At 66.5% G+C, this 48343-nt stretch carries 50 protein-coding genes, 2 tRNA genes, 1 pseudogene and 1 CRISPR repeat array; of the genes and pseudogenes, 29 read left to right on the top strand and 24 right to left on the bottom strand.

The features are described 5' to 3' along the window. Positions 1 to 184: 184 nt before the first annotated feature. The 7 genes from RA210_RS07685 to cas2 are packed head-to-tail and all read left to right on the top strand — an operon-like array spanning position 185 to position 7832. Complete coding sequence (locus RA210_RS07685) at positions 185 to 2407, top strand: CRISPR-associated endonuclease Cas3'' (protein ID WP_201485971.1); 2223 nt, start codon at positions 185 to 187, stop codon at positions 2405 to 2407. A 34-nt stretch (positions 2408 to 2441) separates the two neighbouring features. Beyond that, positions 2442 to 3116, top strand: coding sequence for a type I-C CRISPR-associated protein Cas5c (cas5c, locus tag RA210_RS07680; RefSeq protein ID WP_201485970.1), 675 nt, complete (start codon positions 2442 to 2444; stop codon positions 3114 to 3116). Continuing rightward, a complete protein-coding gene (gene cas8c / locus RA210_RS07675) occupies positions 3113 to 4966 on the top strand; it encodes a type I-C CRISPR-associated protein Cas8c/Csd1 (protein ID WP_201485969.1) in 1854 nt (617 codons plus the stop codon). Before cas5c ends, cas8c begins: the two co-directional genes overlap by 4 nt. Continuing rightward, positions 4963 to 5847 carry a type I-C CRISPR-associated protein Cas7/Csd2 gene (gene cas7c / locus RA210_RS07670; protein ID WP_136489211.1) on the top strand — a complete coding sequence of 295 codons (885 nt, stop codon included), beginning with the start codon at positions 4963 to 4965 and terminating at the stop codon, positions 5845 to 5847. Before cas8c ends, cas7c begins: the two co-directional genes overlap by 4 nt. A 16-nt stretch (positions 5848 to 5863) precedes the next feature. Next, on the top strand, positions 5864 to 6490 hold the full coding sequence (gene cas4 / locus RA210_RS07665) for a CRISPR-associated protein Cas4 (RefSeq protein WP_136489210.1): 627 nt from the start codon (positions 5864 to 5866) through the stop codon (positions 6488 to 6490). Positions 6491 to 6493: 3 nt separating this feature from the next. After that, the gene (gene cas1c / locus RA210_RS07660) at positions 6494 to 7534 is read left to right on the top strand and encodes a type I-C CRISPR-associated endonuclease Cas1c (protein WP_136489209.1); all 1041 of its coding nucleotides are present in this window, start codon (positions 6494 to 6496) and stop codon (positions 7532 to 7534) included. A gap of 10 nt (positions 7535 to 7544) precedes the next feature. Continuing rightward, the gene (gene cas2, locus RA210_RS07655; protein WP_136489208.1) at positions 7545 to 7832 is read left to right on the top strand and encodes a CRISPR-associated endonuclease Cas2; all 288 of its coding nucleotides are present in this window, start codon (positions 7545 to 7547) and stop codon (positions 7830 to 7832) included. Positions 7833 to 8013: 181 nt separating this feature from the next. After that, a CRISPR array of direct repeats spans positions 8014 to 10043; the repeat unit is 32 nt; unit sequence GTCGCGCCTCATGCGGGCGCGTGGATTGAAAC. Between the two features lie 142 nt (positions 10044 to 10185). Here the strand turns inward: cas2 and RA210_RS07650 are convergent. The 3 genes from RA210_RS07650 to RA210_RS07640 form a co-directional block, all read right to left on the bottom strand. Beyond that, the gene (locus tag RA210_RS07650) at positions 10186 to 10419 is read right to left on the bottom strand and encodes a hypothetical protein (protein ID WP_136489207.1); all 234 of its coding nucleotides are present in this window, start codon (positions 10417 to 10419) and stop codon (positions 10186 to 10188) included. Between the two features lie 141 nt (positions 10420 to 10560). Further along, positions 10561 to 10959 carry a DUF3597 domain-containing protein gene (locus tag RA210_RS07645; protein WP_136489206.1) on the bottom strand — a complete coding sequence of 133 codons (399 nt, stop codon included), beginning with the start codon at positions 10957 to 10959 and terminating at the stop codon, positions 10561 to 10563. A 197-nt stretch (positions 10960 to 11156) separates the two neighbouring features. Then, the gene (locus RA210_RS07640) at positions 11157 to 11501 is read right to left on the bottom strand and encodes a zinc ribbon domain-containing protein YjdM (protein WP_136489205.1); all 345 of its coding nucleotides are present in this window, start codon (positions 11499 to 11501) and stop codon (positions 11157 to 11159) included. 268 nt (positions 11502 to 11769) lie between these two features. Between RA210_RS07640 and RA210_RS07635 the strand changes: the two genes are divergently transcribed. Together RA210_RS07635 and RA210_RS07630 are read left to right on the top strand one after the other, a co-directional pair. After that, the gene (locus tag RA210_RS07635) at positions 11770 to 12447 is read left to right on the top strand and encodes a DUF2076 domain-containing protein (protein ID WP_136489204.1); all 678 of its coding nucleotides are present in this window, start codon (positions 11770 to 11772) and stop codon (positions 12445 to 12447) included. A 226-nt stretch (positions 12448 to 12673) separates the two neighbouring features. Next, positions 12674 to 13222: a hypothetical protein gene (locus RA210_RS07630; RefSeq protein ID WP_136489203.1), complete on the top strand. Its 549-nt coding sequence runs from the start codon at positions 12674 to 12676 to the stop codon at positions 13220 to 13222. 33 nt (positions 13223 to 13255) lie between these two features. Here the strand turns inward: RA210_RS07630 and RA210_RS07625 are convergent, their stop codons facing one another. Beyond that, complete coding sequence (locus tag RA210_RS07625; RefSeq protein WP_201485968.1) at positions 13256 to 13675, bottom strand: GNAT family N-acetyltransferase; 420 nt, start codon at positions 13673 to 13675, stop codon at positions 13256 to 13258. A gap of 46 nt (positions 13676 to 13721) precedes the next feature. Continuing rightward, on the bottom strand, positions 13722 to 14423 hold the full coding sequence (locus RA210_RS07620) for a YebC/PmpR family DNA-binding transcriptional regulator (protein WP_201485967.1): 702 nt from the start codon (positions 14421 to 14423) through the stop codon (positions 13722 to 13724). Positions 14424 to 14595: 172 nt separating this feature from the next. On the opposite strand from RA210_RS07620, the gene RA210_RS07615 reads away from it, so the two are divergent. Both RA210_RS07615 and RA210_RS07610 read left to right on the top strand, forming a co-directional pair. After that, positions 14596 to 14823, top strand: a complete 228-nt coding sequence (locus RA210_RS07615; RefSeq protein ID WP_136489200.1) for a hypothetical protein — start codon at positions 14596 to 14598, stop codon at positions 14821 to 14823. Beyond that, positions 14820 to 15113, top strand: coding sequence for a cell division protein ZapA (locus RA210_RS07610; protein WP_136489199.1), 294 nt, complete (start codon positions 14820 to 14822; stop codon positions 15111 to 15113). The genes RA210_RS07615 and RA210_RS07610 overlap by 4 nt, the downstream gene beginning before the upstream one ends. Positions 15114 to 15175: 62 nt before the next feature. Here the strand turns inward: RA210_RS07610 and RA210_RS07605 are convergent, their stop codons facing one another. The 4 genes from RA210_RS07605 to RA210_RS07595 form a co-directional block, all read right to left on the bottom strand. Continuing rightward, positions 15176 to 15457, bottom strand: a complete 282-nt coding sequence (locus tag RA210_RS07605; RefSeq protein WP_136489198.1) for a peptidylprolyl isomerase — start codon at positions 15455 to 15457, stop codon at positions 15176 to 15178. A gap of 91 nt (positions 15458 to 15548) precedes the next feature. Then, on the bottom strand, positions 15549 to 15677 hold the full coding sequence (locus tag RA210_RS21980; protein WP_256659003.1) for a hypothetical protein: 129 nt from the start codon (positions 15675 to 15677) through the stop codon (positions 15549 to 15551). A gap of 185 nt (positions 15678 to 15862) precedes the next feature. Next, positions 15863 to 17863, bottom strand: coding sequence for a peptidase U32 family protein (locus tag RA210_RS07600; RefSeq protein ID WP_201485966.1), 2001 nt, complete (start codon positions 17861 to 17863; stop codon positions 15863 to 15865). A 93-nt stretch (positions 17864 to 17956) separates the two neighbouring features. Then, positions 17957 to 18358: a hypothetical protein gene (locus tag RA210_RS07595; protein ID WP_201485965.1), complete on the bottom strand. Its 402-nt coding sequence runs from the start codon at positions 18356 to 18358 to the stop codon at positions 17957 to 17959. A 139-nt stretch (positions 18359 to 18497) separates the two neighbouring features. On the opposite strand from RA210_RS07595, the gene RA210_RS07590 reads away from it, so the two are divergent. Beyond that, positions 18498 to 19349, top strand: coding sequence for a CAP domain-containing protein (locus tag RA210_RS07590; RefSeq protein WP_136489195.1), 852 nt, complete (start codon positions 18498 to 18500; stop codon positions 19347 to 19349). Positions 19350 to 19435: 86 nt separating this feature from the next. Further along, positions 19436 to 19777 (top strand): hypothetical protein, encoded by a 342-nt coding sequence (locus tag RA210_RS07585; RefSeq protein ID WP_136489194.1) that lies wholly within the window; start codon positions 19436 to 19438, stop codon positions 19775 to 19777. Between the two features lie 611 nt (positions 19778 to 20388). On the opposite strand, the gene RA210_RS07580 is transcribed toward RA210_RS07585, so the two are convergent. Beyond that, positions 20389 to 20847, bottom strand: coding sequence for an EVE domain-containing protein (locus RA210_RS07580; protein ID WP_136489193.1), 459 nt, complete (start codon positions 20845 to 20847; stop codon positions 20389 to 20391). 327 nt (positions 20848 to 21174) lie between these two features. On the opposite strand from RA210_RS07580, the gene RA210_RS07575 reads away from it, so the two are divergent. Then, a complete protein-coding gene (locus RA210_RS07575; RefSeq protein ID WP_201485964.1) occupies positions 21175 to 21576 on the top strand; it encodes an endonuclease domain-containing protein in 402 nt (133 codons plus the stop codon). Positions 21577 to 22165: 589 nt separating this feature from the next. Here the strand turns inward: RA210_RS07575 and eco are convergent. Further along, complete coding sequence (eco, locus tag RA210_RS07570; RefSeq protein WP_201485963.1) at positions 22166 to 22642, bottom strand: serine protease inhibitor ecotin; 477 nt, start codon at positions 22640 to 22642, stop codon at positions 22166 to 22168. A 189-nt stretch (positions 22643 to 22831) separates the two neighbouring features. Here eco and RA210_RS07565 point away from each other — a divergent pair, with 189 nt between their 5' ends. Beyond that, entirely contained in the window at positions 22832 to 23080 is a 249-nt protein-coding gene (locus RA210_RS07565) for a zinc ribbon domain-containing protein (protein WP_201485962.1), read from the top strand. Between the two features lie 158 nt (positions 23081 to 23238). After that, positions 23239 to 23982 carry a class I SAM-dependent DNA methyltransferase gene (locus tag RA210_RS07560; RefSeq protein WP_201485961.1) on the top strand — a complete coding sequence of 248 codons (744 nt, stop codon included), beginning with the start codon at positions 23239 to 23241 and terminating at the stop codon, positions 23980 to 23982. 214 nt (positions 23983 to 24196) lie between these two features. On the opposite strand, the gene RA210_RS07555 is transcribed toward RA210_RS07560, so the two are convergent. The 7 genes from RA210_RS07555 to RA210_RS07525 form a co-directional block, all read right to left on the bottom strand. After that, positions 24197 to 24652 carry a hypothetical protein gene (locus tag RA210_RS07555; protein ID WP_201485960.1) on the bottom strand — a complete coding sequence of 152 codons (456 nt, stop codon included), beginning with the start codon at positions 24650 to 24652 and terminating at the stop codon, positions 24197 to 24199. A gap of 269 nt (positions 24653 to 24921) precedes the next feature. After that, the gene (locus RA210_RS07550) at positions 24922 to 26370 is read right to left on the bottom strand and encodes an ATP-dependent nuclease (protein ID WP_201485959.1); all 1449 of its coding nucleotides are present in this window, start codon (positions 26368 to 26370) and stop codon (positions 24922 to 24924) included. A 116-nt stretch (positions 26371 to 26486) separates the two neighbouring features. Further along, a complete protein-coding gene (locus RA210_RS07545) occupies positions 26487 to 27737 on the bottom strand; it encodes a ribonucleotide-diphosphate reductase subunit beta (protein ID WP_201485958.1) in 1251 nt (416 codons plus the stop codon). A gap of 85 nt (positions 27738 to 27822) precedes the next feature. Beyond that, the gene (locus RA210_RS07540) at positions 27823 to 30702 is read right to left on the bottom strand and encodes a ribonucleoside-diphosphate reductase subunit alpha (protein WP_201485957.1); all 2880 of its coding nucleotides are present in this window, start codon (positions 30700 to 30702) and stop codon (positions 27823 to 27825) included. A 628-nt stretch (positions 30703 to 31330) separates the two neighbouring features. After that, positions 31331 to 32059: a 4'-phosphopantetheinyl transferase family protein gene (locus RA210_RS07535; RefSeq protein ID WP_201485956.1), complete on the bottom strand. Its 729-nt coding sequence runs from the start codon at positions 32057 to 32059 to the stop codon at positions 31331 to 31333. 29 nt (positions 32060 to 32088) lie between these two features. Further along, positions 32089 to 33480, bottom strand: coding sequence for an adenylate/guanylate cyclase domain-containing protein (locus RA210_RS07530; RefSeq protein WP_201485955.1), 1392 nt, complete (start codon positions 33478 to 33480; stop codon positions 32089 to 32091). A 147-nt stretch (positions 33481 to 33627) separates the two neighbouring features. After that, positions 33628 to 35085: a TrkH family potassium uptake protein gene (locus RA210_RS07525; protein ID WP_136490809.1), complete on the bottom strand. Its 1458-nt coding sequence runs from the start codon at positions 35083 to 35085 to the stop codon at positions 33628 to 33630. Positions 35086 to 35247: 162 nt separating this feature from the next. Here RA210_RS07525 and RA210_RS07520 point away from each other — a divergent pair, with 162 nt between their 5' ends. Together RA210_RS07520 and RA210_RS07515 are read left to right on the top strand one after the other, a co-directional pair. Next, on the top strand, positions 35248 to 35619 hold the full coding sequence (locus tag RA210_RS07520; protein ID WP_136490810.1) for a YkgJ family cysteine cluster protein: 372 nt from the start codon (positions 35248 to 35250) through the stop codon (positions 35617 to 35619). 45 nt (positions 35620 to 35664) lie between these two features. Further along, positions 35665 to 36249 (top strand): nitroreductase family protein, encoded by a 585-nt coding sequence (locus tag RA210_RS07515; protein ID WP_201485954.1) that lies wholly within the window; start codon positions 35665 to 35667, stop codon positions 36247 to 36249. Here RA210_RS07515 and RA210_RS07510 read toward each other — a convergent pair. The 4 genes from RA210_RS07510 to RA210_RS07495 form a co-directional block, all read right to left on the bottom strand. Further along, positions 36220 to 37548, bottom strand: a complete 1329-nt coding sequence (locus RA210_RS07510; protein WP_201485953.1) for a sensor histidine kinase — start codon at positions 37546 to 37548, stop codon at positions 36220 to 36222. The genes RA210_RS07515 and RA210_RS07510 overlap by 30 nt on opposite strands. Before the next feature lie 60 nt (positions 37549 to 37608). Continuing rightward, positions 37609 to 38037: a Spy/CpxP family protein refolding chaperone gene (locus RA210_RS07505; protein WP_136490813.1), complete on the bottom strand. Its 429-nt coding sequence runs from the start codon at positions 38035 to 38037 to the stop codon at positions 37609 to 37611. A gap of 116 nt (positions 38038 to 38153) precedes the next feature. Further along, positions 38154 to 38843, bottom strand: a complete 690-nt coding sequence (locus RA210_RS07500) for a response regulator transcription factor (protein WP_201485952.1) — start codon at positions 38841 to 38843, stop codon at positions 38154 to 38156. A gap of 6 nt (positions 38844 to 38849) precedes the next feature. Further along, positions 38850 to 39149: a YciI family protein gene (locus RA210_RS07495; RefSeq protein ID WP_136490815.1), complete on the bottom strand. Its 300-nt coding sequence runs from the start codon at positions 39147 to 39149 to the stop codon at positions 38850 to 38852. Between the two features lie 135 nt (positions 39150 to 39284). On the opposite strand from RA210_RS07495, the gene RA210_RS07490 reads away from it, so the two are divergent. The 5 genes from RA210_RS07490 (at position 39285) to rluB (ending at position 43647) form a co-directional block, all read left to right on the top strand. Further along, positions 39285 to 40157: a PHP domain-containing protein gene (locus RA210_RS07490; protein ID WP_201485951.1), complete on the top strand. Its 873-nt coding sequence runs from the start codon at positions 39285 to 39287 to the stop codon at positions 40155 to 40157. After that, positions 40154 to 40783: an L-threonylcarbamoyladenylate synthase gene (locus tag RA210_RS07485; RefSeq protein WP_136490817.1), complete on the top strand. Its 630-nt coding sequence runs from the start codon at positions 40154 to 40156 to the stop codon at positions 40781 to 40783. The genes RA210_RS07490 and RA210_RS07485 overlap by 4 nt, the downstream gene beginning before the upstream one ends. A 147-nt stretch (positions 40784 to 40930) precedes the next feature. Next, a complete protein-coding gene (locus RA210_RS07480; protein ID WP_201485973.1) occupies positions 40931 to 41668 on the top strand; it encodes a segregation and condensation protein A in 738 nt (245 codons plus the stop codon). Next, positions 41665 to 42441, top strand: coding sequence for an SMC-Scp complex subunit ScpB (gene scpB, locus RA210_RS07475; protein ID WP_201485950.1), 777 nt, complete (start codon positions 41665 to 41667; stop codon positions 42439 to 42441). The genes RA210_RS07480 and scpB overlap by 4 nt, the downstream gene beginning before the upstream one ends. Before the next feature lie 114 nt (positions 42442 to 42555). Further along, complete coding sequence (gene rluB / locus RA210_RS07470) at positions 42556 to 43647, top strand: 23S rRNA pseudouridine(2605) synthase RluB (protein WP_201485949.1); 1092 nt, start codon at positions 42556 to 42558, stop codon at positions 43645 to 43647. 61 nt (positions 43648 to 43708) lie between these two features. Here rluB and rdgC read toward each other — a convergent pair whose 3' ends face one another. Further along, positions 43709 to 44629 carry a recombination-associated protein RdgC gene (gene rdgC, locus RA210_RS07465; RefSeq protein ID WP_201485948.1) on the bottom strand — a complete coding sequence of 307 codons (921 nt, stop codon included), beginning with the start codon at positions 44627 to 44629 and terminating at the stop codon, positions 43709 to 43711. A 190-nt stretch (positions 44630 to 44819) separates the two neighbouring features. Here rdgC and RA210_RS07460 point away from each other — a divergent pair. The 6 genes from RA210_RS07460 (at position 44820) to RA210_RS07435 (ending at position 47473) form a co-directional block, all read left to right on the top strand. Beyond that, positions 44820 to 44895 (top strand) — tRNA-Val (locus RA210_RS07460). A 15-nt stretch (positions 44896 to 44910) separates the two neighbouring features. Beyond that, positions 44911 to 44987, top strand: a tRNA-Asp gene (locus RA210_RS07455). A gap of 187 nt (positions 44988 to 45174) precedes the next feature. Next, the gene (locus tag RA210_RS07450; RefSeq protein ID WP_136490822.1) at positions 45175 to 45882 is read left to right on the top strand and encodes an FKBP-type peptidyl-prolyl cis-trans isomerase; all 708 of its coding nucleotides are present in this window, start codon (positions 45175 to 45177) and stop codon (positions 45880 to 45882) included. A gap of 423 nt (positions 45883 to 46305) precedes the next feature. Further along, on the top strand, positions 46306 to 46635 hold the full coding sequence (locus RA210_RS07445; protein ID WP_201485947.1) for a helix-turn-helix transcriptional regulator: 330 nt from the start codon (positions 46306 to 46308) through the stop codon (positions 46633 to 46635). Further along, a complete protein-coding gene (locus tag RA210_RS07440) occupies positions 46632 to 47000 on the top strand; it encodes a hypothetical protein (RefSeq protein WP_168772540.1) in 369 nt (122 codons plus the stop codon). The genes RA210_RS07445 and RA210_RS07440 overlap by 4 nt, the downstream gene beginning before the upstream one ends. Next, positions 46997 to 47473, top strand: coding sequence for a sel1 repeat family protein (locus RA210_RS07435; protein WP_136490824.1), 477 nt, complete (start codon positions 46997 to 46999; stop codon positions 47471 to 47473). Before RA210_RS07440 ends, RA210_RS07435 begins: the two co-directional genes overlap by 4 nt. A 40-nt stretch (positions 47474 to 47513) precedes the next feature. On the opposite strand, the pseudogene RA210_RS07430 reads toward RA210_RS07435, so the two are convergent. Further along, positions 47514 to 48248 (bottom strand): annotated as a pseudogene (locus RA210_RS07430) (EAL domain-containing protein); the annotation flags it as partial. Positions 48249 to 48343 lie beyond the last annotated feature (95 nt).

The raw sequence follows: 48343 nt of genomic DNA, 5'->3' as shown, positions 1-48343 counted from the left end.
TTTTTTCGACGGAATGGCTGCAGGCTACAACGTCGTAGCCTGGCCAGAAAGCAGCAAGATCAATAGGATGCACGGTGACAGCAGGGGGCAGGCGTTGGTGTGTTTGGCGACTGCCAATTTACCTGCTTCCCTGTCTGTCAATCCGCTCTTCCCCACGATCCCGCGAAGAACCAGGATTTTCCCCATGCCGCAGTTTTTCGCCCATTCCACGGCCACCCCTGACCGCAGTGACTGGCAGTTGCTCTCCGACCACCTCCAGGCGGTGGGGCAACTGGCCGCTGGCAAGGCCGCGGCATTCGGTGGCGAGTCCATGGCCGAAGTCGCCGGTCTGCTGCATGACCTCGGCAAGTACAGCGACGAATTCCAGCGCAGGATTGCCGGCGACCTGCTGCGGGTCGATCACGCCACCCATGGCGCCATTCAGGCGGTCGAGCGTTACGGCCCCCTGGGTCTGCTGCTGGCCTACGCAATTGCCGGGCACCATGCCGGACTGGCCAACGGCAGCGAGACCGGGCAGCGCACGGCACTGCGTGATCGTCTGCGAGGTATAGAGCTGCCGGCTTTGCTGAACCACTGGCAGACGGAAATCGCGCTGCCTGAAAAGTCGACACTGAAACCACCGGCCTTGCGCCAACGCCGCGAGCGCCACTTCTTCCAGCTGGCTTTTCTGGGCCGCATGCTGTTTTCCTGCCTGGTCGATGCCGACTTTCTCGATACCGAGGCTTTCTATGCGCGGCTCGAAGGACGAGCGTCCAGACGGGCAGCCGGACATCCCGATCTGCGCACGCTGCGTGCCGCGCTCGATACGCATCTGGCTGGCTTCGAGGCCGATACGCCGGTCAACCGCCTGCGTGCGGAGATCCTGGCCGGCGTGCGCAGCCGGGCCGAACTCGCCCCCGGACTGTTCACCCTGACGGTGCCCACTGGCGGCGGCAAGACCCTCGCCTCGCTGGCCTTCGCGCTGGACCACGCCATTCGCCACGGCCTGCGCCGGGTTATCTACGTGATTCCCTTCACCAGTATCGTCGAGCAGAACGCCGCGGTCTTCCGCCGCGCGCTGGGCGAGTGGGGCGAGCAGGCGGTGCTGGAGCATCACAGCGCCTTCGTCGACGATCAGTCGAAGGCTCTGCAGGCGCGCGACAAGCTGCGCCTGGCGATGGAGAACTGGGACTTCCCCATCGTGGTCACCACCGCGGTGCAGTTCTTCGAGAGCCTGTTCGCCGACCGCCCGTCACGCTGCCGCAAGCTGCACAACATCGCCGGCAGCGTGATCGTGCTCGATGAGGCGCAGACCCTGCCGCTCAAGCTGCTGCGCCCCTGCGTCGCGGCCATCGATGAGCTGGCGCTGAACTACCGCTGCAGTCCGGTGCTGTGCACGGCGACCCAGCCGGCCCTGACGGCGCCGGATTTCAAGGGCGGCCTGCAGAACGTGCGCGAGCTGGCGCCCGAGCCGCAACGGCTGTTCCGCGAGCTGGAGCGGGTGCGGGTCAAGTCGGCCGGGCGGCTGAGCGACGCCGAGCTGCAACGGCACCTGAGCGAGCGCGAACAGGTGCTGTGCATCGTCAACAACCGCCGCCATGCCCGTGCGCTATACGAGTCTATCGCCGAGGCAGAGGGCGCGCGCCACCTGACGACGTTGATGTGCGCCCGGCACCGCAGCCAGGTGCTGGCGGAAGTGCGCCAGCGGCTCAGGGACGGACTGCCCTGTCGGCTGGTCGCCACCTCGCTGATCGAGGCCGGCGTGGATGTCGACTTCCCGACCGTGCTACGTGCCGAAGCCGGCCTGGACTCCATCGCCCAGGCGGCCGGGCGCTGCAACCGCGAAGGCCGCCGGCCAACCGAAGCCAGCGAGGTGCTGGTGTTCTCCACGGAAAACGAGGAATGGGCGCCACCGCGGGAGCTTGTGCAGTTCGCCCAGGCGGCCCGCGAGGTGCTGCGCCAGCATCCGGACGACCCGCTGGGCCAGGCCGCCATCACCCGCTACTTCCTGCAGTTGTACTGGCAGAAGGGCGAGCGCGAGCTGGACAAGGCCGACCTGCTGGGGCTGATCGAGCGCGGCCGGCTGGAGGGCCTGCCGTTCGAGACGCTGGCGCGCGAGTTCCGCATGATCGACAGCGTGCAGCAGCCGGTCATCGTCCCGTGGGACGACGAGGCCCGCGATGCCCTGCGGGCGCTGCCCTTTGCCGAGGGCTGCGGTGACTTGGCCCGGCGTCTGCAGCCCTATGTCGTGCAGTTGCCCCGCCAGGGCTACGACGCCCTGTACAACGCAGGGGCCATCCAGCCGGTCGCCAGCGAGCGCTATGGCGAGCAGTTCATGCAACTGGTCAACTCTGACCTGTATCACGAGTCCTTTGGGTTGCACTGGGACAATCCGGTGTTCGTCAGCAGCGAAAGGCTGTGCTGGTGATTGGGACGCAGGCATATCTGGAAAAGGAGGGCCAATGGCCTACGGAATTCGCTTGTTGGTCTGGGGCGAGCGCGCCTGCTTCACCCGGCCGGAGATGAAGGTTGAGCGCGTCTCCTACGACGTCATCACGCCGTCGGCGGCGCGGGGCATTCTCGAAGCCATCCACTGGAAGCCGGCGATCCGCTGGGTGGTGGATCGCATCCGTGTGCTCAAGCCGATCCGCTTCGAATCGATCCGGCGCAACGAGGTCGGCGGCAAGCTGTCGGCAGCCAGCGTCACCAAGGCGATGAAGGCCGGGCGCACCGACGGGCTGGTCAGTCTGATCGAAGACGACCGTCAGCAGCGGGCGGCCACGGTACTGCGCGATGTAGCCTACGTGATCGAAGCGCACTTCGAGCTGACGCCGCGAGCCGAGGCCTGTGACTCGGAAGGCAAGCACCTGGACATCTTCAACCGGCGTGCCCGCAAGGGACAGTGTTTCCATGCGCCGTGCCTGGGCGTGCGCGAGTTTCCCGCCTGTTTCGAGCTGATCGAAGAGGACAGCAGCCAGCCGGAGCCGCATGCCGATCTGCTTGGCGAGCGGGATCTGGGCTGGATGCTGCACGACATCGACTTCGCTAACCAGATGACTCCGCACTTCTTCCGCGCGTTCATGCGCGACGGCGTGATCGATGTGCCGCCGTTTACCGGTGTGGAGGTCAAGGCATGATCCTCGCGGCGCTCAACGGCTATTACCAACGGTTGCTGGCGCAGGGCGCGGAAATTTCCCCGTTCGGCTACAGCCAGGAAAAGATCGGCTTCGTGTTGGTGCTGTCTGCGCAGGGCGAACTGGTCGATGTGCAGGACATTCGCGAGCAGGATGGCAAGAAGACGCAGCCCAAGATGCTCGATGTCCCTAAGTTTGATGGGAAGCGAACTTCGGGGGTGAGGTCCAACTTCCTCTGGGATAAGACCAGCTATGTGCTGGGCGTGGCTGACGCCAAGCTGAGCAAGGAAGGCAAGGCCGACGGTAAGTCGGCAGTTGAAACCAGGCCGGCCGAACATCAGGCATTCCGGGAACTGCACCAGAAAGCATTGGCCAACGTCGACGATGTCGGGCTGCAGGCATTGTTGCAATTTCTGGAGAACTGGTCGCCGGAAAGGTTCCAGCCACCGCTGTTCCGCGAGGAGATGCTCGACGGCAACCTGGTGTTTCGCCTCGATGGGCAGCGCCAGTATTTGCACGAGTCGCCGGTTGCACGAGACATCTGGGCGGGGATGCAGGCTGATGGTGAAAGTCGTCAGGGCATGTGTCTGGTTACGGGGGGAGCGCATCCACTGGCGCTTGTGCATAACCCGGTTAAGGGAGTGAGTGGCGCTCAGGATTCTGGAGCCTCAATCGTCTCCTTCAATAAAGATGCCTTCTCATCGTATCGAAAGAGCCAGGGTGAGAATGCCCCGGTTTCTAAGCAGGCAGCCTTTGCCTACACCACGGTGCTCAACCACCTGCTGCGCCGTGACGAGCACAACCACCAGCGCCTGCAGATCGGCGATGCCAGCGTGGTGTTCTGGGCCGAGGCCGACTCCGCAGGCGAGGCCGCTGCCGCCGAGAACCTGCTGTGGAGCATGTTCGATCCGCCGGCCGACGACGACTCCGAGGCCGAGAAGTTGCGGCTGGTCCTGAATGCCGTGGCCAGTGGTCGCCCGATGCGCGAGCTCGACCCTCAATTGGAGGAGGGGACGCGCATGTATGTGCTGGGATTGGCGCCCAATGCATCGCGGCTGTCGATCCGCTTCTGGGAGGCCGGCAGTCTCGGTTTTTTTGCCCGCCGGCTGGCCGAGCACTTCCGGGATCTGGCCATCGAGCCGCGGCCATGGCGAATAGAGCCCAAATTACTGCGACTGTGTTTGGAGTTGTTACCTGCTGGAGAGCGAGACGGGAAAAGCATCTATGACCTTTTGCAGGACAAGCGAATTGCAAAGATCTCAGGTGAAATGACCCGCGCCATCCTGACCGGCAGCCGCTACCCGCGCAGCCTGCTGAACAACGTGATCATGCGCATGCGCGCCGACGGGGACATCTCCGGCGTGCGGGTTGCGCTGTGCAAGGCCGTCCTGGCGCGCGACCTGCGCCTGGGCGTCAAGGGAATCAACGAGGAACTACCCATGAGTCTCGACAAGGAAGCCAGCAATCCGGGTTATCGCCTGGGGCGCCTGTTCGCCGTGCTGGAAGGCGCCCAGCGGGCGGCGTTGGGCGGTCAGGTCAACGCCACTATCCGCGACCGCTACTACGGCGCGGCATCGGCCACGCCAGCGACGGTGTTCCCGATGCTGCTGCGCAACACCCAGAACCACCTGGCCAAGCTGCGCAAGGAAAGGCCGGGGCTGGCCGTGAACCTGGAGCGCGATATCGGTGAAATCATCGATGGCCTGCAGAGCCATTTCCCGCGCAGCCTGCGCCTGGAGGATCAGGGGCGCTTCGCCATCGGCTACTACCACCAGTCCCAGGCCCGCTTCAGCCATGCCGACAAGGCAGAAGACGCACACGCCGAATCCACCGCGCAAGGAGAGCAGGAATGACCGCCATCACCAACCGTTACGAGTTCGTCTATTTCTTCGATGTCACCAACGGCAACCCCAATGGCGACCCGGATGCCGGCAATCTGCCGCGGCTCGATCCGGAGACCAACCAGGGGCTGGTCACCGACGTCTGCCTCAAGCGCAAGATCCGCAACTATGTGGCGCTGGAGAAATCCGATGCGGAGGGTAAGCCCGAGGCGGGCTATGTCATCTACATGCAGGAAAAGTCGGTGCTGAACAACCAGCACAAGCAGGCCTACGAGGCGCTGAAGATCGAGCCGGAGCCGAAGAAACTGCCCAAGGATGAGGCTAAGGCGCGCGAGTTGACGGCATGGATGTGCCGAAACTTCTTCGATGTCCGCGCTTTCGGTGCGGTGATGACCACCGAAATCAATGCCGGACAGGTGCGCGGTCCGATCCAGATGGCCTTCGCCACCTCGGTCGACCCGGTCGTGCCGCTGGAGGTATCGATCACCCGCATGGCGGTCACCAACGAGAAGGATCTCGAGAAGGAACGCACCATGGGCCGCAAGCACATCATCCCCTACGGCCTGTACCGCGCCCACGGCTTCATCTCCGCCAAGCTGGCCGAGCGCACCGGTTTCTCCGACGCCGACCTCGAATTGCTCTGGCGTGCGCTCGGCAACATGTTCGAGCACGATCGCTCGGCGGCTCGCGGCGAAATGGCCGCACGCCGGCTCATCGTGTTCAAGCACGAATGCGCGATGGGCAATGCGCCCGCCCACAAGCTGTTCGAGCTGGTCAAGGCCGAGCGGGTGGAGGGCGAGGCGGATACGCCGGCCCGCAGTTTTGCCGATTACCGCATCAGCGTGGATGCCGAGTCCGTGCCGGTCGGCGTCAGTGTGCGCGAGTACATCTGAGCCGGGGAGTGCGGACATGGATGACGACGATCTGATACCGCTGTCCGCTCTCCAGCACTACCTGTACTGCCCGCGGCAGTGCGCCCTGATCCATGTCGAGCGCCTCTGGGCCGAGAACCGCCAGACGGCGGAAGGCCGCCTGCTCCACGAGCGTGCCGACCAGCCCGGCAGCGAGCGGCGCCGGGGCGTTCGCACGGTGACGGCGATGCCGCTGGTGGAGCTGCGGCTAGGCATCGTCGGGGTTGCCGATGTGGTGGAGTTCCACACAGAGGATGGTGTGGAACGAGCCTTTCCCGTCGAATACAAGCGCGGACGTCCCAAGGCGCATCGTGCCGACGAGGTTCAGCTGTGCGCCCAGGCACTGTGTCTGGAGGCGATGCTGGGGCAGTCGGTGCCGGAGGGCGCGTTGTTCTACGGCAAGACCCGACGGCGGCGCCAGGTGCTGTTCGATACGGCCTTGCGCGAGCTGACGCGGACTACCATCGCCGCCACGCGCACGCTGATCGAGAGCGGGCGCACGCCGCTGGCCGAATATCAGCCACGGCGTTGCGATGCCTGTTCGCTGATCGACCTGTGCCAGCCGCGTCTGCTGGGGCGCAAAGAGGCGGTCGATAACTGGTTGCGCCAACAGATCAAGGATTGAAGCATGCGACGGCAGCTCAACACGCTCTATGTCACCTCGGAAGGCGCCTGGCTGCGCAAGGACGGCGCCAATATCGTCATGGAGATCGAGGGGGAAATACGCGGGCGCATCCCCGTGCATATGCTGGAGAGTCTGGTGTGCATCGGACGAGTTCTGGTTTCGCCGCCGTTGCTGGGCTACTGCGCCGAGCAGGGCATCACCATCAGTTACCTGACGCCCAACGGCAAGTTCCTGGCGCGCGTCGAGGGGCCGGTGTCCGGCAACGTGCTGCTGCGCCGCGAACAGTATCGGCGCAGCGACGATCCACAGCGCTGTGCTCCGATCGTGGCCAACCTGCTGGTGGGCAAGGTGCACAACCAGCGTGCCGTCATCGGGCGTGCTTTGCGCGATCATGGCAGCAAGCTGGACGAGGAGGAACGCGGCGCCTTGAGCTTCGCGCACAAGCGTCTGGCGCGTATTGCCGAGAAACTGTTGTCGGTGCGTGAGTCGGATGTGCTGCGTGGTCTCGAGGGCGAGGCGGCGCAGGCCTACTTCGGTGTTTTCGATCACCTGATCCGCATCCCGGGGCCAGCATTCCGCTTTTCCGGACGTACGCGCAGACCGCCGCTGGATGCGGTGAACGCCTTGCTGTCGTTTCTCTATACCTTGCTGACCCACGACTGCCGCTCGGCGCTGGAAACCGTCGGGCTCGATCCGGCCGTCGGCTACCTGCACCGTGACCGCCCGGGCCGGCCAAGTCTGGCGCTGGATCTGGTCGAGGAGTTTCGCCCAGTGCTGGCTGACCGCCTGGCGTTGTCCCTGATCAACCGCAGGCAAGTGTCAGTCGGCGATTTCCGCACGCTGGACAATGGGGCCGTGCTGCTGAAAGACGATGCGCGGCGACTGGTGCTGACAGCCTATCAGGAGCGCAAGCGGGAAGAGTTGCGGCATGCCTTCCTCGAAGAGCAGGCCCCTGTGGGGATGTTCATGTTCATCCAGGCCCAGTTGCTGGCGCGCCATCTGCGCGGCGATCTGGACGCCTACCCACCGTTTCTGTGGAAGTGAGGTGCCGGGCATGATGGTTCTGGTGAGCTATGACGTCAGCACCGAAGGAGACGGCGCCCGGCGTTTGCGAAGGGTTGCGCGGGCTTGTCTGGACTACGGGCAACGAGCGCAGTACTCGGTATTCGAGATCGAAGTCGATCCGGCGCAATGGGCCTTTCTCAAACAGCGCCTGTGCGACCTGATCGATCCGGAAGTCGACAGCCTGCGCTTCTACTATCTGGGGCGGAACTGGCAGTCCCGCGTGGAGCATGTCGGGGCAAAGCCGGTGCTCGACCTAAATGGTCCCTTGATCCTCTGAAGCCTTTGCGAACCCCAAGCGACCGGCGAATCCCCGGCAGGTTCGCAGCTATTTAACAATTTGAATTCATTGATGTTTTTCGATGGTCTGTGGATGAAGGATCTTGATTGCGCGAAGTGTTTTGGCGGTTCGCGAATCCACGCTGGTTTTCTTAATTGAATCAATGAGTTATAAGAACGTGGTCGCGCCTCATGCGGGCGCGTGGATTGAAACCGCCAGCGGTGATCTATGGCCACTCAAGTCGAAGGTCGCGCCTCATGCGGGCGCGTGGATTGAAACCTCCCTGGCGTAGTAGGTGCAACGCACCACGAAATGTCGCGCCTCATGCGGGCGCGTGGATTGAAACGATGCCTTCACCAACCACAAGTCCACCACCGACGTCGCGCCTCATGCGGGCGCGTGGATTGAAACATCGCGGGGCTCGGTCGCAAGATCATCGGCGCCGGTCGCGCCTCATGCGGGCGCGTGGATTGAAACAACGAACAACTGAGCACCCTCGGCGCCGTGTCCGTCGCGCCTCATGCGGGCGCGTGGATTGAAACCAGATGGCCATGCGGTCGAAGCTCATCAGTGCATGTCGCGCCTCATGCGGGCGCGTGGATTGAAACTGGTAATCCTCAAGGGTGATGCCACCGGACCTGTGTCGCGCCTCATGCGGGCGCGTGGATTGAAACGCCGGCGGAGTCGGCACCGGCATCGTCGGCGGCAAGTCGCGCCTCATGCGGGCGCGTGGATTGAAACCAATGCGGTCATCCTCGACCCGCAGCCCGGCGATAGTCGCGCCTCATGCGGGCGCGTGGATTGAAACGCTTCAACCATGAAGGGGTCGGGATGTGCGTGATGTCGCGCCTCATGCGGGCGCGTGGATTGAAACAACACCATCGAGCGCCGCCTGGCTGCCGAAGGCGGTCGCGCCTCATGCGGGCGCGTGGATTGAAACATGGTCGTTTCTCCTTTGCTGCCGGCCCCAATGGTGTCGCGCCTCATGCGGGCGCGTGGATTGAAACACCGAGTACGCGCCGACGATCAATCAGACCATCCGTCGCGCCTCATGCGGGCGCGTGGATTGAAACGGCATCTTGATGATGAGGGTGTTGCCCCACAGGCCAGTCGCGCCTCATGCGGGCGCGTGGATTGAAACGGTTAGCATGACGCTGGATGGCGTCACAAACCCGAGTCGCGCCTCATGCGGGCGCGTGGATTGAAACTGATCATCGCCCAGGGCTATGCGACGCTGTGGACGTCGCGCCTCATGCGGGCGCGTGGATTGAAACTGCAGTCCTTCCGGCTGTACCTGGGCGGCTGGGATCGTCGCGCCTCATGCGGGCGCGTGGATTGAAACGCCCTCTGTGAGTTTGAACACAACAGAACCACCTGTCGCGCCTCATGCGGGCGCGTGGATTGAAACTTCGGATCGTACCAAATTTCAATTGCCCAACAACCGTCGCGCCTCATGCGGGCGCGTGGATTGAAACCTCTGCTCCACCTGCGTCTGCTCCTGCAGGCCGGAGGTCGCGCCTCATGCGGGCGCGTGGATTGAAACGCACGCAGAAGGTTCGCACTCTGGTTCGCACGCAAAGTCGCGCCTCATGCGGGCGCGTGGATTGAAACATGGTTGGCTCCAGAGTGGGCGAGGGCGGCGCAGCGTCGCGCCTCATGCGGGCGCGTGGATTGAAACCGCGCCTGGGGTCAGGACGGCGTGGAATGCGTTTCGTCGCGCCTCATGCGGGCGCGTGGATTGAAACTTGCATCTGCCCCGTCGTCTCGAGGAGGTACAACAGTCGCGCCTCATGCGGGCGCGTGGATTGAAACGCCTGGATCTTGCCGGCCAGGTCGCGCTCCCAGCGTCGCGCCTCATGCGGGCGCGTGGATTGAAACCACCAGGATCTGCGCGAGCTGCTCAAGGCCGCCCGTCGCGCCTCATGCGGGCGCGTGGATTGAAACGACCTCGGCCCGCTGCTCGAGGGCATCGGCATGGAGGTCGCGCCTCATGCGGGCGCGTGGATTGAAACGGCCAGCACGCCGAGGGTCAGGCCGAGAACCAGCCGTCGCGCCTCATGCGGGCGCGTGGATTGAAACTGGAGCGCCCAATTCCACTAGCAGGCCCCTGCCTGGTCGCGCCTCACGCGGGCGCGTGGATTGAAACGATTGACGGCCAATGCGGCAGCGGCTGCACCGTGTCGCGCCCCACGCGGCTGCGCGGATTGAAACAGGCAGTAGTCCGCGCCACCGTGCAGCTGATTGGCTTTGCTCCCCGATTGAAGCACAGGATTTGCGAACGAATTGCTCAAGGCCGCGTTAGGAAGGCACTCTTGGAGTTGATCTTTATCAGGGCAGTCGGTACTTCTTGTGGTTAGCGCTTTCCCATCGACCGCCGCGTACCGCGCGGGGCCATGCCCGGGCGTTTGTCGTGGTTGCACTTGTTGTTGCGCTGGTGCCAGGGCTGACCGTCGTCCTGCTTCGGAGCGTAGGTTTCCGGCGAGAAGGGGAAGCGGAAGGCGGGGATGCCGCCGCTCTGGCCGGCTTCGGTGCCGGTCGGCTGGGCTTCGCAGGGTGCATGGGTGTCGGGGGTGTTGGTCTTCGACATGGTGTATCCGGTTCGGCGTTGGGGAGGCTCTGGTCGGCCAGACCTCGGTGCGGCACGCATTATACCCGGTCGTGATGCGTCTGCCGTGCCCTCCGCTGCGGTCGCCCGCCGCCGTGCGGCGGCAGGTCGACGCACGGTGCTTCAGTCCAGCAGTTCCTTCGGCACGTTGCCGCCGTTGGCGGCCAGCTTCTGCAGCACGGTCTTGTGCAGCCACATGTTCATCTGCGCCGAGTCGCCCATCTTGTCCGCCGGGCAGCCCAGTTCGCTGGCCAGTTCCTTGCGCGCGGCCAGGCTGCTGTCGAGGCCGAGCAGCTTGAGCAGGTCGACGATGGAGACCTTCCAGTCGAGCCTTTCCGGATGAGCGGCGGCCAGACCTTCCAGTCGGGCCACCACATCGACCAGCGGCATGGCCGGCGTCGCGCCGCCTTCGGCTACCGGACCGGGGGCGGTTCCGCCTGCCGGTGCGCCTGGCGGTGCCGGTGCGGCCTGCGCCTTGGCGCCAAGGCCGAGCTTTTCCAGAATCGTGCTGAACAGACCCATGGCGGTGCTCTCCTGCTGTGGGGAAGGGGCGCAGGGAGCATAGACCACGACATCCGCGCGCGCCGGCAGGGCACGCCTCGGAACCGCAGGCCGGCATCCACGATGGGCGCCGGACCACGGTGCCTGCGCATCTCGCCCATGCCAGCCCCTGTGGCCGGGGCGGGAGGCCCGCGCCGGAGCGCGGGAAACCGCAGGGGTCAGACCTTCTTGACGAACTCGGACTTAAGCTTCATGGCGCCGATGCCGTCGATCTTGCAGTCGATGTCGTGGTCGCCGTCGCACAGGCGGATGCCCTTGACCTTGGTGCCGACCTTGACCACCAGCGAGGAGCCCTTGACCTTGAGGTCCTTGATCACGGTGACGGTGTCGCCGTCGGCGAGGACGTTGCCCACCGAGTCGCGGATCACCTTCTCGCCCTCGGCCTGGGCTTCGCCGCCGGCCAGCGCGGACCACTCGTGGCCGCACTCCGGGCAGATCAGCGACGGACCGTCCTCGTAGGTGTATTCGGAGCTGCATTTGGGGCAGGGCGGCAGAGTGCTCATGAATGATCCTCATGTTCGGACAGTGAAAGGCCGTGGATTATATAAGGTTTTGCTCCCGCGGCGGTAAACCGTGTGGCAGATGGCGCCGATCCGAGCCCCGCCTGGCCGGCCGCGGCGGCTCGCCTCGCGCATGACCTCTGGTCATGCAGGCGTCGCCGGCAACGCAGTGGCGGCGGTGAGGAAAACTCTTGCAATAGCTCGCTTTTGACATCGTCCGGGGCGATTCAGAAGATGCGCCTATCTTGCTGCAACCACTGAAGAGACAAGCATGCACGCTGAAGAGAAGAACCTGATCGACGGTCTGTTCACCCGCCTGCGTACCGTGGAGGGGCAATCCGCCCCGCGCGAAGCCCAGGCCGAGGCGCTGATCAACGAGCACATCGCCCGCCAGCCGGCGGCACCCTATTACATGGCGCAGGCGATCATCGTGCAGGAGAACGCCATCCAGCAGCTCGACGCTCGCGTCAAGGAGCTGGAGGCACAGGTCGAGAGCCTCAGGCAGGTCCAGAGCCAGCCGCAGCAGAGCAGCGGCGGTTTCCTCTCCGGCCTGTTCGGCGGTCGCTCCCAGCCGCAGCAGCCGGCGGCCAGTGCCCCGGTCAGCGCCCAGCCGGCGCGCTCCGGCTGGCACGAGCCGGCCGGTGCCAGCCGTTTCGGCCAGCAGCCGGGCTTTGCCCAGCAGTCCGCCTTCGGCCAGCGCGGCATGCCGGCGCAGGGTGGCGGCTTCATGTCCGGCGCCCTGCAGACCGCGGCCGGCGTGGCCGGCGGCATGGTGCTGGGCAACATGCTGATGGACATGTTCCAGGGCGACGAGGCGGAGAAGGTGGCCGAGGCGGCGCCGGCCGAGCAGCCGCAGGTGGCGGAAGAAGCCCCGGCCGCGGAAGAAGCCGATGGCGGTTTCTTCGGTGGCGACTTCTTCGGTGGTGGCGACGACGAGGATTTCGTCTGATCCTGCCGGCGTTCCCTGCCTGAGGTTTCCCGTGCTGCGGCGCGGGAAACCCGTATGCAATCCTTGCGCATGACGCCCTCGATCGTGCACGGCGCCGATCCCCCCTGGCGCCAGCTGCAGAGACCTTGCCCCAAGTGGTAAAAACAGTCGGTCCGCTGCTGCCTTGGCTGCCCCGCTGCGGTGGTCCGGCTGTCAGCTGTCCGGGGCGAGCATGCGAGGAATGCCAATGAAGAAGTCGATCCTGCTGGTGCTGGCTGGCCTGAGCCTGCTGGGCGGTTGCGCGTCGTCGGGCTATGCGCCAGTGGAACGTCCGGCCAGGTTGCAGGTGGCCTTGGTTGACCCGCTGTGGGATGGTCAGACGGTCCCAGCCGGACAGCGCTGCCTGTGGGCTGGTGGCCACGGTTCGACTCCGCTGTTGCGGGTCGGCAACATTCCGGCCGGCGCCAATGCGCTGATCGTCGAGTTCAGCGACCGCAGTTATTTCCTGATGGATCACGGTGGCCACGGCAAGCTGGGCTTGTGGCTGTCTCCGGGGCAGGCCAGTGCGACCATCCCCTCGGTCGCCGGGGAAAGCCTCGACCTGCCGGCCGGCATGTTCGTCGAGCAGAAGCACCAGGGCTGGCTGCGTGGCAAGGGTGGCGCCTACCTGCCGCCCTGTTCGGGCGGGCGCGGACACAGCTATTACGCCACTGTGAAGGCCGTGTACAAGGCCAGGGCGGCCGGCGAGGAGTCGCGCCTGCTTGGCGAGCAGAGCATCGAGATGGGCAGGTACTGAGCCGGACTCCGCCCGTCGCGTGCCTTTTCCCGGTCAGGTCCTCGCCTCGGGGGACGCCAGGGCCACCAGCGCCTTGCTGCGCTGGTAGCGCGCCAGGCGCTCGGCCAGAGCCGCTGGCAGCCGGGTTGCCGGTGCGAAGTCCAGGCGTTGGTAGAAACCGACCAGATCCGGGTGGCAGAACAGCCACACCGGCCCCGGGGTGCGCGCCAGTGCCTGCTCGACCAGCCGGCTGGCCAGGCCGTGGCGGCGCTCGCCCGGCGCCACCAGCAGCCCGGTCAGCCAGTGCCCGTCGTCGACGGCGGTCAGGCACAGCGCGGCGAGGATTTCCTGGCGGCGCGCCACCCATACCCGGGCGCCGTTGGGGGCGCGCATCGACGAGCGATGGGCGCGGTAGAACTTGTCCAGCAGCGGCTTGAGCGGCGGCGCCAGCGGCGCGAATTGCAGTTCGGTCATGGCGACGGAGTGCACCGCCGGGCGGCGGTACACTGCTGGCAGGGCGTCACTCGGCGTTGAGGCCGACGTAGACGTTCTGCACGTCGTCGTGGTTGTCGAGCGCCTCGAGGAAGGCCTCGACTTCCTCCAGCTCGGTGCCGGACAGGCTCACCGGGTTCTTCGCCTTGTAGCCGAGGTTGGCCGACTGCACGGTGAAACCGAACTCCGGCAGCGCCTTGCACACCGCGTCGAGGTCGGTCGGCTCGGTGTAGAACAGGGTGGCGCCTTCCTCGGCCGCCTCGAAGTCCTGGGCGCCGGCCTCGATGGCGGCCAGTTCCGGGTCGGCGTCGCCTTCCGGGGTCGCCTCGATCATGCCCAGGTAGTCGAAGTCCCAGCTCACCGAACCGGTGGTGCCCAGTTGGCCCTTGCGGAACAGCACGCGGATTTCCGCCACGGTGCGGTTGAGGTTGTCGGTCAGGCACTCGACGATCACCGGCACGCGGTGCGGGGCGAAGCCTTCATAGACGGTGCGCTCGTAGTTGACCACCTCGCCGGACAGGCCGGCGCCCTTCTTGATCGCGCGCTCCAGGGTGTCCTTGGGCATCGACGCCTTCTTGGCCTGATACACGGCCAGGCGCAGCTTGGGGTTCATGTCCGGGTCGGCGCCGTTGCGCGCGGCAATCATGATTTCCTTCACCAGCTTGCCGAAGATCTTGCCCCTGGCGTTGGCGGCGGCTTCTTTCGGTTTGGCTTTCCACTGGGCGCCCATGTCGGTTCTCTCGCTGCGAGGGTTGGGTCCCCGGGCCGGCCCGGGAACGGGAAGTGGCCGATTCTAGCGGCTCGGGCGCTCGCCGGCACCTGTCGCACAGCGTCCGGCGGTTGTGAGGGGCGGGGCTTTTAACTATCCTCTGCCGCCATTCACGAGCCCTCGGAGCGTTCCCATGCTTGAAACCACCCTTGCGCAACTCGAAGGCCTTGTGGCCGATCTGCTGCAACAGAACCAGACCCTGAGCGCCAGCTGCCAGCAGCTCGAGCAGCAGCTGCGCCAGGCCCGCGAAGAAAACGAGAACCTGCAGATGGCCGCGCTGGAGCAGGAAGAGCAGCAGGCCGCCACCCTGGCCCGCCTGCAGGCGCTGATCCAGCGCGCCGGTGCCAGTAGCGCCGCATGAGCGAGAGTGGCGTCCGTGTCCTGAAGATCCTCGGGATCGGCTACCCGGTCAGGGCGCCGGCCGGCGAGGAGGCGATCCTCGAGCAGGCTGCGGCCAGGCTGCAGGAGCAGCTCGACCAGAACCAGCAGCGCTTCCCGCGCGCCGGCAGCCATGAGCTGCTGGTGCTCACGGCGCTGAACCTGTGCGTGCCGCTGCTCAGGCAGGAGGCGGAGCAGCGTGAGGCCGAGGAACGCCTCGCCGCGCTGGCGCAACGCATCGCCCGGCAGCTGCAGGGCGACGGTACGGCCTGATTTACGCCGGACAATGCAAAAGGGGCTGCCATCGGGCAGCCCCTTTTGCTTGTGCGCGGGGATCAGTCCTGGCGGCTGGTGACTTCCAGCAGGTGGTAGCCGAACTGGGTCTTCACCGGACCTTGCACCACGTTGAGCGGTGCGCTGAACACCACGCTGTCGAACTCCTTGACCATCTGGCCGCGGCCGAACGAGCCGAGGTTGCCGCCGTCGCGGCCGGACGGGCAGGTGGAGTTGTCGCGGGCGACCTGGGCGAAGTCGGCGCCGGCTTCGATGGCGGCTTTCAGTTCAAGGCACTTGGCTTCGCTGGAAACCAGGATGTGACGGGCAGTGGCTCGGGCCATGGGGATTCCTCCAGTGATTGGCCGTCCAGCCTACCGGATCGCGGCGCGCATGCAAGCGGCCCCGGCGTGCGACGCCGGGGCATGGCATGGCTCAGGGCGCCGCGTGGCTGCCCAGCAGGGTGCCGCCGGACTTCTTGACGCGCTTGGCCTGGCGTTTTTCCTGGGCGCTCTTCTGCGGCTTCTTGCGGCCTTCCTTGTGGGTTTCGTGACTCTTGCTCATGACGGCGATCTCCGGGGAGTGACGTCTCAAGTCTAGTGCGCGGATGCGCCGGCTGCCGGGTAGCCGGCGCGGCCAGCAGTCCCGCGGCGCCAGATCGCGGGCCAGAAACGACGAACGGTGGACAAGCCAGGCTTGTCCACCGTTCGTCATGCCCCACGCCGATAGCGGCGCGGTCGTTGCCGGGGTCAGTGCAGCGGCTGCCGCCTGATGGTCTTGAGCAGGTCCTCGGGGCTGATCTCGGCGACGATGCTCGCCTGGCTGCCCGGCTGCGGCAGGTTGAGGATGTGGCCCTTGATCTTGCCGATCACGTGCATCTCGCACGGCTTGCAGTCGAACTTCAGGGTCAGCACCTCGTCGCCGTGCACCAGCTGCATGGGCGCGACCTTGTTGCGCACGCCGGTGTAACCCTTGGCCTGCTTCGGGCACAGATTGAAGGAGAAGCGCAGGCAGTGCTTGGTGATCATCACCGGCACCTCGCCGGTCTCCTCGTGGGCCTCGTAGGCCGCGTCGATCAGCTGCACGCCGAAGCGCTGGTAGAAGGCGCGCGCCTTCTCGTTGTAGACGTTGGCGAGGAAGCTCAGGTGCGACTCCGGGTAGACCGGCGGCGGCACGCTGACCGGCTTGCGGAAGCCCTTGCGGTGGGCGGCGATGCGCGCGGCGGTCAGCGCCTCGATCACCTCGCGGCGCAGGGCCTTGAGCTGCGAGTTGGGCACGAACGGCATCGCGGGCGCGTCGATCTCCACGGCATCGGCATGGTAGATGGTGGTGCCCAGCTGCCCGAGCAGGTCGCGCAGCTGCTCCAGCGCCTGCTCCGGCTTGTTGGCCGCCCCGAAGGCGCCGTCCAGGCTGGCCGAGGCGCTCACGCCTTCCTCGCTGGTGGCGGTCAGGGTGACGCGCCCGGCACTCAGCGTGGCCTGCCAGCTCACGCCGACGCGCCGCTCGGCGGAGGTCTTCAGCAGCGCCTGCTGCCAGTTGTGATCGAGGTTGCGGTTGAGCGGATGGTTCGGACGCAGGCGCTTCAGTTCTTCCGGCATCTCGTTGGGCTCGACGCGGTACTGCCAGCGCGGCTCGCCGTTCTCCTCGAACTGCCTGAGCAGCTCGACCACGCTGGCGCGGAAGCCCACCACCTCGCGCTTGACCAGCACGTTGAGGCCGTCGCCGTTGGACAGCGGGTCGCTGGTGCTGGCGATCAGGTCGCGCTTGCCGACCTTGAGCACCTCGCCGACCGGCAGGCCGGTGAACTTCGGCGAGTCGAAGGCGCCGATGTCGGCCAGGCGGTCGTTGACGAAGTAGTCGGTACTGCCGCGGTGGAAGGTGCGCTCGGGGTCGGGGACGAAGAAGTGCTCGGTGCGGCCGCTGGACGCGCGGGCCAGTTCCGGGCGCTCCTCGAGGATCTCGTCGAGGCGCTGGCGGTAGTAGGCGGTGATGTTCTTGACGTAGCTGACATCCTTGTAGCGCCCCTCGATCTTGAACGAGCGCACGCCGGCGTCGATCAGCGCGCGCAGGTTGGCGCTCTGGTTGTTGTCCTTCATCGACAGCAGGTGCTTCTCGTAGGCCACCACCGCGCCGCTCTCGTCCTTGAGGGTGTAGGGCAGGCGGCAGGCCTGCGAGCAGTCGCCGCGGTTGGCGCTGCGCCCGGTCTGCGCGTGGGAGATGTAGCACTGCCCGGAGAAGGCCACGCACAGCGCGCCGTGGATGAAGAACTCCACCGTGGCGTCGACGCTGTCGCTGATCTGGCGGATTTCCTGCAGGTTCAGCTCGCGGGCCAGCACCAGCTGGGAGAAGCCGGCGTCGGCGAGGAACTTCGCCTTCTCCAGGCTGCGGATGTCGGTCTGCGTGCTGGCGTGGATCTCGATGGGCGGGATATCCAGCTCCATGATGCCCATGTCCTGCACGATCAGCGCGTCGACGCCGGCGTCGTACAACTGGTGGATCAGCGTGCGCGCCGGTTCCAGCTCGTCATCGTGGAGGATGGTGTTGAGGGTGACGAACACCCGCGCATGGAACAGGTGGGCGAACTTCACCAGCTCGGCGATATCCGCCACGCTGTTCTCGGCATTGTGCCGCGCACCGAAACTGGGGCCGCCGATGTACACGGCGTCGGCGCCATGCAGGATGGCCTCCCGGGCGATGGTGACATCCCGCGCGGGGCTGAGCAGTTCCAGGTGGTGTTTGGGCAGGGACATGGGGCGGGCTCGCGAGCGCAACGAAACAAGCCGTGCATTGTAGCGGCCCGGGACGCGTTTGGATCGCTGGCGTGATGGCCGGGGCAGCGGCGGTCAGGCGTCACCCAGCAGGTCGAAGGAGTCGAGCAGGCGGAAGGCGATTTCCGGGCGTGCCTCCAAGGCGCGGCGGATCGCCGCCGGAATGGCGCGGCGGGTCCTGCGGCACAGCCCCGCCTGTTCGGCGAGGCGGATGGTGATGCCGCGCATGCTGCGCACCTCGTTGTGGCCGGGCGCGACGGTCAGGCGGATGCCCAGCTGCTCGTACATGCGCCGCTGCAGGCGCTCCAGGTCGGCCAGCTCCCGGATGTTCTCCAGCCGCTCCAGCAGGCGCCTTTCCTCGTGGCGGGTCAGCAGCAGGATGCGCAGGTCGCCGTGCGGATCGTCCAGCAGCTCGCGGTGCCTGCAGATGCAGACACCGGGCGGGCAGGGCTGGCGGAGTGGCGGCGGAGTGCTCATGAGTCCGATCATAGCCGCGCCGCCGGCAGGCGCACAGCTGCCGCGCCCTGCGCGCCCCGGCCAGCCGCCTTCCCGGGCGGGCGTGCGCAACGGGGCCGCAATCGCGCATCATGGCGGCAGTCCGACCAAGGAGGTTTCCATGCCCATTGCTTCGTCCGTGCTGCGGCTTGCCGCGGTGCCGCTGGGAGTGCTGTTCGCCGCCGCTGCCGGGGCGAGCGAAGAGTCGCAGTTGCTCGAGTCGATCAACGCCTACCGCGGCCAGGTGCAGCGCTGTGCCAACCAGGTGTCCGAGGAGCTGCCGCCGCTGGTGGCCGATCCGCGGCTGATCCTGCCGGCCGGCGCCGTGGGCGACCTGCAGCAGGCGCTGACCCGCACCGACTACCAGATGGTGACCGCCCAGGCCATCAGCCTGTCCGGGCCGCGCGACGCCCAGGCGGTCATGACGGCGCTGCAGGCCAGCTACTGTCAGGTGCTGCTGGACCCGCAGTTCGTCGATATCGGCGTCAGCCGCGCGGGCCGCGACTGGCGCATCGTGCTGGCGCGGCCGCTGCTGGCCGGGCGCATGGGCGACTGGCAGGCGGAAGGGCAGAAGCTGCTCGACGGCATCAACGCCGCCCGCGCCCAGGCCCGCCAGTGCGGCGGCCAGACCTTCGCCGCGGCGGCGCCGCTGGCCTGGAACGCCACCCTGGGCAGCGTGGCGGAAACCCACAGCCGGGCCATGGCCAACGGCAACTTCTTCGCCCACCGCGACCGCGACGGCCGCACCCCGAGCGACCGTGCCGAGCTGGCCGGCTACGGCGGCGGGCTGATCGGCGAGAACATCGCCGCCGCGCAGGACAGCGCGCGCAAGGTGGTCGACGGCTGGCTGGCCAGCCCCGGCCACTGCGCCACCCTGATGAACCCGCAGTACCGCGAGCTGGGCGCGGCCTACGCGATCGACCCGAAGAGCGATGCGGGAATCTACTGGACCGCGCTGTTCGGCGCGCCCTGAGCGACGCGCCGTCGAGCGGACGGGAGAATGCCGTCCGCTTGGCTATGCTCAAGGGCGGACTTCCACACCACAGGGGAGGAACCGCGATGAGCAGTTTCGAGATCGAGAGCTGGTGCAAGCCCAGTCCCGCCGAGAAATCCGTGCCCATGGGGCTGATCCACTTCTACATCGGCGGCGACCAGCGCGTGAAGCTCGAGCAGGCCGAAGAGCGCCTGCAGCGCAGCGGTGCAGCCGAGGAGCTGCTGGACGTCGACCTCGCCACCCTGGAGCTGGTCACCCCACCGGAATGCGGGCCGCTGTCCGACTGCCAGCTGCGCGTCTACCTGCGCAAGGAGGACCAGCGCGGCCAGTTCCACCTGGTCGGCCATCGCGCCAGCGACGGCAGCCTGATCTATACCAACGCGGTGCTGATCGACGCGCTGATGTAGCGAGCCGGCCACGGACGCGGCTGGGGAGGGTGGGGGCGCGGGTGTTACCGCACCGGTGCCGGCGTAACGCCGCCTGGGTCGGCGGGTAACCGATTGGCCGTCACCGGCAGCCCCGCGGGTGCGCCTGAAATGGATAAGTCATTGATTTTAAAGGGATTTCAAAAGTTGGCACGGCACCTGCTTTATCTCTGGCACAACAAAAACAACAACGCTGAACCAACACAACAAAAACAAGACGTAACGACTCCATAACAACAAGAACAACAGGGTGGAGGCGCAGCAAACAGATTCTTTTGGAGAGGAGTTGCCCGTCAGGGATCTCCCCCCGACCGGACCGAGAACGATAAAACTGCCCCGAGGCAGCGGCCAGCACCGGTAGGACCCGCAAGGGTAGCGGCAACATCAGCGTCCAAAGGAATACGTTTGTTCTTGCGGTCCCGACTTGGGACTACCACCGGCCTCCGGCCGGGCGGGTTGCCAAAAACAACAACAAGCCCGTCAGCACAACAAGAACAAAGCATGACCGATTCGAAGGGGGAGCCCATGGGCTCCCCCTTGTGCTGTCTGCCTTCCTGATCCTGCCGCGTCCCTGTCAGGCGGGGCCGTCCCGCCTACTGCCACTCGCCCAGAATGATCCGCCACTCCTCCTCGCCGACCGGCATCACCGACAGCCGGCTGCCGCGCTGCACCAGCGGCAGGTTCTCCAGGCCGGGCAGGGCCTTGAGGCGGTCGAGGGAGATCAGCCGCGCCAGCTTGCGCCCGAACACCATGTCCACCGCATCCCAGCGCGGCTTGTCCGGCGTGCTTTTGGCGTCGAAGTAGGGCGACTGCGGATCGAACTGGGTCGGGTCGACGTAGGCCGTGCGCGCCACCCGCACCACGCCGGCGATGCCGATGTCCTTGCAGCTCGCGTGGTAGACGAACACCTCGTCGCCCTCGGCCATGGCCCTGAGGAAGTTGCGCGCCTGGTAGTTGCGCACCCCGTCCCAGCGGATCGGCGTCTGCGGCGCGCGGGCGAAGTCGTCGATGCCGCATTCGGAGGGTTCGGTTTTCACCAGCCATCTGGCCATGAGCGCGTTCCTGTGCAGAGTGGGGCGGGCAATCATAATGCAGCCCGGCGCGTCGGGCTGGACAAGCGCGCTCGCGGCCCCTACAAAGACGGCCTTGCGCGGGCCGGCTGCCGGCCGGGCGCCTTGATTCGATCGAGAGACAGGTGGACTTGTGAGAAAGAAGAAACCCGTGGACCCCGTTCGCCAGGCGAACAAGAACCGTGGCTACCGGATCGGCTGGCTGATCGCCCTGGCCGGCATCGTCTGCGGCTTCGCGCTGGTGGCGCTGAGGCAGGGCTGACAAGGCGCCGAGCGCCCCACGGCAGGCACGCAAGGAGGCGTCCCATCATGCTGCCCTACGATCGTCGTCTGAAACCGCTTTCGCGCCAGCTGCGCAACGACATGACCGACGCCGAGCGGTGCCTGTGGGCCTGCCTGCGCCGCAAGCAGCTGGGCGGCCTGCAGTTCTACCGGCAGAAGCCGCTGGCTGGCTACATCGTCGATTTCTACTGTGCCGCGGCGCAACTGGTCATCGAGCTGGACGGTTCCCAGCACCATGCGCCGGAGGCCATCGAATACGACCGCCAGCGCACCCGAACGCTGGAGGCGCTGGGGCTGCGGGTGATCCGCTTCGACAACCGGCAGGTGCTGCGGGAGCTGGCGGGGGTGCTGGAGGCGATTCGGGAGGAGCTGGGAATCCCCCCCGGCCCCCCTTTTGCAAAGGGGGGAGTGGGATGGTGCGAGGTCTGATGGTCGGGGGCGTCACCCGCAGCGGCGGAATCCCCCCGGCCCCCCCTTTTGCAAAGGGGGGAGTGGGGCGGTGCGAGGTCTGATGGTCGGGGGCGTCACCCGCAGCGGTGGAATCCCCCCCGGCCCCCCCTTTTGCAAAGGGGGGAGTGGGACGGTGCGAGGTCTGATGGTCGGGGGGCGTCACCCGCAGCGGTGGAATCCCCCCCGGCCCCCCTTTTGCAAAGGGGGGAGTGGGACGGTGCGAGGTCTGATTGTCGGGGGCGTCACCCGCAGCGGTGGAATCCCCCCCGGCCCCCCCTTTTGCAAAGGGGGGAGTGGGACGGTGCGAGGTCTGATGGTCGGGGGGCGTCACCCGTAGCGGTGGAATCCCCCCCGGCCCCCCTTTTGCAAAGGGGGGAGTGGAGCGGTGCGATTCCTGATGTTCAGGCACAGAACGCCATTCGCCAACACGCTGCCGAACCATCTCTGCATTGGCAAAGAGGGCGTAGGTCTGTATGGGCTCCAGGTGTTCAGGCACAGAACACCATTCTCCAGTCCACCACCGAGCCATCCCCCCCCTTTGCAAAAGGGGGGCTAGGGGGGATTCCCTCTACTGCTGCAACGCAGGCCTGCTGTCCTTCCCGGCCGACCAGATGCGGTAGCGCACCTCCACGTCGGCGGGGGCGTAGATCACCAGCGGCAGCCTGCTGTTGTAGCGCACCAGCATCGGCTCGCCGCCGACCGGCACGAAGGCCTGTTTGCGGCTGCCCTCCGGGCAGGCCATCAGGGTGCCGAATGCCGGGCCGACCTTCTCCAGCTCGTAGTAGCCGTAGCCCCAGCCCTCCACCGTCTTCTCCTGCCACTGGCCGCCCAGGCGACGCTGGTTGCAGTCCACCTCCATGGTCTTGCCGGCGATCAGCTCCACCTTGTGGTCGGCCTCGTCCGGCTGGGCCGGCAGGTCGATCACGTGGCGCTGGTAACCCGCGGCAGCGGCCGGGAACGGCTTGAGCGCCTCGGGCGTGGCGGCGCAGGCCGCCAGCGGCAGGCCGATGGCGAGGGCGAACAGGGCAGGGGGGCGAACGATCATGGGCAAGTTCCTTGCGCTGGGGCGTTGCGGGTGAGCCGCATCACGGTAACAGACTGACCGGCCCGGCGTGCCGGGGTTCCATGGCGCAACCTGCGAACTGCGCCATGCCGCGCTGCCGCGTGGCCTCTTTCCGTGGCGCTAGGAACGGGTAGAGTATCGCCACCCGCAACCACCGCGAGAGGAATCCCCATGCCGACCTACGACTACCGCTGCGAAGCCAACGGCCAGGTGTACGAAGTCCAGCACCCGATGGCCCTGAGCCCGAAGACCTGGGGCGAACTGCGCGCCGCCTGCAGCCTGGCGGAAGATGCCTCGATCCCCGACGCCGCCCCGGTGACCAAGCTGCTCGGCGCCTCCGGCGTGGTCAGCAGCCGCGCCCTGAAGAACCCCGAGCCCCCGGCCTGCGCCCGCGGCGGCTGCGCCGGCAACTGCGTCTGAGCGGCGGGCCTGTTCCGTAGGGTGGAGGACTCGCGCAGCGATCCTCCACCGGGCGGCGCCGACCGAGCGCCCCGCCGCCGGGCGTGCTTTTCATGCCCCCATCCCCGGCTTGGGCTATGATGCGCGCCCCCACGCTCCGCCTGGAACATCAGACCATCATGGCCGGCAATACCCTCTACAACGACTTGTCCGGTTATTACGACCTGATGTGCGCCGATATCGACTACCCGGCGCAGAGCCACTGCGTGCACCGGCTGCAGCAGCTGTTCGGCAATGGCGGGCGCCGGCATCTCGACCTGGCCTGCGGCACCGGACCGCATGTCCGCCACTTCATCGACGCCGGTTACGCCAGCAGCGGCCTCGACATCAACCAGCCGATGCTCGACCGCGCCGCCCTGCGCTGCCCGGAGGCGCAGTTCTCCCGCCAGGACATGTGCGCCTTCACCGCGGACGAGCCGCAGGACCTGATCACCTGCTTCCTCTACTCGATCCACTACAGCGGCGGCCTCGACCGGCTGCAGGCCTGCATCGCCACCGCGCACCGCGCCCTGGCCAGCGACGGGCTGTTCTGCTTCAACGCGGTCGACAAGCGTCGGATCGACAACGCCTCCTGCGTGAGCCACAGCGCCCAGCATGAGGACGGCCTGTTCAACTTCAGCTCCGGCTGGAACTACCCCGGCGAGGGCGAGCGGCAGTCGCTGCGGCTGCGCATCGAACGCCGCGTGGCGGACGAGACCCAGGTGTGGCACGACGAACACCCGATGGTCGCGGTGAACTTCGACGAGCTGCAGGCGCTGCTGGAGCCGTACTTCGAGGTGCATGTGTTCGAGCACGATTACCAGAAGCTGATTCCCTGGGATGGCAGCTCCGGGAATGCGCTGTTTGCCTGTGTGAAGCACTGAGGCTTTTCAAGTCAGGTAGGGGCGCTTTTCGCCGCCGCATCGTCCGGCGTAGGGTGGATGGCCACCCCGTGGAAAACTCGCGCAGCGATTTTCCACCAAGCAAGGTGCAGGCTACTTCGCTGGAGCATGCGGCGCTGCGGGTGAACGCGGAGTGTCGAGGGCTGCATTCCCACGCGGAGCGTGGTAACGATCGGGGTCCTGCAAGCGCATGGCCTCAGAAGAAGTGTTTGGGCGCGTTGATGATGCGCTGGTACTTGCGCAGCTCCCGTCGGCCGTTGCGGATATCCAGCAGGAATATCTCCGCGGTGCGCCAGGTCATCATCCACGCGGTGACGGTGACGACCCCCACGGGGATGGTGCCCTCGACGCCCAGCGCCGTGGCCGCCAGCACCAGGGTGATCGCCAGCCCTGCCAGCACCACCCCGCCCAGCCGCTGGGCTCTGATATTGCCTCTGAGCTGTTCGCTCTTTTCCGTAAAGGTATTGCCGATGGCCTGCTGCAGGCGCTCGCGCTCGTCTTGCGGGCAGCTGATTTGCAGCTCCAGTTCGGAGTGATACCAGGCGCTGTCCGACAGGTAGTCCACCAGTTCGGGGCTCAGTCTGGGGTTGTCTGGCGAGGCAAAGGGATTCAGGTAGTCGTGCTGGATCGTCAGGTCGATCTTCTGGCTCATGGCGTACCTTCGCAGGTTCAGGTCGTGGCTGGCGGGCTTGTGTTGATGGTAGACCCGCCGCCAGGCACCAGCTTGGATTCACGTAGGGCGGGTTAGCCGCAGGCGTAACCCGCCGGACAATGCCCAAACCCACGCCGCAACATCGCCGCACAACATGACAGCCCCACCGGCAGCGGCTATCGGACGCCCGTTCCACGCGAGTCAAATGCCCCGCCCTACCTGGCTCGCGAAGCGATTTTCCACCAAGGAAGATTTCTGCAGTCGCCGCCCTACAGGTATTTCTCGATAGTGGATATCAGTTTGTCAAATTCGTTTGATATTACGCCTGTGTACTTTTCGATTGCGTAGTTCCTTATTACTTCCTCTTCTGTTTCTGCTTCTTTAGCGACGTGCTTTGCAATTTTGTGATGGTCTTTTATTTCGTCTCTTTCGAGTAGCCAGTCCATATCTATGTCGTATTTTTCTTGTAGTGCTATCTTGACTTGGGTGTTTTGGAAAACCTCTATTTCCGGTGGGAAGGAGCCGGGGAATGAGAATAAATGTGTCTTTTTGTCTTCGCCAACGTCAGCATCTCTGACTGCAATGGCCTTTTTTCCGGTTTTGTTAAGTATTTGAGTTGCCTCTCGGACTGCGTCCTTGTCTCCAATGTCATGTATGGCTATGGATTTCAGGATTTCCTTTTTTTTGAGTCTTATGATTTCTGTGAGAAGAACCTTTGAAAATATATCCTCAACGCAAATGTCAAGTTCTCTCGAGTGGCCGGATGAGAGGATTGAGCGGATGTGTGAGGCTGATATTTTGTTCTTTATTTCTACGCCTGATTCATTTCTAAGTATTAGTTTTCTGGCCTCGGGAGGTAGTGCGTTCAGTATGACGCTTGAGTGCGTTGACAATATTATTTGATGGCCTCTTCTAAGGCATACGTCAATCAAGTATTTTGCGAACTCGTGCTGGGCGCTTTCGTGTAATGATGTTTCTGGCTCTTCAAGTATGAATAATGATTGCTCGGGCGATGTTTCTAGTTGGTCGATCGTATACAGTATTCTCCCCTCACCAAACCCCATGTTATTTTCGGAATAGGAGTATCCGAGTCTTGAGGCAATCCCTATTTCTGATTCTTTTTCTTTGTGTGAAACACCTTGGAAAGATACGTCGTCATATTTGTGGCCTATTATTTTTGCCATTTTTTTGATGACTTCTTTCTCGATCTCCCGTTTTTCAGTGAACTTGAGAGTGCTTCCTCCGTATACGCTGAGATCTCGTCTCTCAACTTTTGGGATGTATACGGTGAATCCTACGTAGTAACAGTGTCTTTCTGGTTGGCGTTTATATCCAGGCCATGCTGAGTTTGCTCGTGAGACTGTTACTTCTTGTGGCTTTTTGTGGTCATCGGTTTCGTATGTGTAGACTATTTTTGCATCATCTGAAATTGGTTTTGGGTCTGCTGGTGATATTGGGAAAAAATCTTTTATATACTGGCGTTTATACTCTGTTGCAGTGGATGGTTTTTTATAGGCGCAAACAGCTAGCTGGCCAAGAGTGCTCTTTCCAGCTCCGTTTAGTCCGGAAATTGCGGTTATAGGGTAGTCGAGAATTAGGTCAAGGTTTCTGATTCCCCTGAAACCATCAATGTGGATTTTTCTTATGCATGGCCCGAAGTTGCTATATCGGCTCTTCTCGGTATATTTTTTTAAAAGGTCTACTTTGTTGTTGGCCATTTTTGTTCCAAAAAATAAAAACCCCGCACAAGGCGGGGCTTCGGTCCTTTCTACTCGCTGCCCCAAATATCCATTTCAGGTAAAGCGCTCGGTCTTTCGGTCGTCGCCGCCCGGAATCAATCCCAAGCCAACGCCCCACCAGTCTGGTACTCGGTGACGCGAGTCTCGAAGAAGTTCTTCTCCTTCTTCAGGTCCATGATCTCGCTCATCCACGGGAACGGGTTGGTGGTGCCCGGGTACTGTTCCGGCAGGCCGATCTGGGTCAGGCGGCGGTTGGCGATGAACTTGAGGTAGTCCTCCATCATCGCCGCGTTCATGCCCAGCACGCCGCGCGGCATGGTGTCGCGGGCGTATTCGATCTCCAGCTGGGTGCCCTGCAGGATCATCTGGGTCGCCTCGTCCTTCATCTCGGCGTCCCACAGGTGCGGGTTCTCGATCTTGATCTGGTTGATCATGTCGATGCCGAAGTTCAGGTGCATGGACTCGTCGCGCAGGATGTACTGGAACTGCTCGGCGGTGCCGGTCATCTTGTTGCGGCGGCCCATGGAGAGGATCTGGGTGAAGCCGCAGTAGAAGAAGATGCCTTCCAGCACGCAGTAGTAGGCGATCAGGTTCTTGAGGAACTGCTTGTCGGTCTCGACGGTGCCGGTGTTGAACTGCGGGTCGGAGATCGAGCGGGTGTACTTGAGGCCCCAGGACGCCTTCTTCGCGACGCTCGGGATCTCGTGGTACATGTTGAAGATCTCGCCCTCGTCCATGCCCAGCGACTCGATGCAGTACTGGTAGGCGTGGGTGTGGATCGCTTCCTCGAAGGCCTGGCGCAGGATGTACTGGCGGCACTCGGGGTTGGTGATCAGGCGGTACACGGCCAGGGCCAGGTTGTTGGCGACCAGCGAGTCGGCGGTGGAGAAGAAACCGAGGTTGCGCATGACGATGCGGCGCTCGTCCTCGGTGAGGCCGTCCTGGCTCTTCCACAGGGCGATGTCCGCGTTCATGTTGACCTCTTGCGGCATCCAGTGGTTGGCGCAGCCGTCGAGGTACTTCTGCCAGGCCCAGTCGTACTTGAACGGCACCAGCTGGTTGAGGTCGGCGCGGCAGTTGATCATGCGCTTCTCGTCGACGCGCACGCGGGCGGCGGCGCCTTCGAGGTCTTCCAGGCCTTCGCGGATGTCCAGCTCGTTGAGCGCGGCCTTGGCGCGGGCCACGGCGGCGGAGTCGTCGGCGGTGACGGCGCGGGCGTCGTGGGCGAAGGCGTCGCCGGCGCTGTCCAGCTTGTCGAGGGTTATCGGCGCAGCGCTCTCGCTGGCGGCAGCGGCCGGCTTGGCGGCTACGGTTTCCTCGGTATCGAATTCATCCCAGCTCAGCATGGTGCTTGCTCCTGATTGGGGGACCGGGGCAGGCCGGTCGAAGGTGTTCGGTAGCCCCTCTCCCGGCGGGAGAGGGGCGTGCGGCTTACTGGCAGGCTTCGCAATCCGGGTTGTCGATGCTGCACGCCTGCGGCACCGGCGCCGGCTTCGGCTCGGTCTGCGAAATCGACGGATTGCCTGCGGCCGAGGTATCTCCAGCAGACACGGCGTTGAGCTTGCCGGTGGTGATGGTCGACTTCTCGGTGCTGGTGGCGGCCAGCGCGCGGAGGTAGTAGGTGGTCTTCAGACCGCGGAACCAGGCCATGCGGTAGGTCACGTCGAGCTTCTTGCCCGAGGCGCCGGCGATGTACAGGTTCAGCGACTGGGCCTGGTCGATCCACTTCTGGCGGCGGCTGGCGGCCTCGACGATCCACTTGGTCTCGACTTCGAAGGCGGTGGCGTACATCGCCTTGAGGTCGGCCGGGATGCGTTCGATCTGCTGCACGGAGCCGTCGTAGTACTTGAGGTCGTTGACCATCACCGGGTCCCACAGGCCGCGGGCCTTGAGGTCGTGGACCAGGTAGGGGTTGATCACGGTGAACTCGCCGGACAGGTTCGACTTCACGTACAGGTTCTGGTAGGTCGGCTCGATCGACTGCGACACGCCAACGATGTTGGAGATGGTCGCGGTCGGCGCGATGGCCATGATGTTGGAGTTGCGCATGCCCTTCTGCACGCGGGCGCGGATCGGCGCCCAGTCCAGGGTGCTGGAGCGGTCGACCTCGATGTACTTGGCGCCACGCTGTTCGGCGAGGATGTCCAGCGAGTCGATCGGCAGGATGCCCTGGCTCCACAGCGAGCCGTCGAAGGTCGAGTAGGCGCCGCGCTCGTCGGCCAGGTCGCAGGAGGCCTGGATGGCGAAGTAGCTGATGGCCTCCATCGACTGGTCGGCGAAGGCGATGGCGTCTTCGGAACCGTAGGCGATGTGCTGCAGGTACAGGGCGTCCTGGAAGCCCATGATGCCCAGGCCCACCGGACGGTGCTTGAAGTTGGCGTTCTGCGCCTGCGGCACGCTGTAGTAGTTGATGTCGATGACGTTGTCGAGCATGCGCACGGCGGTCTTCACGGTGCGCGCCAGCTTGGCGGTGTCCAGCTTGCCATCGACGATGTGGTTGACCAGGTTGATCGAACCCAGGTTGCACACCGCGATCTCGTCGGCGTTGGTGTTGAGGGTGATCTCGGTGCACAGGTTGGAGCTGTGCACGACACCGACGTGCTGCTGCGGGCTGCGCAGGTTGCACGGGTCCTTGAAGGTCAGCCACGGGTGGCCGGTCTCGAACAGCATCGACAGCATCTTGCGCCACAGGTCCTTGGCCTTGATGGTCTTGTGCAGCTTGAGCTTGCCGTACTGGGTCAGGGCTTCGTAGTACTCGTAGCGCTCCTCGAAGGCCTTGCCGGTCAGGTCGTGCAGGTCCGGCACGTCGGACGGGGAGAACAGGGTCCAGTCGCCGTCCTCGAACACGCGCTTCATGAACAGGTCGGGAATCCAGTTCGCGGTGTTCATGTCGTGGGTGCGGCGACGGTCGTCACCGGTGTTCTTGCGCAGCTCGAGGAATTCCTCGATGTCCAGGTGCCAGGTTTCCAGGTAGGCGCACACCGCGCCCTTGCGCTTGCCGCCCTGGTTGACCGCCACGGCGGTGTCGTTGACCACCTTGAGGAAGGGCACGACGCCCTGGCTCTTGCCGTTGGTGCCCTTGATGTAGGAGCCCAGCGCGCGCACCGGGGTCCAGTCGTTGCCCAGGCCGCCGGCGAATTTCGACAGCATGGCGTTGTCGTGGATGGCGTTGTAGATGCCCGACAGGTCGTCCGGAACGGTGGTCAGGTAGCAGCTGGACAGCTGCGGACGCAGGGTGCCGGCGTTGAACAGGGTCGGGGTCGACGCCATGTAGTCGAACGACGACAGCAGGTTGTAGAACTCGATGGCGCGCGCCTCGCGGTCCTGCTCCTCGATGGCCAGGCCCATGGCGACGCGCATGAAGAACACCTGCGGCAGCTCGAAGCGGATGTCGTTCTTGTGCAGGAAGTAGCGGTCGTAGAGGGTCTGCAGGCCGAGGTAGGTGAACTGCTGGTCGCGCTCGTGATCCAGCGCGGCGCCCAGGCGGGCCAGGTCGAATTCGCGCAGTTTCGGGTCGAGCAGCTCGAACTCGATGCCCTTGTCGACGTACACGGCCAGCGCCTTGGCGTACAGCCCGGCCATCTCGTGGTGGGTGGCGCGCTCGGCGATGCCGAGGAAGCCCAGGGCTTCGGCGCGCAGGGTGTCCATCAGCAGGCGGGCGGTGACGAAGGAGTAGTTCGGCTCGCGCTCGACCAGGGTGCGCGCGGTCATCACCAGGGCGGTGTTGACGTCCTTCTCGGACACGCCGTCGTAGAGGTTCTTCAGGGTCTCGCGCTGGATCAGCGCGCCGTCGACCTCGGCCAGGCCTTCGCAGGCCTCGGCGATGATGGTCTGCAGGCGGCCGAGATCCAGCGGGGTCTTCTCGCCGTTGGCCAGGGTGACGCGGATGCTCGGGTGCGGCTGGGCCACTTCGCTGGTCGCGGCGGCGCGCTTGCGCTCCTGGGCGCGGGCTTCGCGGTAGATCACGTAGTCGCGGGCGACCTTGTGCTCGCCGGCGCGCATCAGGGCCAGTTCGACCTGGTCCTGGATCTCCTCGATGTGGATGGTGCCGCCGGACGGCATGCGGCGCTTGAAGGTGGCGCTGACCTGCTCGGTCAGGCGCGCCACGGTGTCGTGGATGCGCGACGAGGTGGCAGCGGAGCTGCCCTCCACCGCGAGGAAGGCCTTGGTGATGGCAACGGTGATCTTGTCGTCGGTGTAGGGCACGACGGTGCCGTTGCGCTTGATCACGCGCAGCTGGCCGGGAGCGGTGGCGGCCAGATCCTGGCCGGCGTCGGCCTGGGCGTTCTCGCGAGTGGTGTCGGTGTACATCGGGGACTCCGCAGTTTGGGGTTTCGGACCGGACGCTCGCGCGGTGCGCCTTGGCGGGTCGACCTGCCGCAACACCACGGTGGGCAGGCGGGCAGGCGGCACGGGGCGAGCGTCAGTTAATGACTCTGTTCCGGCTGCGACAGAGCGGTGCGCCGGTCTGTCTGCAGGCTGTTGAAACTACTACATCTTGTGTTTCGTCTTCGCCTGTCTCCGCCCCTCGGGGCGTCGGTCCGGCGTGCGGCAGTGAGGCTAGCAGAGCGGCCGTCCGGGCGGCTGCGGCCTTGTCTCACTACGGCTGTGACGAGGGTCAAAGAGCTGGCGCCTGGTGGTGCCTGAAAAAGCCGAAGGACACTAGATGTAGTGTCCTTCGTGTGCCTGTGGCACAGCATAGTGCGCTCGTTACGAGGGTGCAAACCGCGGCTGTGGATAGTGCTGTGGATAAGCTGTGGGGCTGCTGTGCGCTTCTCCAGGCCCTGCGGTGCAGGCCGCGGCAGTGCTGTCTCTGCGCCGTTCGTCGCCTGCCGTGGACCGTCCTGCAGGTCGGCTCGGGTGGCGAAGGGCGCGCAAATTAACACAATATCTAGTATGTGGGCAGGCTTGGAAAAATGCCCCGATTGTGCGATGCGCCTCAGTCGGCGGCGACCGCCACCAGGCTCAGCAGGCGCTCTTCACGGACGGCGAACTGGCCGTCCAGGCAGCGTCCCTGGCGCCATTCGCCGTCCAGGTCCTCGCGCAGCTGCAGGCGCACCCGGCCGTCGCCGGCCTGCTCGACCAGCGCGGCGGCGTGGAACCAGAAGCGCCGGCCGACCAGCGGGTAGAGGGCCTTGAACAGGCTTTCCTTGAGCGAGAAGCACAGGGTCAGGTGCAGGCCGCGCTCGGCCTCGGGCAGGCGGCGGAAGTGCGCCAGTTCGTCGGCGGTGAGGATCTCGCCGGCCAGGCGCTCGGCGCGGTCGCTGCCCAGCAGGCGCTCGGCGTCCAGGCCGAGGCCGCGCCAGGCGTCCTGGGCGCCGACCAGGGCGGCGGCCCAGCCGTGGCTGTGGGTGATGCTGCCGGTGACCCCGGCCGGCCAGCAGGGCGCGTTGTCGGCGCCACGGGCGGGGTAGCTGGACTGGCCGCAGAGGGCCTGCAGGGCGCTGGCGGCGCACAGGCGACCGGCGAGGAACTCGCTCTGGCGCTTGCGCGCGGCGCTGGCGATGCCGGCCGGCGCCGCGAGGGCGCAGCGGGCGAAGTCGTCTGCGGCGAGCTGCGCCGGGTCGAAGCGGCAGCTGTGCAGGTGCAGGCCGGGCAGCGCCTGCGGCAGCACCCAGTCGGTGACCGGGGCGCTGCAGCAGGCGGGCAGGGGGAGTGGGGCAGGCATGCGCGCAGTATGGCGCAGGCGCGCGTCGATCAGAAGATGACCTTGTCGCGCAGCTTCTCGGCGGCCTGCTGCAGGGCGAGGATGACCCGCTCCTTGTCGTAGTTCTGGATGCTGTTGGTGTCCAGGTACATGGAGAAGCCGGGCAGCTCGTGCTCCAGGTAGCTGGAGCTGGCGCCGAGGTCGCGGCGGAAGTCGACCACCTGGTAGATCTGCACCGGGCGGGAGAAGCCCTTGACGCTGATCTGGCCCTTGTCGCGGCACATGATCACGTCCTTGATCATCGAGTAGGTCTCGTGGGAGATGAGGATCTCGCCGGACTCGGAGGCGCTTTCCAGGCGGCTGGCGAGGTTCACCTCGCGGCCGATGATGGTGTAGTCCATGCGCGTGTCGGCGCCGAAGTTGCCCACGGTGCAGTAGCCGGTGTTGATGCCCATGCGGATCTCCAGCGGCTTGGTGATGCCCTGGCTGCGCCACTGCTGGCGCAGCACCTTCATGTGCTTGCGCATGGCGATGGCCATGGACACCGCGGCCACGGCGTCCTTCTTGGCGCCCTGGGTGGTGGGGTCGCCGAAGAACACCATCACCGCGTCGCCGATGAACTTGTCGATGGTGCCGCCGTACTTGAGGGCGATCTTCGACATCTCGTTGAGGTAGGTGTTGAGCAGGTCGGTCAGCGCCTCGGCCTCGAGTTCCTCGGACAGCTCGGTGAAGCCCTTGATGTCGGAGAAGAACACGGTGAGCTTCTTGCGCTGGGTCTCCAGGCGCACGCTCTTCTTGCCGCTGAAGATCGATTCCCACACCTGCGGCGACAGGTACTTGGCCAGGTTGCGTGCCAGCCCCGCGGCCTTCTCCTGTTCCTTCTTGATCTCCTCGCGCGCCTGGGCCAGGCGCTGGCCCTGCTCGTGGACGAGGAAGGCGGCGATGCAGACATAGAGGAGGGTGAACAGGATGCTGACCCCGGCCACCAGCGGCGGGGTGTCCAGCTTGAGTTCCGGGCCGATGGCCACGCCCGAGAGCACCGCGCCGATCAGCGCGGCGAGCACGGCGACGACCAGCGAGCGCAGGCCGCCGACGATCAGCGCGGTGAAGGTCAGGGTCAGGGCGAACATCAGGCTCGGCACCAGCGCGTAGCCGAGCAGGCTCATGCCGATGCCGGCATGGGCGGCGTCGATCAGCAGCAGGGCCTGGTCGGTCTGCTCGGGATGGCTGTGCCTGAAGCGCCGGCTGAGGTGGTGGGCCAGGTGCGGGTAGAGCAGGGTGTAGGGCACCAGCCAGAGGATGTCGTAGCCGAAGAACTGGCTGTAGGTGCCGGCGGCGATGCTGGCGGCAGCGGCCAGGTAAGCCAGGGTGCGTGACTGGTATTCGCGCAGGTGGGGGTCCGGCAACTTGTTGACCGAACGCCCGAGAATGGTGAACTTCATCGGGTCGGGGACTTCCCTGACAGGGGCCCGCACCTCTGCTGGGTGCTGCGGGCTGGACAGGCCATGCGGGCAAGGGCATGGCGGACGCCGGATATTAGCCGAGCCGCCCGCCGGGCGCAAAGGAGGCGTGCGTCCTGCGCTCCGGCCTCAGTGGCGCCAGAACGCCGGGGTCAGCACCACCAGGATGGTGACGATCTCCAGGCGGCCGAGCAGCATGCCGACCGACAGCAGCCACTTGGCGCTGTCCGGCAGGCTGGCGAAGTTGCCGGCCGGGCCGATGATCGGGCCCAGGCCCGGGCCGACGTTGCACACCGCGGTGGCGGCGCCGGTCAGCGCGGTGACCCAGTCGAGGCCGAGCAGGGCGAGGCCCAAGGCGATCACGCCGATGGTGATGGTGAAGAAGAACGACAGGGTGATCAGCGAGCGGACGATGTCCTCGTCGATCGGGTGGTTGTTGTACTGCTGCTTGATCACCGCGCGCGGGTGGATCATCTGCTGCAGGTTGGCCTTGAGCATCACGTAGGCGACCTGGAAGCGGAAGATCTTCAGGCCGCCGGCGGTGGAGCCGGAGCAGCCGCCGATGAAGGTCAGGTAGAAGAACATCAGCACGGCGAAGCCGCCCCACAGGGTGTAGTCGCCGAGGGCGAAGCCGGTGGTGGTGACCACCGAGACCACGTTGACGGTGACGATGCGCAGCGCATCCAGCCAGGCGTGCTCGGAGTTGAACCACAGCCAGGTGGCGAAGCCCAGGCAGGTGACCAGCAGGAAGCCGAGGAAGCCGCGCACCTGATGGTCGCGGACGATCGCCTTGCGGTTGCCGCGCAGGAAGGCCACGTAGAGGGTGAACGGCAGGCTGCCGAGCAGCATGAACACCACGGCGACCCAGTGCACCGCCGGCTGCGTCCAGTGCGCCAGCGAGGAGTCGGAGGTGGAGAAGCCGCCGGTGGAGATCGAGGCCATGGAGTGGTTGATCGCCTCGAACGGCGTCATGCCGGCCCACCAGAAGGCGAAGAAGCCGAGGGCGGTGAAGGCGACGTAGATGGCGAGGATGTACTTGGCCACCATGTGCGAGCGCGGCATGACCTTCTCCGACCAGTCGGAGGACTCGGTCTGGAACAGGCGCATGCCGCCGACGCGCAGCAGCGGCAGCACCGCCACCGCCATGCCGATGAAGCCGATGCCGCCCAGCCAGTGCAGCATGGAGCGCCAGATCAGCAGGGCGGGCGAGGCGTTGTCGAGGCCGCTGAGGATGGTCGAGCCGGTGGTGGTGATCCCCGACATGGTCTCGAAGAAGGCGTCGGTGTAGCTGATGTGCTGGATGAACACCATCGGCAGGGCGGCGAACCCGCACACCACCACCCAGCTCGAGGTGGTCAGCATGTACATGTCGCGCGGGCGCAGCTGCAGGTGCTTGGGCTGGCCGGGGAGGACCATGGCCAGGCCGCAGCCGAAGGTGATCAGGGCGGGCCAGACGAAGTCGGAGAGCCGCTCCTCGGCGCCTTTCATGGTCAGCTGGGTGAGGATGGGGATGACCATGCTGGCAGCCAGCGTGATGAGGAAGATGCCCAGGAGGAAGGCGATCATGCGCAGGGTCGACAGGGTCATGGCGGAGTATCACTGGCCGGGGCGGGCGGCATTCTGCGCTCGTCCGCCAGAGCTGTAAACGGCCGTGAATTTTTCTGCCGGACGGCCTTTTCAGGCCGATTCGGCGCTCGCTAGAATCCGCGGCTCCCGCCGGCAGTCGCCGGTTCCTGCGGTGTTGCACCGATGTCCGAAAACAATCCCTGCCTGACGTGCGGCGCCTGCTGCGCGTATTTTCGTGTGTCCTTCTATTGGGGCGAGTGCCGGTCGGCCGGTGGCCTGGTTCCGGACGAGCTGGTCGAGCAGATCAGCCCCCACCACGCCGCCATGCGCGGCACCACCAGCAAGCCGGCGCGCTGCGTCAGCCTGATGGGCGAGGTCGGCTGCGGCGTGCGCTGCACCATGTACGAGCAGCGCTCCTCGGCGTGCCGCGAGTTCGAGGCGTCCTGGGAACACGGCGAGCACAACCCGCGCTGCGACGCCGCCCGCGCCGCCCACGGCCTGCCGCCGCTGACTCCGCCGCTGCAGCCTGACCTGTCGCCCGACCGCGCGGCCTGAGATCCCGGCTAGAATGCCGGCTCCGACCCTTCAAGGAGAATGTCCATGGATGCGCTCGATGCGCTGTTCAACCGTGTCTCGGTGGCCCGCCTGGGCGAGCCGGCGCCCACGCCCGAGCAGCGCGAGCTGCTGCTGCGCGCCGCCCTGCGCGCGCCGGATCACGGCCAGCTGCGGCCGTGGCGCTTCCTGACCATCGAGGGCGAGGCCCGCGAGGCGCTCGGCGAGCTGTTCGCCCGCGCCGAGCTGGCGCGCGATGCCCAGGTGCCGACGGCGGTGCTCGACAAGGTGCGCGCCATGCCGCTGCGCGCCCCGCTGCTGATGGTGGTGATCGCCTGCGTCAGGGAGCATCCCAAGGTGCCGGCGTCCGAGCAGTTGCTGGCCGCCGGCTGCGCGGCGCACGGTATCCTGCTCGCCGCCCACGCCCTGGGGCTGGGCGCGATCTGGCGCACCGGCGAGCTGTCCTACGATCCCACCGTGCACGCCGGTCTCGGCCTGGACGGCAACGAGCAGCTGCTCGGCTTCCTCTATCTGGGCACGCCGCAGGGCGAGCTGCGCACGCCGCAGCCGCTTGAGCCGGCGGAGTTCGTCGCCGCCTGGAACTCAGACCTTTCCGTCGCCGCCCAGGGGTAGTTCGAGGCGGGCGACGAAGCCGCCGTCGGGGTGGTTGGCCAGCACCAGCTGGCCGCCATGGCGTTGTGCCGCGCGGCGGGCGATGGCCAGGCCCAGGCCGTGGCCGGCGCTGGTCTGGCCGGGGGCGCGGAAGAACGGCTCGCCCAGTTGTGCGAGGTGTTCCCCGGCCACCCCCGGGCCATGATCGCGGACTTCCAGCAGCAGGCGTTCGCCGTCGCGGCGCGCGCCGATCTCCAGCGGCTGGTCGGGCGGGTTGAAGCGCAGGGCGTTGCGCAGCAGGTTGTCCAGCGCGCGCTCGAGCAGCTCCGGCCAGCCGGTCAGCTGCAGTCCCGGCTCCATCTCCAGGCGGATCTCCTGCTGCGGCGCCAGCAGGCCCGCATCCTCGCGCAGCTTGCCGAGCAGCGCGGCGAGGTCCACCGTCTGCGGCTGGCTGCTCTCGGCGTCGACCCGCGCCAGCACCAGGATCTCGCTGATCAGCGCCTCCAGGCGGTCGCACTCCTGCACCAGCCGCGGCCACAGGCGTGCGCGTTCCTCGTCGCCGGCGCGCTCGGCCAGCGCCAGGGCGATGCGCAGGCGCGCCAGCGGCGAGCGCAGCTCATGGGAAACGTCGCGCAGCAGCTGGCGCTGGCTGGCGATCAGGTCCTGCAGGCGCGCGCCCATGCGGTTGAAGTCGCGCGCCAGGATGCCCAGCTCGTCGCGCCGCCCGGCCAGGCGCGCCAGGCTGTGCTGCTGGTAGGCGGTCTGGCCGAGATCGTGCACGGCGCCGCGCAGGCGGTTGAGCGGGCGGGTGATCGACAGGGTGAGCAGCGCGCTGAACAGGGTCAGCACCACCACGGCGATGGCCAGCGCGCTGACCGGCCACAGCAGGCTGTCGCGCTGCCAGCCGGCCAGCTCGGCGTGCGGGATGCGGTAGATGAACAGGTAGGTCTGCCCGCTGGCGGCGCTGGTCTGGTCCTCGGTCAGCCGCCGCCAGGGCAGGCGGTGGCCTTCGCGGCGCGCCTCGAAGGCCGCCGCGCGGGGCGGGAAGGTGCCGCGCACCAGCGGCTGGCCGGCTTCGTCGAGCACCTGCACGTCGACATGCCGGCGGTGTTTGTGGCGCTCGAGGAGTTCCTGCGCCGCCTGCGGGCCCCTCTGTTCGTAGCGCTCGATCCAGCGGCTGGCCAGGTCGCGCACGCCGGGGTGGCGGGCCAAAATCCAGGCGTCCTGGTTGAGGGCGTGGCCGAGCAGCAGCGACAGGCCGGCCACCAGGGCGATGGCCAGCCAGAACGAGGCGAAGATGCGCCAGAACAGGGTGCGCATGCGCGGGTCCGTGGTCGGAAATGAGGGAAGGGGCGTCCAGCGTGGACGCCCCGTGCGGGATTACTCGGCCTTCTTGTCGCGCTCGGCCTTCCAGGCTTCGAACTCGGCGCGTTCGGCGCGGCGCTTCTCCATCTCGACCTGCAGTTCGTCGAACTTCTTCTGCTGCTCGGGCGTCAGGGTGTCGCGGATGGTCTTCTGCTGCTTGGCGCGGCTGGCTTCCTGCTCCTTGGCCATGGCGGCCTTGTCGGCGGCCGGCAGCTTGTCCAGGTAGCGCTGGTTGATCTCGCGCTGGGTCTGCATGTTCTCGCGCATGGCCTCGCCGACCTTCTGGCGCTGTTCGGGAGTGAGGTCGAGGCCGCGCAGCATGTGGCCGTGGTGGCCGTCGCCGCGCTTGTGGTAGGCGCCGTGGTCATCGCCCATGCCGGGGCCGGCGACGGCCAGGGTGGGCAGGGCGGCGGCGAGGAGCAGGGCGGTCAGGGTCTTGCGCATTGTCTGTTTCCTTCTCGTGGGCGGCTTGGCTTGCCGGATGAGCTCAGTCTAGGGCGCGCAAGGTCAATGGCGGTCAGCCGTGGGTAAAGGCCGGGTAAAGATGCGGGGCTGTCCGCTCAGGGCGCGTAGTAGTAGCCGCGACCGCGGCTGGCGAGGATGCGCGGGCGGCCGTCGGCGTGCGGGCCGAGCTTCTTGCGCAGGTTGCTGACGTGCATGTCCAGGCTGCGGTCGTAGAGGGTCAGCCGGCGGCCGAGGGCGAGCTGGGCCAGGGCCTGCTTGTCCAGCGGCTCGCCGGGCTGCTTGAGCAGCGCCTCGAGGATGTGGCTTTCCGACACGGTGAGGGCGATTTCCTGTTCGCCGAGCATGGCCACGCCGCGGCTCGGGCTGTAGCTGAGGTCGCCCAGCTCCAGGCGGGTGTTGGCGCTCGGGCTGCCGCCGCCCGGCTGCACGCGGCGCAGCACGGCGCGCAGCCGGGCGGTCAGCTCGCGCGGGTCGCACGGCTTGGCCAGGTAGTCGTCGGCGCCCAGTTCCAGGCCGAGGATGCGGTCGAGCGGCTCGCCGCGCGCCGAGAGCATCAGCACCGGCAGCTCGGGGTGCTCGCCGCGCAGTTGCCTGAGCAGCTCCAGGCCGCTGCCGTCGGGCAGCATGACGTCCAGCACCACGGCATCCGGCGCCTGTTCGGCCAGCGCCTGGCGGGCGCTGCCGCCGTCGTGGCAGGCGCGCACCTGGAAGCCCTCCTGGCCCAGCCAGGCGGCCAGCAGGTCGGTCAGCTCGTGGTCGTCGTCGATCAGCAGCAGCTGGCTCATGGCGACTCAGGGCAGGGTCTGGCGGAACGGCTTGACCACTACCTCGGCGTACACGCCGGCGGCGCAGAAAGGGTCGGCCTCGGCCCAGGCACGGGCGGCTTCCAGCGAGTCGAACTCGGCGACGATCAGGCTGCCGGTGAAGCCGGCCGGGCCCGGGTCGTTGCTGTCGATGGCCGGGTGCGGGCCGGCGAGCACCAGGCGGCCGGCGTCCTTCAGGGCGTTGAGGCGCTCGAGGTGGGCCGGGCGGGCGGCCAGGCGGGCCTCGAGGGAGTTGGCGACGTCGCTGGCGATGATGGCGTAGAGCATGGCGGTCCTTGAGTGTTTGGCGGGCGCAGCAGGGGGCAGGGGGCGCGCCTGGCGGCGAATTGTCGTGCGGCGTGCGCCAGAGGCGATGCGAAGGGGGCATAATAACAGACCGCAAAACACGGAAAACCATTGCCCATGTACGCCGACCTGCACTGCCACAGTACCGCCTCCGACGGCATGCTCGCGCCTGCCGCCCTGGTCGAGCGGGCCCACGCGCAGGGCGTCGGGGTGCTGGCGCTGACCGACCACGACACCCTCGACGGCCAGGCCGAGGCGCGCGCCGCGGCCGGGCGGCTGGGCATCGAGCTGGTCAGCGGCATCGAGCTGTCCTGCACCTGGGCAGGGGCGACCATCCATGTGCTCGGCTACGGCTTCGAGGCGGAGGTGGCGCCGCTGGCGAGCGCCATCGATGCCCTGCACGGTGGGCGCTGGGCGCGCGCCGAGGAGATCGCCCGGCGCCTGGCGGCCAAGGGCATGCCGGGCTGCCTGGAGGGCGCGCGGGCGGTGCAGCAGGAACGCGGGGAGAGCGGCAACGCGCCGTCGCGGCCGCACTTCGCCGAATTCATGGTCCGCGCCGGCTACGTCAGGGATCACGCCCAGGCCTTCCAGCGCTGGCTGGGCGCCGGCAAGCTGGGCGACGTCAAGCAGCACTGGCCGACCCTGGAGAGCACCCTGGCGACCCTGCGCGAGGCCGGCGCCTGGATCAGTCTGGCGCATCCCTGCCACTACGACTTTACTCGAACCAAGAGGCGCAAGCTGGTGATGGCCTTCGTCGAGGGAGGCGGCCACGCGCTGGAGGTGTCCAACGGCCCGCAGGTGGACAGCCAGGTCGGCATGCTGGCCAACACCGCCCGCGAGTTCGGCCTGCTGGCCAGCGCCGGCAGCGATTTCCACGGGCCGCGCCAGTGGTCCGAGGTGGGCAGCTACCGGGCGCTGCCCGACGACCTGCCGCTGCTCTGGCCGCGCCTGACCAGGATGGAACACCCGAAGTCCAAGGAACAGTCATGAGCCAATTCTTCCAGATACACGCGGAAAACCCGCAAGCGCGGCTGATCAAGCAGGCCGTGGAGATCGTTCGCCAGGGCGGCGTGATCGTCTACCCGACCGACTCGGCCTATGCCCTGGGCTGCCGGATCGGCGACAAGGCGGCGCTGGACCGCATCCGCCACCTGCGTCGCCTGGACGACAAGCACAACTTCACCCTGGTGTGCCGCGACCTGTCGCAGCTCGGCGAGTACGCCAAGGTCGACACCAGCGCCTTCCGCCTGCTCAAGGCGCACACCCCGGGCCCCTACACCTTCATCCTCGACGCCACCCGCGAGGTGCCGCGCATGCTGCTGCATCCCAAGCGGCGCACCATCGGCCTGCGCGTGCCGGGCAACCCGATCGCCCACGACCTGCTGGCCGAGCTGGGCGAGCCGCTGATGAGCGTGAGCCTGATCCTGCCCGGCGACGAGCACCCGATGAGCGATCCCTACGAGATTCGCGACCGCCTGGAGAAGCTGGTCGACCTGATCATCGACGGTGGCTACGGCAGCCTGGAGGCGTCCACGGTGATCAGCCTGCTGGGCGGCGAGCCCGAGGTGCTGCGCGAGGGCTGCGGCGATCCCGAGCCGTTCCTGGTGCCGGCCTGATGGCGGCGAGGGTTTCCGGTGGCTGACCCGCAACTGCCGAGCGAGGCGTTGGAGCAGGTCGAGGCGCCCGAGCAGCTGCCGCTGGCGCTGGTCTACGGCGAGGCCTTCACCGAGCTGCCGCAGGACCTGTACATTCCCCCGGATGCCCTGGAGGTGTTCCTCGACGCCTTCGAGGGGCCGCTGGACCTGCTGCTCTACCTGATCCGCAAGCAGAACATCGACATCCTCGACATTCCGGTGGCGGAGATCACCCGCCAGTACATGGGCTACGTCGAGCTGATGAAGGCGGTGCGCCTGGAGCTGGCCGCCGAGTACCTGGTGATGGCGGCGATGCTCGCCGAGATCAAGTCGCGCATGCTGCTGCCGCGCTCCAGCGGGGCCGCGGAAGAGGAAGAGGACCCGCGCGCCGAACTGATCCGTCGCCTGCAGGAGTACGAGCGCTTCAAGCAGGCCGCCGAGGAGCTGGACGACCTGCCGCGGGTCGGCCGCGACCTGCAGGTGCCGCTGCTGCCGGCGCCGCAGGCGCGGGCGCGCACCCTGCTGCCGGAAGTGAGTCTGGACGAGGTGCTGCTGGCGATGGCCGAGGTGCTGCGTCGCGCCGAACTGTTCGAGAGCCACCAGGTCACCCGCGAACTGCTGTCGACCCGCGAGCGCATGAGCGAGGTGCTCGAACGCCTGCAGGGCGGCGCCTTCGTGCCCTTCGTCACGCTGTTCGCCGCCGAGGAGGGCAAGCTCGGCGTGGTGGTGACCTTCATGGCCGTCCTCGAGCTGATCAAGGAGAGACTGGTCGAGCTGGTGCAGAACGAGCCGTTCGCGCCCATCCACGTGCGCCTGCGCGGCGCCGTGGCGGAAGAAAGTCTGTTGCTTGAGGAGGTTGCCGAATGAACCTTGCCGATCCGCGCCAGCTGGCGACGGTGCTCGAAGCCATCCTGCTGGCGGCCGGCAAGCCGCTGGCGCTGGAGCGCCTGGCCGAGCTGTTCGACGCGCACGAGCGGCCCTCGCCGAAGCTGCTGCGCGAGGCGCTGGCGGTGCTCGGCGGCTCCTGCCTGGGGCGCGGCTTCGAACTCAGCGAGGTGGCCTCGGGCTACCGCCTGCAGGTGCGCGAGCGCTTCTCGCCCTGGGTGAGCCGGCTGTGGGAGGAGCGTCCGCAGCGCTACTCGCGGGCGCTGCTGGAGACCCTGGCGCTGATCGCCTACCGCCAGCCGATCACCCGCGGCGAGATCGAGGAGGTGCGCGGCGTGGCGGTCAACAGCAACATCATCCGGACCCTGCAGGAGCGTGACTGGATCCGCGTGGTCGGCTACCGCGAGGTGCCCGGCCGGCCGGCAATGTTCGCCACCACCCGCGCCTTCCTCGACCACTTCAACCTGAGGAGCCTCGACGAGCTGCCGCCGCTGGCGGTGCTGCGCGAGTTGGAGCCGCAGCCGCCGGTCGATGACCTCGATCCCGAGGTGCCGGCCGACCTGCAGGCGCGCGCCGACCTGGCCCTGGCCGAGGCCGACGAGGACGATGCGCCGGAGGTGCGCGGCGAAACCAGCTTCCGCAGCCTGCTGGCCGAGCTGGACGCCATGGAGCAGGGCCTGAAGAGCGACTTTGACGATCTGCTGCCGGCGGAAGAGGCCGGCGAGCCGGGCGAGGCCGCGCCAGCCGGCGACTGAGCGCGGCGCCGGTCGCATGCCGGATGCGCGCGCCCGGCCATCGGCGTATCATGCGTGCCCCCCTGATTTGCAGGGACCGCTCACAGCATCCGGTTACACCGGGAGGTGCCCAGAATGAATGAAGAACTGAATCCCGCCGAAGAACAGCGCCCCGTCGGCGAGAAACTGCAGAAGGTGCTGGCGCGCATGGGCGTCGGTTCCCGCCGCGACGTCGAGGAGTGGATCAGCCAGGGCCGCATCAAGGTCAACGGCGCCCAGGCCACCCTCGGCCAGCGCATCGGCGCCAGCGACGCCATCGCCCTCGACGGCCGCCTGCTGCGCCGCGAGGAGGACGAGGTGGTGCGCCGCGTGCTGATCTACAACAAGCCCGAAGGCGAGGTGTGCACCCGCTCCGACCCGGAAGGCCGCCCCACCGTGTTCGACCGCCTGCCGCGGCCGAAGAACGGCCGCTGGATCAACATCGGCCGCCTCGACATCAACACCACGGGCCTTTTGCTGTTCACCACCGACGGCGAGCTGGCCAACCGCCTGATGCATCCCTCCTACGAGATGGACCGCGAGTACGCGGTGCGCGTGCGTGGCGAGGTCACCGACGAGATGCTCGAGAACCTCAAGAACGGCGTGATGCTCGAGGACGGTCCGGCGCGCTTCACCGACATCAAGGAAGCCCCGCAGGGCGACGGCTTCAACCGCTGGTTCCACTGCGTGGTGATGGAAGGGCGCAACCGCGAGGTGCGCCGCCTGTGGGAGTCCCAGGGGCTGGTGGTCAGCCGCCTCAAGCGCGTGCGCTTCGGTCCGGTGTTCCTCACCGCCGACCTGTCGGTCGGCCGCTGGCGCGAGATGGAGCAGGGCGAGGTGGACATCCTCGCCGCTGAAGTCGGCCTCAAGCCGATGGCCCTGCCGGGCATGAAGGGCAAGCTGCGCGAGAAGCTCGACCGCCTGCAGCGCAAGTCGGCCAAGCCGGTGCCCGAGCGCGGTCGCGGTGCGCGCGGCGAGCGCGACGAAGGTCGCGGCCGTGGCCAGGGCAGCGAGCTGGCCGAGCGTCCGGCCGAGGTGCGCGGCAAGCGTCCAGCCAAGGCTCGCGACGAGCGCGGCACGCCGAGCCTGAGCGAGCGCCCGTCGCGCAAGCCCGCCGCCGGCCAGCCGGCCAAGCGCCGTCCGCAGCCGGCGGGCGACGGGCAGCGTCCCGGCTTTCGCCGCAAGTAAGCGTGGCTGAATGAAAAAAGGCGACCTGCGGGTCGCCTTTTTTCTGTCCGGTGCGGGCGGCTCAAATGCCCTGGGGGATTTCCTCGCCGCCGAGGGCCTCGATCAGCTGCGGCAGGAACTCGACGAAGGTCAGCATCATCAGGGTGAAACTGGCGTCCTGCTGGGCCAGGGCGTCGTCGCCGCCGTCCTGCTCGGCCTGTTCCTGTAGCAGGTCCTCGAAGCGCAGGCGCTTGAGCGCCAGCTTGTCGTCGATCAGCAGCGACAGCTTGTCCGACCAGGCCAGGCTCAGCTTGGTCACCAGCTTGCCGGCCGCCAGGTGGTTCTGCACCTCGTCGCTGCCCAGATCCTGGCGCTTGCAGCGCACGATGCCGCCATCCTCGTGGGTGTCGCGCAGCTCGCACTCATCGAGCAGGACGAGGCCGTTGCTGGCGTGCTGGCTCTTCATCCACTCGGTGAAGGTGGCGGTGGGCGCGACCTTGACGCTCAGCGGGCGTACCGGCAGCGAGCCGAGCGCCTCGCGCAGGGTGGACAGCAGGTCCTCGGCCTTCTTCGGGCTGGACGCGTCGACCAGGATCAGGCCCTGCTGCGGGGCGATGGCGGCGAAGGTGCTCTGCCGGCGGATGAAGGCGCGTGGCAGGAAGCTCTGCACGATCTCGTCCTTGAGCTGGTCGCGCTCCTTCTTGTAGACCTTGCGCATCTGCTGCGCCTCGATCTCCTCGATCTTCTCCTTCAGCGCATCGCGCACCACGCTGCCGGGCAGGATGCGTTCCTCCTTGCGCGCGGCGATCAGGAAGAAGCCCTGGCTGGCATGCACCAGTGGCGCGTCGGCGCCCTTGCCCAGCGGGGCGACGAAGCCGTAGGTGGCCAGTTCCTGGCTGGCGCAGGGGCGGGCCGGCTTGCTGGCCAGGGCCGCCTCGAGTTTCTCGGCGTCCAGTTGCAGATCCTGGGTGAGGCGATAGACGAGCAGGTTGCGGAACCACATGGCGGCGGGACACTCCTCAAGCAAAGGAGCGCATTATTCCCCCTCGGGCTTGCGTCGGCCACCGCCGATTGCGCCAAGTGTCTGGTTTGCCTCGAAATTTTTTTTGAAAAAAGCCTTGCCAAGGGGGAGCGGCATCCCTAGAATGCGCACCACTTCGAGAGCAAACGCAAACATGCGAATGCAACTGAATGGGTGATTAGCTCAGCTGGGAGAGCATCTGCCTTACAAGCAGAGGGTCGGCGGTTCGATCCCGTCATCACCCACCACTCTCGAGGTTACGCGCAGCGGTAGTTCAGTCGGTTAGAATACCGGCCTGTCACGCCGGGGGTCGCGGGTTCGAGTCCCGTCCGCTGCGCCATTTTCTCCCTCCCCGAAGTGGCAAATCCAGATTTTCCTCCCCAAAAGTTCAGTGCGGATTCCGCAGCTTGAACTTTTCGTCGTTTCTGCATTCCAAATTTTCCAACCGTGGCAGCGTGGGCGGCAGCCTGATAAGCTCGCGCCTATTCCCAGCCTGCCGCTGTGGTATCCATCATTAAGGAACAAGCATGAAACATCATCGGTTGGCCGCTGCTGTGGCCCTGGTCGGTCTCGTCCTCGCCGGTTGCGACAAGCAGGCCGCGGAGAAGGAGCTGGAGCTCAAGTCGCCGGCGCAGAAGGCCTCCTATGGCATCGGTCTGAACATGGGGCGCAGCCTTGTCCAGGAAGGCATGGACGACCTCGACTCCAAGGCGGTGGCTCTGGGCATCGAGGACGCCCTGGCGAAGAAGGAGCAGCGCCTCACCGACGAGCAGCTCATGGAGGCCTTCAGCTTCCTGCAGAAGCGCTCCGAGGAGCGCATGACCGCCCTGGCTGACGAGAACGCCAAGGCCGGCAAGAAGTTCCTCGAGGACAACGGCAAGCGCGAGGGCGTGGTCACCACCGCCTCCGGCCTGCAGTACGAGGTGCTGAAGAAGGCCGACGGCGCCCAGCCCAAGGCCGACGATGTGGTCAGCGTCCACTACGAGGGCAAGCTGATCGACGGTACCGTGTTCGACAGCTCGGTACAGCGCGGCGCGCCCATCGACCTGCCGGTCGGCGGCGTGATCCCGGGCTGGGTCGAGGGCCTGCAGCTGATGCACGTCGGCGAGAAGTACAAGCTGTACATCCCCAGCGAGCTGGCCTACGGCGCGCAGAGCCCGAGCCCGACCATTCCGGCCAACTCGGTGCTGGTGTTCGAACTGGAGCTGCTGGGGATCCAGAACAAGGCCGAGTGACGGCAGTTCCAAGGCTTTCGCAAACGCCCCGCTGGTCGGGGCGTTTGTGTTTCCGCTGGTAACACTCTTGACGGGCTGGCGCCGGAAAAGCTTGGCGCTCGCTGTGGCGCAGGCTTGTTATGCACATCGGTAATATTTCTCGCGGCCCTGTCAAGCCCTCTCTCGCATCCCCGGTTGCAAATTTTAAGAGTATGATTTGTAAAGACTTTTTTTGTTGAACAAAAAACGTCTGATCTGTCTGGAAGCCTCGCTGCACGGGCATCGGGGGGACTCTTCCAGATATTGTTCACAAGTTTATCCACAGCTTTTGTGGGTAACGCCGCCAAGCCCAGCAACCACGGGGCCTGGCGGGGGATCCGGGCGTGCAGCGTGCCGTCCGGGGCCTGATAAAATGAAATACAAGTGTGATGGAGCGACAAGCGCATGAACGTTCAGGTGATCGAGCGGGAAGGGCAGCCCGAGTACGCCGTGCTGGCGTGGGCCGACTATCAGGAGCTGTTGCGCGCGGCCGGGCGTCTGCCCGCCAGCGCCGCCAGCACGCCGCCGCTGCCGCAGGAGCCGGTCTTTTCCCTAGAGAGCCTGCGCAGTCTGCGCGAGGCGCGCCGGCTGGCGCCGGAGCAACTGGCGCGGGCCGTCGGCATCAGTCCGCACTATCTGGCGCTGATCGAGAGCGGCGAGCGCCAGCCGGACCAGGCGATCGTCCGGGCGCTGGCGCGGCTATTCGCCACGCCGGACGACGGGAGCGCGGGTTGATCCTGCGCATCAGTCGCCAGCACTGGCAGGCGCTGCTCGACGAACTCGACGAGGCGCGCCGCCAGCGCCACCTGTTGACCTACCGCTCGCTGATCGAGCGTCTGCAATTGCCGACCCCGGCGATGACCACCCTGACCGCCGCTCTCGAGCACCTGGCCATGCTCGATGCCCAGGCCGGACAGCCGCTGCGCAGCGCTCTGGTGATCAGCCAGGGCGCCAGCCGCCTGCCCAGGCCGGGCTTCTTCGAGCACGCCAACCGGCTCGGCCGCTTCAGCGGCCCGCCGGATGGCGTCGCCGCCGCCGCCTGGCACGCCGCGGAGGTGGCGCGGGTGTTCGCGCACGATTTCCCGGGGGGCACGCCATGAGGCATCCGCTGTGGTGGTTGCGCACCTTCTGCGGCTATCGGCTGGCCCGCTGGCTGTTCCGTTGGCAGTGGCTGGTGCGCCAGCCGCGCGCCTGGCGCTGGATGGAAGGGCAGTTCGCGCGCATGGCCGGCATGGGCGATGCCGGCGCCCAGGAGTTCTACGGCCACCTGCTGCTGTTCCGTGGCGAGGGCTTGGGGGCGCGCGAAGAAGGACTGCGCCTGCTGCGCCAGGCGGCGGGCCAGGGGCGGCTCAAGGCGGCCTTCCAGCTCGGCGTGCAGGCGCTCAAGGGCAGTCCGCGGCAGGCGCCGGATGCCGCCGAGGCGCTGCGCTGGTGGCGACAGGCCGCCGAGGGCGGTCATCCGCTGGCTGCGCTCAAGCTCGCCGAACTGCTGCGCGAAGGCGCGCCCGGGGTGTCGGCCGATCCGTCGGCTGCCGAGCGGATGGCCGAGCGCGCCCGCCAGCTCGGCCTCTGATGCGCTCTCAGGCGCTGGCGCACAGCTCCTGCGCCGGCGCTCGCAGTGGCCGCTCCTGGGGGCGGCCGATCAGGTAGCCCTGGACCAGGTCCACACCCATCCGCGCCAGCTGCTGCAGTTCCTCTTGCTGCTCCACGCCTTCGGCGATCACCCGCGCGCGGGCGGCCCGGGCCATCTGCAGGATGGAGCCGACGAACTCGCGCTTGAGCGGGTCGAGATGGATGCCGTCGATGAAGTGGCGGTCGATCTTGACGATGTCCGGACGCAGTTCCGACCACAGGCGCAGGCTGGAGTAACCGGCGCCGAGGTCGTCGAGGGCGATGGAGAAGCCCATGGCTCGGTAGTGGTGCAGGGCGCGGTCGAGCAGGTCGAAATCCTCGATCGGGGTCTGTTCGGTCAGCTCGATCACTACCCGCTCCGGGGCGATGCCGCACTGGCGCAGGATCTGCAGGGTACGCCCGGACTGGTGGCCGGGCTCGACCAGGGTTTCCGGCGAGACGTTGAGGTAGAGCATGCCGCGACCGGTGCACTGGCTGAAGCGGCTGCAGGCGCGGGCGCGACTGGCGATCTCCAGCTCGCTGAGGCGGCCGGCGTTGCGGGCCACGGCGAACAGCGCCAGCGGCGCATGCAGCGGGCTGTTGGAGGGGCCGCGGGTGAGGGCCTCGTGGCCCTGGATGCGCCCGCAGGCGAGCGAATAGATGGGCTGGAACAGGCTGTTGAGCAGGTCGTGGGCGAGGATTCGCTCCAGTTCGCTCAACTGTTCGGTGGTGGTCATGCAGGGCTCGGCAGGCAATGAAAAAAGCGCCCCGGCGGTAACCGGGGCGCTCAGATTTCACGACTAAATTGTGACTGCCTGATGACAGGGCGCCT

It is taken from the genome of Pseudomonas sp. OF001, from assembly GCF_904426495.1.
Lineage (GTDB): Bacteria > Pseudomonadota > Gammaproteobacteria > Pseudomonadales > Pseudomonadaceae > Geopseudomonas.
Note: the sequence above shows the minus strand (reverse complement) of the source record. Positions and strands in the feature narration are given on the sequence as shown.

What these genes read in the sequence shown, in the direction of transcription:
- RA210_RS07685 (WP_201485971.1), top strand. Translation starts at nt 185, where the DNA reads ATGCCGCAGTTTTTCGCCCATTCCACGGCCACCCCTGACCGCAGTGAC.
- cas5c (WP_201485970.1), top strand. Translation starts at nt 2,442, where the DNA reads ATGGCCTACGGAATTCGCTTGTTGGTCTGGGGCGAGCGCGCCTGCTTC.
- cas8c (WP_201485969.1), top strand. Translation starts at nt 3,113, where the DNA reads ATGATCCTCGCGGCGCTCAACGGCTATTACCAACGGTTGCTGGCGCAG.
- cas7c (WP_136489211.1), top strand. Translation starts at nt 4,963, where the DNA reads ATGACCGCCATCACCAACCGTTACGAGTTCGTCTATTTCTTCGATGTC.
- cas4 (WP_136489210.1), top strand. Translation starts at nt 5,864, where the DNA reads ATGGATGACGACGATCTGATACCGCTGTCCGCTCTCCAGCACTACCTG.
- cas1c (WP_136489209.1), top strand. Translation starts at nt 6,494, where the DNA reads ATGCGACGGCAGCTCAACACGCTCTATGTCACCTCGGAAGGCGCCTGG.
- cas2 (WP_136489208.1), top strand. Translation starts at nt 7,545, where the DNA reads ATGATGGTTCTGGTGAGCTATGACGTCAGCACCGAAGGAGACGGCGCC.
- RA210_RS07650 (WP_136489207.1), bottom strand. Translation starts at nt 10,419, where the DNA reads ATGTCGAAGACCAACACCCCCGACACCCATGCACCCTGCGAAGCCCAG.
- RA210_RS07645 (WP_136489206.1), bottom strand. Translation starts at nt 10,959, where the DNA reads ATGGGTCTGTTCAGCACGATTCTGGAAAAGCTCGGCCTTGGCGCCAAG.
- RA210_RS07640 (WP_136489205.1), bottom strand. Translation starts at nt 11,501, where the DNA reads ATGAGCACTCTGCCGCCCTGCCCCAAATGCAGCTCCGAATACACCTAC.
- RA210_RS07635 (WP_136489204.1), top strand. Translation starts at nt 11,770, where the DNA reads ATGCACGCTGAAGAGAAGAACCTGATCGACGGTCTGTTCACCCGCCTG.
- RA210_RS07630 (WP_136489203.1), top strand. Translation starts at nt 12,674, where the DNA reads ATGAAGAAGTCGATCCTGCTGGTGCTGGCTGGCCTGAGCCTGCTGGGC.
- RA210_RS07625 (WP_201485968.1), bottom strand. Translation starts at nt 13,675, where the DNA reads ATGACCGAACTGCAATTCGCGCCGCTGGCGCCGCCGCTCAAGCCGCTG.
- RA210_RS07620 (WP_201485967.1), bottom strand. Translation starts at nt 14,423, where the DNA reads ATGGGCGCCCAGTGGAAAGCCAAACCGAAAGAAGCCGCCGCCAACGCC.
- RA210_RS07615 (WP_136489200.1), top strand. Translation starts at nt 14,596, where the DNA reads ATGCTTGAAACCACCCTTGCGCAACTCGAAGGCCTTGTGGCCGATCTG.
- RA210_RS07610 (WP_136489199.1), top strand. Translation starts at nt 14,820, where the DNA reads ATGAGCGAGAGTGGCGTCCGTGTCCTGAAGATCCTCGGGATCGGCTAC.
- RA210_RS07605 (WP_136489198.1), bottom strand. Translation starts at nt 15,457, where the DNA reads ATGGCCCGAGCCACTGCCCGTCACATCCTGGTTTCCAGCGAAGCCAAG.
- RA210_RS21980 (WP_256659003.1), bottom strand. Translation starts at nt 15,677, where the DNA reads ATGAGCAAGAGTCACGAAACCCACAAGGAAGGCCGCAAGAAGCCGCAG.
- RA210_RS07600 (WP_201485966.1), bottom strand. Translation starts at nt 17,863, where the DNA reads ATGTCCCTGCCCAAACACCACCTGGAACTGCTCAGCCCCGCGCGGGAT.
- RA210_RS07595 (WP_201485965.1), bottom strand. Translation starts at nt 18,358, where the DNA reads ATGAGCACTCCGCCGCCACTCCGCCAGCCCTGCCCGCCCGGTGTCTGC.
- RA210_RS07590 (WP_136489195.1), top strand. Translation starts at nt 18,498, where the DNA reads ATGCCCATTGCTTCGTCCGTGCTGCGGCTTGCCGCGGTGCCGCTGGGA.
- RA210_RS07585 (WP_136489194.1), top strand. Translation starts at nt 19,436, where the DNA reads ATGAGCAGTTTCGAGATCGAGAGCTGGTGCAAGCCCAGTCCCGCCGAG.
- RA210_RS07580 (WP_136489193.1), bottom strand. Translation starts at nt 20,847, where the DNA reads ATGGCCAGATGGCTGGTGAAAACCGAACCCTCCGAATGCGGCATCGAC.
- RA210_RS07575 (WP_201485964.1), top strand. Translation starts at nt 21,175, where the DNA reads ATGCTGCCCTACGATCGTCGTCTGAAACCGCTTTCGCGCCAGCTGCGC.
- eco (WP_201485963.1), bottom strand. Translation starts at nt 22,642, where the DNA reads ATGATCGTTCGCCCCCCTGCCCTGTTCGCCCTCGCCATCGGCCTGCCG.
- RA210_RS07565 (WP_201485962.1), top strand. Translation starts at nt 22,832, where the DNA reads ATGCCGACCTACGACTACCGCTGCGAAGCCAACGGCCAGGTGTACGAA.
- RA210_RS07560 (WP_201485961.1), top strand. Translation starts at nt 23,239, where the DNA reads ATGGCCGGCAATACCCTCTACAACGACTTGTCCGGTTATTACGACCTG.
- RA210_RS07555 (WP_201485960.1), bottom strand. Translation starts at nt 24,652, where the DNA reads ATGAGCCAGAAGATCGACCTGACGATCCAGCACGACTACCTGAATCCC.
- RA210_RS07550 (WP_201485959.1), bottom strand. Translation starts at nt 26,370, where the DNA reads ATGGCCAACAACAAAGTAGACCTTTTAAAAAAATATACCGAGAAGAGC.
- RA210_RS07545 (WP_201485958.1), bottom strand. Translation starts at nt 27,737, where the DNA reads ATGCTGAGCTGGGATGAATTCGATACCGAGGAAACCGTAGCCGCCAAG.
- RA210_RS07540 (WP_201485957.1), bottom strand. Translation starts at nt 30,702, where the DNA reads ATGTACACCGACACCACTCGCGAGAACGCCCAGGCCGACGCCGGCCAG.
- RA210_RS07535 (WP_201485956.1), bottom strand. Translation starts at nt 32,059, where the DNA reads ATGCCTGCCCCACTCCCCCTGCCCGCCTGCTGCAGCGCCCCGGTCACC.
- RA210_RS07530 (WP_201485955.1), bottom strand. Translation starts at nt 33,480, where the DNA reads ATGAAGTTCACCATTCTCGGGCGTTCGGTCAACAAGTTGCCGGACCCC.
- RA210_RS07525 (WP_136490809.1), bottom strand. Translation starts at nt 35,085, where the DNA reads ATGACCCTGTCGACCCTGCGCATGATCGCCTTCCTCCTGGGCATCTTC.
- RA210_RS07520 (WP_136490810.1), top strand. Translation starts at nt 35,248, where the DNA reads ATGTCCGAAAACAATCCCTGCCTGACGTGCGGCGCCTGCTGCGCGTAT.
- RA210_RS07515 (WP_201485954.1), top strand. Translation starts at nt 35,665, where the DNA reads ATGGATGCGCTCGATGCGCTGTTCAACCGTGTCTCGGTGGCCCGCCTG.
- RA210_RS07510 (WP_201485953.1), bottom strand. Translation starts at nt 37,548, where the DNA reads ATGCGCACCCTGTTCTGGCGCATCTTCGCCTCGTTCTGGCTGGCCATC.
- RA210_RS07505 (WP_136490813.1), bottom strand. Translation starts at nt 38,037, where the DNA reads ATGCGCAAGACCCTGACCGCCCTGCTCCTCGCCGCCGCCCTGCCCACC.
- RA210_RS07500 (WP_201485952.1), bottom strand. Translation starts at nt 38,843, where the DNA reads ATGAGCCAGCTGCTGCTGATCGACGACGACCACGAGCTGACCGACCTG.
- RA210_RS07495 (WP_136490815.1), bottom strand. Translation starts at nt 39,149, where the DNA reads ATGCTCTACGCCATCATCGCCAGCGACGTCGCCAACTCCCTCGAGGCC.
- RA210_RS07490 (WP_201485951.1), top strand. Translation starts at nt 39,285, where the DNA reads ATGTACGCCGACCTGCACTGCCACAGTACCGCCTCCGACGGCATGCTC.
- RA210_RS07485 (WP_136490817.1), top strand. Translation starts at nt 40,154, where the DNA reads ATGAGCCAATTCTTCCAGATACACGCGGAAAACCCGCAAGCGCGGCTG.
- scpB (WP_201485950.1), top strand. Translation starts at nt 41,665, where the DNA reads ATGAACCTTGCCGATCCGCGCCAGCTGGCGACGGTGCTCGAAGCCATC.
- rluB (WP_201485949.1), top strand. Translation starts at nt 42,556, where the DNA reads ATGAATGAAGAACTGAATCCCGCCGAAGAACAGCGCCCCGTCGGCGAG.
- rdgC (WP_201485948.1), bottom strand. Translation starts at nt 44,629, where the DNA reads ATGTGGTTCCGCAACCTGCTCGTCTATCGCCTCACCCAGGATCTGCAA.
- RA210_RS07450 (WP_136490822.1), top strand. Translation starts at nt 45,175, where the DNA reads ATGAAACATCATCGGTTGGCCGCTGCTGTGGCCCTGGTCGGTCTCGTC.
- RA210_RS07445 (WP_201485947.1), top strand. Translation starts at nt 46,306, where the DNA reads ATGAACGTTCAGGTGATCGAGCGGGAAGGGCAGCCCGAGTACGCCGTG.
- RA210_RS07435 (WP_136490824.1), top strand. Translation starts at nt 46,997, where the DNA reads ATGAGGCATCCGCTGTGGTGGTTGCGCACCTTCTGCGGCTATCGGCTG.